This window comes from Paraburkholderia sp. CNPSo 3076 (assembly GCF_026343935.1).
GTDB lineage: Bacteria > Pseudomonadota > Gammaproteobacteria > Burkholderiales > Burkholderiaceae > Paraburkholderia > Paraburkholderia nodosa.
The window spans coordinates 115,343-162,343 of sequence record NZ_JAPMAL010000020.1 but is presented as its reverse complement, the minus strand read 5'-3'; the positions used below and the strand labels follow the sequence as shown (position 1 = coordinate 162,343).

The 47,001-nt window shown below is 65.3% G+C and carries 44 protein-coding genes (1 of these 44 running past the window's edge); 20 read left to right on the top strand and 24 right to left on the bottom strand.

What is annotated here, in order from left to right:
- Nucleotides 1-712: LysR family transcriptional regulator (locus tag M3A49_RS24055; RefSeq protein ID WP_266231323.1), on the bottom strand; the 712-nt coding region annotated here is incomplete at its 3' end.
- 82 nt (nucleotides 713-794) lie between these two features.
- On the opposite strand from M3A49_RS24055, the gene M3A49_RS24050 reads away from it, so the two are divergent.
- Nucleotides 795-1,721 carry a carbon-nitrogen hydrolase family protein gene (locus M3A49_RS24050; RefSeq protein WP_266231322.1) on the top strand — a complete coding sequence of 309 codons (927 nt, stop codon included), beginning with the start codon at nucleotides 795-797 and terminating at the stop codon, nucleotides 1,719-1,721.
- Nucleotides 1,722-1,733: 12 nt separating this feature from the next.
- Here the strand turns inward: M3A49_RS24050 and M3A49_RS24045 are convergent, their stop codons facing one another.
- On the bottom strand, nucleotides 1,734-3,182 hold the full coding sequence (locus M3A49_RS24045; RefSeq protein WP_266231321.1) for a PLP-dependent aminotransferase family protein: 1,449 nt from the start codon (nucleotides 3,180-3,182) through the stop codon (nucleotides 1,734-1,736).
- A 251-nt stretch (nucleotides 3,183-3,433) separates the two neighbouring features.
- On the opposite strand from M3A49_RS24045, the gene M3A49_RS24040 reads away from it, so the two are divergent.
- From M3A49_RS24040 to M3A49_RS24025, 4 genes are all read left to right on the top strand, one after another.
- A complete protein-coding gene (locus M3A49_RS24040; protein WP_266231320.1) occupies nucleotides 3,434-4,564 on the top strand; it encodes a mandelate racemase/muconate lactonizing enzyme family protein in 1,131 nt (376 codons plus the stop codon).
- Nucleotides 4,565-4,646: 82 nt separating this feature from the next.
- Nucleotides 4,647-5,687 (top strand): ABC transporter substrate-binding protein, encoded by a 1,041-nt coding sequence (locus M3A49_RS24035; protein ID WP_266231319.1) that lies wholly within the window; start codon nucleotides 4,647-4,649, stop codon nucleotides 5,685-5,687.
- An 81-nt stretch (nucleotides 5,688-5,768) separates the two neighbouring features.
- Nucleotides 5,769-6,905, top strand: coding sequence for a porin (locus M3A49_RS24030; RefSeq protein ID WP_266231318.1), 1,137 nt, complete (start codon nucleotides 5,769-5,771; stop codon nucleotides 6,903-6,905).
- Between the two features lie 82 nt (nucleotides 6,906-6,987).
- Complete coding sequence (locus M3A49_RS24025; protein WP_266231317.1) at nucleotides 6,988-7,908, top strand: LysR substrate-binding domain-containing protein; 921 nt, start codon at nucleotides 6,988-6,990, stop codon at nucleotides 7,906-7,908.
- Between the two features lie 50 nt (nucleotides 7,909-7,958).
- On the opposite strand, the gene M3A49_RS24020 is transcribed toward M3A49_RS24025, so the two are convergent.
- The 3 genes from M3A49_RS24020 to M3A49_RS24010 form a co-directional block, all read right to left on the bottom strand.
- Complete coding sequence (locus M3A49_RS24020) at nucleotides 7,959-9,116, bottom strand: hypothetical protein (protein WP_266231316.1); 1,158 nt, start codon at nucleotides 9,114-9,116, stop codon at nucleotides 7,959-7,961.
- Nucleotides 9,117-9,672: 556 nt separating this feature from the next.
- Nucleotides 9,673-11,142, bottom strand: a complete 1,470-nt coding sequence (locus M3A49_RS24015) for a metal-dependent hydrolase family protein (RefSeq protein ID WP_266231315.1) — start codon at nucleotides 11,140-11,142, stop codon at nucleotides 9,673-9,675.
- 27 nt (nucleotides 11,143-11,169) lie between these two features.
- Nucleotides 11,170-12,219, bottom strand: coding sequence for an AI-2E family transporter (locus M3A49_RS24010; protein ID WP_266231314.1), 1,050 nt, complete (start codon nucleotides 12,217-12,219; stop codon nucleotides 11,170-11,172).
- 310 nt (nucleotides 12,220-12,529) lie between these two features.
- Here M3A49_RS24010 and M3A49_RS24005 point away from each other — a divergent pair, with 310 nt between their 5' ends.
- The gene (locus M3A49_RS24005; protein ID WP_416339000.1) at nucleotides 12,530-13,615 is read left to right on the top strand and encodes a S1C family serine protease; all 1,086 of its coding nucleotides are present in this window, start codon (nucleotides 12,530-12,532) and stop codon (nucleotides 13,613-13,615) included.
- A gap of 41 nt (nucleotides 13,616-13,656) precedes the next feature.
- On the opposite strand, the gene M3A49_RS24000 is transcribed toward M3A49_RS24005, so the two are convergent.
- The 4 genes from M3A49_RS24000 to M3A49_RS23985 all read right to left on the bottom strand — a co-directional run bounded on the left by M3A49_RS24000 (nucleotide 13,657) and on the right by M3A49_RS23985 (nucleotide 18,732).
- Nucleotides 13,657-15,069 carry an alpha/beta hydrolase gene (locus M3A49_RS24000; RefSeq protein ID WP_266231313.1) on the bottom strand — a complete coding sequence of 471 codons (1,413 nt, stop codon included), beginning with the start codon at nucleotides 15,067-15,069 and terminating at the stop codon, nucleotides 13,657-13,659.
- Between the two features lie 104 nt (nucleotides 15,070-15,173).
- A complete protein-coding gene (locus tag M3A49_RS23995) occupies nucleotides 15,174-17,006 on the bottom strand; it encodes an SLC13 family permease (protein WP_266231312.1) in 1,833 nt (610 codons plus the stop codon).
- Nucleotides 17,007-17,164: 158 nt separating this feature from the next.
- Entirely contained in the window at nucleotides 17,165-18,274 is a 1,110-nt protein-coding gene (locus tag M3A49_RS23990; protein ID WP_266231311.1) for a GGDEF domain-containing protein, read from the bottom strand.
- A gap of 167 nt (nucleotides 18,275-18,441) precedes the next feature.
- The gene (locus M3A49_RS23985) at nucleotides 18,442-18,732 is read right to left on the bottom strand and encodes a hypothetical protein (RefSeq protein ID WP_254353002.1); all 291 of its coding nucleotides are present in this window, start codon (nucleotides 18,730-18,732) and stop codon (nucleotides 18,442-18,444) included.
- 236 nt (nucleotides 18,733-18,968) lie between these two features.
- Here M3A49_RS23985 and M3A49_RS23980 point away from each other — a divergent pair, with 236 nt between their 5' ends.
- The 5 genes from M3A49_RS23980 to M3A49_RS23960 all read left to right on the top strand — a co-directional run bounded on the left by M3A49_RS23980 (nucleotide 18,969) and on the right by M3A49_RS23960 (nucleotide 21,365).
- Nucleotides 18,969-19,217 carry a hypothetical protein gene (locus M3A49_RS23980; RefSeq protein ID WP_266231310.1) on the top strand — a complete coding sequence of 83 codons (249 nt, stop codon included), beginning with the start codon at nucleotides 18,969-18,971 and terminating at the stop codon, nucleotides 19,215-19,217.
- A 97-nt stretch (nucleotides 19,218-19,314) separates the two neighbouring features.
- Nucleotides 19,315-19,650: an ArsR/SmtB family transcription factor gene (locus M3A49_RS23975; RefSeq protein ID WP_266231309.1), complete on the top strand. Its 336-nt coding sequence runs from the start codon at nucleotides 19,315-19,317 to the stop codon at nucleotides 19,648-19,650.
- Nucleotides 19,647-20,129: an ArsI/CadI family heavy metal resistance metalloenzyme gene (locus tag M3A49_RS23970; RefSeq protein WP_028204454.1), complete on the top strand. Its 483-nt coding sequence runs from the start codon at nucleotides 19,647-19,649 to the stop codon at nucleotides 20,127-20,129. Before M3A49_RS23975 ends, M3A49_RS23970 begins: the two co-directional genes overlap by 4 nt.
- A 28-nt stretch (nucleotides 20,130-20,157) precedes the next feature.
- Nucleotides 20,158-20,652, top strand: coding sequence for an arsenate reductase ArsC (locus M3A49_RS23965; RefSeq protein WP_266231308.1), 495 nt, complete (start codon nucleotides 20,158-20,160; stop codon nucleotides 20,650-20,652).
- Nucleotides 20,649-21,365 carry an aquaporin gene (locus M3A49_RS23960; RefSeq protein ID WP_266231307.1) on the top strand — a complete coding sequence of 239 codons (717 nt, stop codon included), beginning with the start codon at nucleotides 20,649-20,651 and terminating at the stop codon, nucleotides 21,363-21,365. Before M3A49_RS23965 ends, M3A49_RS23960 begins: the two co-directional genes overlap by 4 nt.
- Nucleotides 21,366-21,485: 120 nt before the next feature.
- Here the strand turns inward: M3A49_RS23960 and M3A49_RS23955 are convergent, their stop codons facing one another.
- Nucleotides 21,486-21,860 carry a BON domain-containing protein gene (locus M3A49_RS23955; RefSeq protein ID WP_266231306.1) on the bottom strand — a complete coding sequence of 125 codons (375 nt, stop codon included), beginning with the start codon at nucleotides 21,858-21,860 and terminating at the stop codon, nucleotides 21,486-21,488.
- A 469-nt stretch (nucleotides 21,861-22,329) separates the two neighbouring features.
- Complete coding sequence (gcvA, locus tag M3A49_RS23950; protein ID WP_266231305.1) at nucleotides 22,330-23,220, bottom strand: transcriptional regulator GcvA; 891 nt, start codon at nucleotides 23,218-23,220, stop codon at nucleotides 22,330-22,332.
- A gap of 108 nt (nucleotides 23,221-23,328) precedes the next feature.
- Between gcvA and M3A49_RS23945 the strand changes: the two genes are divergently transcribed.
- The 3 genes from M3A49_RS23945 (at nucleotide 23,329) to M3A49_RS23935 (ending at nucleotide 25,634) form a co-directional block, all read left to right on the top strand.
- Nucleotides 23,329-24,174 (top strand): EamA family transporter, encoded by an 846-nt coding sequence (locus M3A49_RS23945; protein WP_266231304.1) that lies wholly within the window; start codon nucleotides 23,329-23,331, stop codon nucleotides 24,172-24,174.
- 90 nt (nucleotides 24,175-24,264) lie between these two features.
- Nucleotides 24,265-25,158, top strand: a complete 894-nt coding sequence (locus tag M3A49_RS23940; RefSeq protein ID WP_266231303.1) for an alpha/beta fold hydrolase — start codon at nucleotides 24,265-24,267, stop codon at nucleotides 25,156-25,158.
- 50 nt (nucleotides 25,159-25,208) lie between these two features.
- The gene (locus M3A49_RS23935) at nucleotides 25,209-25,634 is read left to right on the top strand and encodes a GFA family protein (RefSeq protein ID WP_266231302.1); all 426 of its coding nucleotides are present in this window, start codon (nucleotides 25,209-25,211) and stop codon (nucleotides 25,632-25,634) included.
- 105 nt (nucleotides 25,635-25,739) lie between these two features.
- On the opposite strand, the gene M3A49_RS23930 is transcribed toward M3A49_RS23935, so the two are convergent.
- Genes M3A49_RS23930 through fae form a run of 3 tightly spaced genes read right to left on the bottom strand, consistent with a single transcriptional unit; the run spans nucleotide 25,740 to nucleotide 28,772 of the window.
- Nucleotides 25,740-27,206, bottom strand: a complete 1,467-nt coding sequence (locus M3A49_RS23930; protein WP_266231301.1) for an NAD-dependent succinate-semialdehyde dehydrogenase — start codon at nucleotides 27,204-27,206, stop codon at nucleotides 25,740-25,742.
- Nucleotides 27,203-28,222: an aldo/keto reductase gene (locus M3A49_RS23925; RefSeq protein ID WP_266231300.1), complete on the bottom strand. Its 1,020-nt coding sequence runs from the start codon at nucleotides 28,220-28,222 to the stop codon at nucleotides 27,203-27,205. The genes M3A49_RS23930 and M3A49_RS23925 overlap by 4 nt, the downstream gene beginning before the upstream one ends.
- 28 nt (nucleotides 28,223-28,250) lie before the next feature.
- The gene (gene fae, locus M3A49_RS23920; RefSeq protein ID WP_266231299.1) at nucleotides 28,251-28,772 is read right to left on the bottom strand and encodes a formaldehyde-activating enzyme; all 522 of its coding nucleotides are present in this window, start codon (nucleotides 28,770-28,772) and stop codon (nucleotides 28,251-28,253) included.
- Nucleotides 28,773-29,164: 392 nt separating this feature from the next.
- Between fae and M3A49_RS23915 the strand changes: the two genes are divergently transcribed.
- From M3A49_RS23915 to M3A49_RS23895, 5 genes are all read left to right on the top strand, one after another.
- On the top strand, nucleotides 29,165-30,094 hold the full coding sequence (locus M3A49_RS23915; RefSeq protein ID WP_266231298.1) for an ABC transporter substrate-binding protein: 930 nt from the start codon (nucleotides 29,165-29,167) through the stop codon (nucleotides 30,092-30,094).
- Between the two features lie 60 nt (nucleotides 30,095-30,154).
- Nucleotides 30,155-31,120, top strand: coding sequence for an ABC transporter permease (locus tag M3A49_RS23910; protein WP_266231297.1), 966 nt, complete (start codon nucleotides 30,155-30,157; stop codon nucleotides 31,118-31,120).
- Between the two features lie 89 nt (nucleotides 31,121-31,209).
- Nucleotides 31,210-32,034: a quaternary amine ABC transporter ATP-binding protein gene (locus M3A49_RS23905; RefSeq protein ID WP_254353015.1), complete on the top strand. Its 825-nt coding sequence runs from the start codon at nucleotides 31,210-31,212 to the stop codon at nucleotides 32,032-32,034.
- Nucleotides 32,035-32,044: 10 nt separating this feature from the next.
- The gene (locus tag M3A49_RS23900; RefSeq protein ID WP_266231296.1) at nucleotides 32,045-33,220 is read left to right on the top strand and encodes an MFS transporter; all 1,176 of its coding nucleotides are present in this window, start codon (nucleotides 32,045-32,047) and stop codon (nucleotides 33,218-33,220) included.
- Between the two features lie 89 nt (nucleotides 33,221-33,309).
- Nucleotides 33,310-34,188 carry a LysR substrate-binding domain-containing protein gene (locus M3A49_RS23895; protein ID WP_266231330.1) on the top strand — a complete coding sequence of 293 codons (879 nt, stop codon included), beginning with the start codon at nucleotides 33,310-33,312 and terminating at the stop codon, nucleotides 34,186-34,188.
- Here the strand turns inward: M3A49_RS23895 and M3A49_RS23890 are convergent.
- The 4 genes from M3A49_RS23890 to aldA form a co-directional block, all read right to left on the bottom strand.
- A complete protein-coding gene (locus M3A49_RS23890; protein WP_266231295.1) occupies nucleotides 34,161-35,837 on the bottom strand; it encodes a GMC family oxidoreductase in 1,677 nt (558 codons plus the stop codon). The genes M3A49_RS23895 and M3A49_RS23890 overlap by 28 nt on opposite strands.
- Before the next feature lie 17 nt (nucleotides 35,838-35,854).
- Nucleotides 35,855-37,072 (bottom strand): mandelate racemase/muconate lactonizing enzyme family protein, encoded by a 1,218-nt coding sequence (locus tag M3A49_RS23885; RefSeq protein ID WP_266231294.1) that lies wholly within the window; start codon nucleotides 37,070-37,072, stop codon nucleotides 35,855-35,857.
- A gap of 13 nt (nucleotides 37,073-37,085) precedes the next feature.
- Nucleotides 37,086-38,369 (bottom strand): MFS transporter, encoded by a 1,284-nt coding sequence (locus tag M3A49_RS23880; protein WP_266231329.1) that lies wholly within the window; start codon nucleotides 38,367-38,369, stop codon nucleotides 37,086-37,088.
- A gap of 247 nt (nucleotides 38,370-38,616) precedes the next feature.
- Nucleotides 38,617-40,038 (bottom strand): aldehyde dehydrogenase, encoded by a 1,422-nt coding sequence (aldA, locus tag M3A49_RS23875; RefSeq protein ID WP_266231293.1) that lies wholly within the window; start codon nucleotides 40,036-40,038, stop codon nucleotides 38,617-38,619.
- A gap of 251 nt (nucleotides 40,039-40,289) precedes the next feature.
- Here aldA and M3A49_RS23870 point away from each other — a divergent pair, with 251 nt between their 5' ends.
- Nucleotides 40,290-41,018 carry a DeoR/GlpR family DNA-binding transcription regulator gene (locus tag M3A49_RS23870; protein WP_266231292.1) on the top strand — a complete coding sequence of 243 codons (729 nt, stop codon included), beginning with the start codon at nucleotides 40,290-40,292 and terminating at the stop codon, nucleotides 41,016-41,018.
- A gap of 46 nt (nucleotides 41,019-41,064) precedes the next feature.
- On the opposite strand, the gene M3A49_RS23865 is transcribed toward M3A49_RS23870, so the two are convergent.
- The 6 genes from M3A49_RS23865 to M3A49_RS23840 all read right to left on the bottom strand — a co-directional run.
- Entirely contained in the window at nucleotides 41,065-42,108 is a 1,044-nt protein-coding gene (locus tag M3A49_RS23865; RefSeq protein ID WP_266231291.1) for an ABC transporter permease, read from the bottom strand.
- A 29-nt stretch (nucleotides 42,109-42,137) separates the two neighbouring features.
- Nucleotides 42,138-43,658 (bottom strand): sugar ABC transporter ATP-binding protein, encoded by a 1,521-nt coding sequence (locus tag M3A49_RS23860; RefSeq protein WP_266231290.1) that lies wholly within the window; start codon nucleotides 43,656-43,658, stop codon nucleotides 42,138-42,140.
- 73 nt (nucleotides 43,659-43,731) lie between these two features.
- Nucleotides 43,732-44,736 (bottom strand): autoinducer 2 ABC transporter substrate-binding protein, encoded by a 1,005-nt coding sequence (locus M3A49_RS23855; RefSeq protein WP_266231289.1) that lies wholly within the window; start codon nucleotides 44,734-44,736, stop codon nucleotides 43,732-43,734.
- A gap of 102 nt (nucleotides 44,737-44,838) precedes the next feature.
- The gene (locus tag M3A49_RS23850) at nucleotides 44,839-45,876 is read right to left on the bottom strand and encodes an ABC transporter permease (protein WP_266231288.1); all 1,038 of its coding nucleotides are present in this window, start codon (nucleotides 45,874-45,876) and stop codon (nucleotides 44,839-44,841) included.
- Nucleotides 45,877-45,915: 39 nt separating this feature from the next.
- Nucleotides 45,916-46,857 (bottom strand): ribokinase, encoded by a 942-nt coding sequence (gene rbsK / locus M3A49_RS23845; protein ID WP_266231287.1) that lies wholly within the window; start codon nucleotides 46,855-46,857, stop codon nucleotides 45,916-45,918.
- Nucleotides 46,854-47,001: the final stretch of an RbsD/FucU family protein gene (locus tag M3A49_RS23840; protein ID WP_266231286.1), read on the bottom strand. 332 nt of this gene lie beyond the right edge of the window; only the last 148 of its 480 coding nucleotides appear in the window; its start codon lies beyond the right edge, outside the window; its stop codon occupies nucleotides 46,854-46,856. The genes rbsK and M3A49_RS23840 overlap by 4 nt, the downstream gene beginning before the upstream one ends.

Sequence of the window (47,001 nt, the reverse complement as noted above, 5' to 3'; positions counted from 1 at the left end):
AGCTGTTGCGCCACCCGAGTTCCACGGGATAGCGCGGCAGATCGATCGGACACGCGAGCAGTTTCAGGCCCGCCACGCGCGCGATCGCCTCGGCCGCGTGGCGCGGAATCGTGGCGACGCTGCGCGTGCCCTTGAGCAGAAAGGGCAACGCGGCGAAATGCGTCGTAGACGCCACCACATTGCGCTTCAGGCCCCGCGCGGCGAGCCCTTCGTCGACGATGCCGACCACGCCGCCCGACGCGCCCGCCGCGACGGCAAGGTCCATGTCCTGATTCGCGAGCACATCGGCGACGATCTGGCTGTGCGTCTGGCGAAAGATGATGCGCAGGCCCGGGGCGCTGGTTTCCAGCGTTTCGATGATGCGCCGGCCAATGGCCACCTCGAAGTCGTCGGAAAGCCCGATCGACACCGCGCGCCCATGAAACGTGGTGGCATCGGGCGAGGCGATCGCGAGGCTATGGCGGCAGCGGTCGAGCGCTTCGCTGATCACGGGCTTGAGTTCCTGCGCGCGCGAGGTCGGCGCGAGCCCGCGTCCGGTGCGCACGAACAGCGTGTCGGCATAGAGCGCGCGCAGACGCCTGAGCGCCGCGCTCACGGCCGACTGAGTCATGTCGAGGCGAATCGCGGCGCGGCTCGCCCCGCCCTCTTCGAAAAGCGCCTCGAATATTTTCAGCAGATTCAGGTCCACGCGGGCGATATCAAACTGGTTCATATCACATAGTATCGATATACGTTCTCGCGATTTTATCGCCGTGAAAAGATGTGAGCTGTCCAACCTTTGAGAGCACGCCATCATGGCCAAGTCGAAAGTCGCCGCGCTGCAGATCGGTTCGTCCGCCGCCGGCAAAGCGCAAACGCTGGAACAGATTCTCTCGTTCGAAGCGCAGATCCGCGCCTCGGGCGCGCAGCTCGTCGTCATGCCCGAGGCGTTGCTCGGCGGTTACCCGAAGGGAGAAATATTCGGCACGCGCCTCGGCTACCGCCTGCCCGAAGGCCGCGAGGCGTTCGCGCGCTACTACGAGAACGCGGTCGACGTACCCGGCGCGGAAACCGAAGCGCTCGCGGAGCTTGCGACGCGTTGCGGCGCGTCGCTCGTGATCGGCGTGATCGAGCGCGACGGCAGCACGCTCTTTTGCACCGCGCTGTTCTTCAATCCGGGCGAGGGGCTCGTGGCGAAGCATCGCAAGCTCATGCCAACCGGTACGGAACGGCTCATCTGGGGGCAGGGCGACGGCTCGACGCTGCCCACCGTGCGCACGGAATCCGGCGTCGCGGGCGCAGCAATCTGCTGGGAAAACCACATGCCGCTGTTGCGCACGGCGATGTATGCGAAGGGCGTGCAGATCTGGTGCGCGCCCACCGTGGACGAGCGCGACATCTGGCAGTGCTCCATGCGCCACATCGCGCACGAAGGACGCTGCTTCGTGATCAGCGCGTGCCAGGTGCAGCCTTCGCCCGCGGCGCTCGGCGTCGAGGTGCCGGGTTGGGACGAGAACCGGCCGCTCATCAATGGCGGCAGTCTGATCGTCGGACCGCTCGGCGACGTGCTGGCCGGTCCGCTGCGCGGTGAAGCCGGACTCATCGTGGCGGAGATCGACACCGGCGAACTCACGCGCGCCCGCTACGATTTCGACGTGGTGGGCCACTACGCGCGGCCCGATGTGTTCGCGCTCTCGGTCGATGAACGGCGCAAGCGCACGGTCTCGTTCATCGCGGAGTAGCGCCGGCCGCCGTCATGCCGAATAGAGCCCTTCCGGCCCGTTGCGCAGCGTGCGCGCCAGCAGCTCGAGCCCTTCTCGCAGCGCCTCGTGGCTGCGCGCGCCGCCGAGGCTCAAGCGCACCGCGTGCGGCGCCGACCCGCGGCCGATCACGAAGCTGTCCGCCGTTTTCGCGAGCACGCCGGCCTGACGCAGCGCCGCGGAAAATTCGGCGGCGCGCCAGGGTTCGGCGAGCGGCAGCCAGAGATGCGGGCTTGCCGGATCCGTACGATACGTCCAGTCCGCGAGCACCTCGGCGGCGATCGCATGGCGCGCGTCCACCTGCGCACGCTGCTGCGCGACGAGCCGATCGACCTCGCCATCGACGATCCAGCGCGCCGCGATCTCCGCGGCGAGCGGCGACGTCATCCAGCAGTCGCTGCGTATCACTGCGAGGATCTTGCCGACCCAGTCCTGCGGCGCCTGCACATAGCCCACGCGCAGGCCAGGCGCGACCGCCTTCGAAAGGCTGCTGATGACGATGCCGTGCTCGGGCAGCCGCGCGGCGAGCGGCGTGGGCGGCGCATCGAGCAACGCGGCGGGCACGAGGTCCTCGATCACGACGAGGTGATGGCGCACGGCGATCTCGGCGATCTTCGCGCGGCGCGCGTCGGAGAGCGTCGCCGTGGTCGGGTTGTGCAGCGTCGGCACGCAAAAGAGCGCGCGCGGCGCGAGGAGCCCGCACGCGCGCTCGAGCGCGGCGGGCACGATGCCTTCCTCGTCGATCTCGATGCCGACGAGATTCAGCCGCAACTGCCGCGCGAGCGCGACGATGCCTGGATAGCTCAACGCCTCGGCGAAGATCGTGTCGCCTGGCCGCAGCACCGCGCGCAACACACAGGCAAGCCCGTGCTGTGCCCCCTGGGTCACCAGCACACGCTCGGCGGCCACCGTGCAGCCCATGCGCGCGAGCCAGCGCGCCCCCGCTTCGCGGTGCGAGCGGCGCCCGCCTTCGGGCTGATAAAGCAGCAGTTCGCCCGCGAGGCGCTCGTCGGCGGCGAGTTCGCGCAAGGTCTGGGTCAACAGGAAGGCTTCGTCGGTCGGCATCGGCACGTTCTGGCCGAGATCGATCAGGCGTCCCGGCGCATGGACGCCCGGCGCCCCCGGCGTGATCGTCGCAGCCCGCTCGCTAGACTCGGGCGCGGGGCGCGTACGGTCCTGGATGCGCGCCCCGTCGGCGTCGGGCTCGGCAACATAGGTGCCGTCGCCCACGCGCGCCACCACGAGGCCGCCGCGCTCCAGCTCCGCATAGGCGCGGCTCACCGTGCCGGTCGTGACGTTGAGCTTCTTCGCCAGCAGCCGGTGCGCGGGCAGCTTTTCTCCGGGCAGCATCTGCCCGCCGTGAATGGCCTGCGAATAGGCCTGGGCGATCGCCCGGTACTTGGGTTCGCTGCTGCGCGAGAGCGTGGGCATCCAGCCATTCATGGTTTTCCCGAAGGAGACAAGCACGCCGCGGCACGGCGCGACGGCTGCGTCATTATCGCGCCCAATTCGCGGAAATGAAGGCTGTCATTTACTTCAATTGACTTCATTGAGTGCACGAAATTGACCCTCTAGGATGCCGTAACGCCTGACAAGGCCAAGGAGACAATCGCCCGCCCCACGGCGCGCGGCATGCGTATCTTCAGACGTAAGTCACGCAATGCTGCGCGCCCCAAGGCGGCGCCCCACGCGCCATGACGAACCGCATCGCACGCATCACCATGAGCCGGCACCAGCTGCCGCTCGACCCACCGTTCCCCGCCTCGTGGGATAGTCGTCCGCGGCGCGCCTTCCCGGCAACGATCGTGCGCGTGGAAGACGACGAAGGCCGCGTGGGCTTCGGCTCCGGCGACGCGATGTACGGCTTCGACGACTACCGCGACCTCTTTATCGGCGCCGACCCGCTCGACCTCGCGCGGCACTCGGCGGTGCTCGAAAACCTCAGCTTCCACGCGGGCCGGCTCTGGCCGCTCGACGTCGCGCTCTGGGACCTCGCCGGGAAAATTCGCGGCGAGCCGTGCTGGCAAATGGCCGGCGGCCGTGCGAAGCGCGTACGGGCGTACGCGTCCTCGGGCGTGCATCGCACGCTCGAAGGCATGGCGCAGTGGGCCGAGCATGCCGTCGCGCGCGGCTTCCCGGCGCTCAAGGTGCGCTTCGGCCGCCCGACCCTCGCCGACGATCTCGCCGCGCTCGCCGCGGTACGCGAAGCCGCGGGCGAGAACATCGAACTGATGGTCGATTGCAACCAGGGCTGGCGCATGCCGTGGGACACCCAGGCGCCGTGGCGCGCCGACGAAGCGCTCGCCGTGATTCGCCAGATCGAAAAGCATCGCGTGTACTGGGTCGAGGAGCCGCTGCATCGCGGCGACTACGCGGGCCACGCGCAGTTGCGCAAGCAAACGCAAGTGCGGATCGCAGGCGGAGAGATGACGCGCGACGCGCACGAATTCGCGGCGCTCCTCGCGCATGACTGCCTCGACGTCTACCAACCCGACGTCGTCTGCACGCTCGGCATGGAGGGCGCGCGGCGTCTCGCGGCGCAAATCGAGGCGCACGGCAAGGTCTTCACGCCGCATACGTGGGGCAACGGCATTGGCCTCGCGGCGAACCTGCATGTCGTAGCCGGCGCTGCGCACGCGCCGTTCGTCGAGTTTCCGTACGACCCGCCCGAATGGACGCCGGCGCGGCGCGACTTCCCGATCAAGCACGTGATCGACATCGACGCGAACGGCTGGATCGAGCTAAGCGATGCGCCCGGCCTTGGCATCGAACTCGATGAAGCCATGCTCGCTGCGACACGCGCACACGACAGCCGTTACGACTAAAGCCTCATTGGGCCGCAGCACGCACGAGATGCCAGCCCCATCTGAAGCATTCCGAAACATTTCAATAAAACGGAGACACACTATGAACCGCCTGACCACCCTCCTGCGCGCAGCCTGCCTGGCAGCGCCGCTCGCCCTCGCCGCGTTGCCGGCGCACGCCGCCAGCACCTGGTGCAGCGCAGGCAAGCCCGTGCGCTTCGCGGGCGTCACATGGGAAAGTGGCAACTTCACGAGCGAAGTGCTGCGCTACATCCTCAAGAACGGCTATAGCTGCCAGACCGACACCGTACCCGGCAGCACGGCGGCCACCGAAACGGCGCTCTCGCGCAACGACCTGCAGGTCTGGTCCGAGCAATGGACGGGCCGCTCGGAGATCATCGCAGGCGCGGTCAAGGCGGGTTCAGTCAAGCTCGTGGGCGACACGCTGCCGGGCGGCACGAAGGAAGGCTGGTACGTGCCCGACTACGTGGTGCACGGCGACGCGAAGCGCGGCATCAAGGCCAGCGCGCCCGACCTGCAGTCCGTGAGCGATCTGCCGAAATACAAGGGGCTGTTCGTGGACGACGAGGAACCGGATCGCGGCCGCTTCCTCAATTGCCCCTCGGGCTGGGACTGCGAACGCGTGAATACGCGCTTGCTCAAGCTGCTCAAGCTCGACGACACCTACACGAACTTCCGCCCCGGCACGGGTGCGGCGCTCGACGCGGCCATCTCCTCGGCCTACGCGCGCGGCAAGCCGATTCTCACCTACTACTGGGAGCCGGCCGCGCTGATGGCGAAGTACAAGTTCGTTCAGCTCAAGATGCCGCCGTTCAACGAAGCGTGCTGGAAGACGCTGCGCGATGCCAGCAGCGCACAGCCATGCGCCTCGTCGTATCTGGTCTCGCAGCTGAAGATCGGCGTTTCGACACCGTTCTATCAGGCCGAGCCCGACGTGATGGCCTTCTTCTCGAAGGTGAGCTTCCCCATCGAGTTCCTGAACACGACGATTCTCGACATGACCGAGCATAAGGTCGACGCCCAGGACGAAGCGCTCAAGTTCCTCAAGCAGCACCCCGAAATGTGGAAGACCTGGGTGCCCGCAGATGTCGCGCAGAAGGTGCAGAAGTCGCTCGGCGCGTAAGTGCGATGCGCCGCGTGAGATAAACGATTCCAACGAGAAAAACCGGGCCGCGCAACGCGGCTCCATGATAAGGAGACTTAAATGAAGAAGAAGATTCTTGCGGCGCTGCCACTGGCGCTCGCCGCAGCGGGCGCGCACGCGCAAAGCAGCGTGACGCTGTATGGCCTTATCGACCTCGGCGTGGACTACGCCAGCAACGTGGCGAACGGCGCGAACGGCCAGCTCGTGCCGGGCACCGGCAGCAAGCTCGTGCAGATGCAAAGCGGCGTGCCCGCCGGCAGCCGCTGGGGCCTGCGCGGCACCGAAGACCTGGGCGGCGGCTACGCCGCGATCTTCCGGCTCGAAAGCGGCTTCAACGCGGCGACGGGCGGTTTGGGCGGCGGTCTCGCGTTTTCGCGCAACGCCTATGTCGGCTTCAAGTCGGATCAGTACGGCCAGATCACCTTCGGCAAACAATGGGACGCCACCGTCGATCTGATCGAGCCGTATTCGCTGAACGGCAACTACGGCGGCTGGTATTTCGCACACCCGAACGACATGGACAACCTCGACAACGGGTTCCCGGTCAACAACGCCGTGAAATACGTGAGCCCGGTGCTCGCCGGCTTCCAGTTCGAAGGCCACTATTCGTTCGGAGGCCAGGCGGGCCAGTTCTCGAACAACGCCTCGTATAGCGCGGCGGCGGCCTACACGCTCGGCTCGTTCAGCGCGGGCGTGGGCTACTTGCGCGTGAACGATCCAATCACCGCGGTGGCCGGTTATGGCAGCGGCGGCAGCTTCGTGAACGCTATCTTCGGCGACGCGCTCGCCAACGCGCGCTACCAGGGCATCCTCTCCGCTGGCGCGTCGTATGTGATCGGCAGCCTCAAGCTGATGACGAACTACTCGAACGTGGACTTCGCCTCGGCCACCGGCAGCGGCGACCTGCACTTCCAGAACTTCGAAGTGGCCGGCACCTATGCCGTGACGCCCGCCTTCACCTTGGGCGCGGGCTACACCTACACGGTGGGGCAGGATCACGCCACCGACAGCTCGCCGAAGTACCACCAGGTCAACCTGATCGGCCAGTACGCGCTGTCCAGGCGCACGTCGCTCTATGCAATGGGCGTGTACCAGCACGCGGCGGGCTCGGCGGAAAACGCGCAGATCACGGGCTTCAACCCCTCGGGCACCGACAACCAGGCCGTCGCCCGCGTGGGGATCACGCACGCGTTCTGACGTTTTTTCACGCAGTCCTTATTACTGAAAACGCGCCGGCGCGAATGAAAATGCGCCGGCGCTCCTGCATCGCGAGGCTTGCATGCGCCGCCTACCCTCTTTATCGGCACTGCGTTCATTCGAGGAGGCGAGCCGCACGCTCAGCTTCACCAGGGCAGCGCAGAACCTGCACGTCACCCAGGGGGCGATCAGCCGCCAGATTCGCCTGCTCGAAGACTATCTCGGCACGCCGCTCTTCATGCGGCATCATCACCGGCTCGAAATCACGGCCGCGGGCAAGCGTCTGCTGCCAACGCTGCAGGCCGCGTTCGACAGCATCGCCCATACGCTCGACACGATCCGCGCCGATCCGTCGAACAGCCTGCTCAGCCTGAACGCCGCGCCCACGCTCGCCACGCGCTGGCTCACGCCGCGCCTGCGCGATTTCCAGGTGCGCCACCCCGACTTGCGCATCTCCATCACCAACGAATACGGGCCGCTGCACGGCACGGAGCGCAACGAAGATTGCCAGATCCGCTTCGGCATGGAACCGCTGCCGGGCGGCCAGAGCACGCTGCTCATGCGCGAGCGCCACGTGCTGGTCGGCTCGGCGCGCGAGTTCAGCCAACCGGCCGCCGATCAAGACGCGCTGCGCGAGATCCTCGCGCAGCACCCGTGGCTCTATATCCTCGATATCGACCGGCGCCTGCTGGTCTGGGAAGCGTGGCTCGAAGCCGCGGCGCTCGACGTGCAGATGGCGCCGCGCGGAGAGCTGGAGTTCAGCACGCTCGATCAGGTGATCCACGCGGCAGTGGCCGGTCTGGGCATTGCCGTTGCCGACCGGCACATGATCGCGCCCGAACTCGAGAACGGCACACTCGTGCAGCTGAGCGAGGTGGAAGTGGTGGGACCTTCGGGATACTGGCTCGACGTGCGGCCCGAAGTGCAAGAGACACTACGCGTGCGCAACTTCAGCAACTGGCTGGTCGGGCACCACAGTGAACAGGGCAGCCAGCAACGCTAGCGCGGGTGCATGACTGGCGTCACGCACCCGCGTCTGCGCTCTGGACATCGTCAGTTGGGATCGATCGGCGGGCCCGGCGGACCGGAATCCACCTGCCTCATCGTGGCCGCGGGGGGACCTGCGCCCTGTGCCACGTTGCGCGCGCCCTGAGCCGCGATGGAGCGCGAGAGGATCTCCCGTGCTTCGCCGCTCGACGAATCGACGGTCAGTGCATGCCCCGCGTTATGCCAGGCGCACACCCACCGCCCATCGCGTGCGCAAAGCCGCGCATAGCCGAGCAACGAATCGCGCTGATCTTCGCGCGACGTCAATTCGGCCTGCATTTGCAGCGCGGAGCCATTGCCAGGCTGTTCCGCGAGCGCGGAATTGATGGCGCTGCGCGCGGGCCCAAGGCTGTTCTTGTCGAGACTCGCGCGCGCGCTCGCCAGTTTTCTCGAGACGTCGGCGCGCGAATCGGCGGCGGCCTTCGCTGCCGCTACCTTCTCTGCGTTGGCCTTGGCGGCGGCGACCTTGTCCGCGTTGGCCTTCTCCGCCTTGACCTTCGCTGCCGCTAGCGCGCGCTCTTCGGCTGCGCTCTTTCGCGCGGCAACGCTCGGCGGCACGGTCTCCGCGCGAGCCGTCGCGGTACGCGGCGGCTGCGCTTGAGCGGGCGTCGGCTGGGGCGGTGCGACATGGGCCACCACGGGCGGCGGCGCTGTATTAACAGGAGACGGCTTCACGCTGGCGACCGGAGGCGGCGGCGCACTGGCAACGGGAGCAGATGGCGCGTTGGCAACCGGAGGCGGCAACTGCGCGACGGCTACGGGCGGCGCGCTGCGCACCGTGTTCGGCTTCGTGTCGTGCGCGGTCGATGAGGCCTTGGGTCCGAGGATCGCACCCTCCACGATCTGCGCGCCCAGGGTCGGCTCCCGCTCGGTCCGGTGCGAAATCATGTACGCGGTCAGCAGGAACGCGATCGACACCACGCTGCCAATCGCATAGAAAGGCAACCACGAGCGTTGCGCCGCAGGCGCTTCATCGCGCAGTTCGTAATCGCTGTCGCGCGGTGCGCCACCACTGAAACTGAATGCAGAAGGTGCAGAAGGGTTCCACTCCCTGCGTGCATGGCGCGCGAAGCCATCGTGCCATTCGGGCGCGGCGGACTCGCTTGCCGGCGACATGCGCGGGCCAGAGGAAGGCTGCTTCGCGCCGCACTGAGGGCAGATCATCAGTGGCGCATTAAAACCGGTCCCGCAGTATGGACATCCCCACGGACCAGACTTTGCTCGGCCAGGTTCGTTGAACATTGCAGGCATGGAAGCTTTGACAGGATGGTTTCGGGTTTGCTACCGGCGGCTGGTGCGCGTCGCAGCGGTGGCAACCAGGTGGCTCGGATTCGAAGTATTCGCTGTAATCCCTACTGTATTTCGCGGATCGTTGGACGGTTGTAACAAATAGTCGTTTTGAATATGGGCTACTTCGCCGCGAAGTTCAACCGGCATAATCGGCCAGATGGCGGATAGGGACAGGCGGGATTTCGACCCCCGCTGGGGGTTCTCCGGGCGTGCCATGATGGCTGCGCCGCGCAGGCAAATGGGCCCGGTTGATGCGTCCCCGCGCCGTGACATCTTGATACAGAAATCGTGTGGCTGACTGTGGCTGATACGCCATGAGCGCAGCGTTCGGAACGCCTGCGCGGGCTATTTGGCCCTCGATTTGCGTGCCAAATCGCGACCGCGACGCCTTTATTTTTTAAGGGCTTTGGTGACACCGCGCCCCGCAGCGTCACGCCTTCAACGCGTCCTTGTAAACACGGCCATCCTTCATGATCAGGCTCAGGTTCTGATCCGGGTTGGCCAGCAGCGTCATGTCCTGGAGCGGGTCGCCCGCCACAATGAGCAGGTCCGCGTACGCGCCCTCTTCCAGCACGCCAAGCTTGTGCGGATACGGATTGCGCTCGCCCGCCAGCGCGAGCAACTGCCCGTTCATGGCAGTGGCCATGCGCAACGCCTCGGCATTCGAGTACCAGCGCGTCATGTGCCCGAGCATCGTGCCTTGGCGCGTGGCCAGCACCTGCGAAAAGATCAGGTCCGTGCCGAACGCCACCTTGAGCCCATGCTTGCGCGCGAGCTTGTACATGTTGTCGGTCCCGGCTGTCACCTCGAGAAACTTCTCGCGGCTCGACGGCGCCAACGGCGCAACATCCTCTTCACTGGTAAACGGTTGCGTGCTCAACCATGTTCCGTTCTTCGCGAGAGCTTCGGCAGTCCGGTCGTCGATGAGGTGCCCGTGCTCGACGCATTGCGCGCCGGCAGCAACCGAGCGCTTCACCGATTCCGGCGTGTAGGCGTGCACGGCCACATAAGTGCCCCAGTCGGACGCCGTTTCCACCGCGGCTTTTATTTGCGGCTCGGTGAACGTGAGCATGTCGATCGGACTGCGCGGCGTGGAGACGCCGCCGCAACCCACGATCTTGATCTGCGTGGCGCCGAGCATGAACTGCTCGCGCACACGCAGGCGCACTTCGTCGGCCGAGTCGGCAATGGCGGCGGCGCCGGTTCGTTCGATCTCGCTAATCTGGCTGCTCGTGCGCGGCACGTCGGTCAGCAGACGAAAGTCCCCGTGGCCGCCCGTCGTGGTGATCATCGCGCCGCAGGGGTAAATGCGCGGGCCGCTCAGCATGCCGGCGTCGATGGCCTGCTTCAGGGCGAAAGCGGGACCGCCCACGTCGCGAATGGTCGTGAATCCGCGCAAGAGCGTGCGCTGGGCCTCCGCGCCCGCGGCCAGGTAGACGAAACTCAGGTCGGACTGGAGGATGGTCGCGATCGGGACCGCAGCGAGAAGCGAATGCCAGTGCATGTCGATGAGGCCAGGCATCATCACCTTGCCGCCGCAGTCGATCACGCGCCCGCCCGACGCGTTCTGCGCGTCAGGCGAGCCCCGACGCAGCTGCGAGATGCGGCTACCGTCGACGACGAGGTACATGCCGTCCTGCAGCGCCGCGGACTTGCCGTCGAACAGGCGGAAGTTCGTGAACGTCGTGGGCTGGGCGGGAGCGGCCGCGCCGGGCTGCTGCGCACTGCTGAACTCGGGCAGCACCGCGCTCAACAGGGATGCGCCCATGCCGATCATGAAGCCGCGCCGGGCTAGATCGGCGCTGATGCGGCGACTGGCGAACTCCGCAAGCGCCTTGTCGCCCAGGCACGCGGAGACTGGGCCGATTGCGTTGCCGCGGCGGTTGATTCTGGAAACCATAGATCACCTGTGAAAGTAAGTCGCGCTTTATTCCGCATGCCTAACTACATCGTCCTTCGTCAACAGCAGCGCCAGCGGCCGTGTGGAACTGAACGCAGAGAAGATGATCGTGAGCGCCACGGTTCCCGGCACGGCGAGAAAAGCGCCGGGTATGCCCCAGATCGCTGTCCATGTGGCGAGGCTCATGAGGATGACCGCGGGGCTCAGGTTCAGCGACCCCGCCATCAGCCATGGGTCGAGTACGTTGCCCATCACGAAGTTGATCGCCGAAAGCGCAATGAGCAACGTGATCGGCTCGTTCCACTGGCCGAATTGCAGCGCGGCGAGCAAGGCGGGAAGCGCCACGGAAATGAGCGACCCCGCATACGGCACGAAGTTGAGCAGCACGATGAGCACGGCGAGGAGCGGCGCGAACTCCAGCCCGACCAGATGCATGCAGATCCAGCTGAGAATGCCGAGCACCACGCCGAGCAGCGCTTTCAACGCCAGATACGTGCCGATCTTCGCATTGATGGCGTCGATCACGGGTTCCATGTCGGCCTTGCCGCGCATGACCGCAGAGAGCTTGCGGCGAAACCGCCCCATCTCGACCATGAAGAACGCTGTGTACAGCAGCACGACGAGCGTCGTAGCCATGAGCGAAGAGAGCGAGCCGAGGAGCGAGGTGAGCAGCGACTGGACGTTGACGGTCCCGAGCAGTTCGCGGCGGAAGGCCGTCCACGAAGCCTCGGTTTCCAGATGAAACAGCGCGGTGATTTTCGTGAGCAACGCGAGCAGCGTGGCCTCGTACTTCGGCGCCACGGCGAGCATGCGGTCAGTGTCGGATAGCAGCAGTTCGGTCGCGAGCCACGCGGCCACGAGTATCAGGACGGCGGCGCTCCAGTAGCGCACGCCCGCGCGAATGCGCGTGCCCACGTGGGGCACGCGGCGCAGGATTTCGGCGAGCCCGTAGATCACATACGACGTAATGATCGCGAATGCGATCGGCACCAGCACCGGGCGCCCGATATACAGCACCCACCCCGTGATGACGGCGATGACGACCACGCAGGTGAACGTGACGAGATCCTGTTTCATGGAGATGCTTTGGATGACGAACCACGTTGCGGTGGTGAGACGTTTGCAAGCCATTAACGTCCCGCCGCGTTTATCCGGCCCTCAATAGAACGTCTTCGGGGCGCGATCGGTGCCACTTCGCAAGACTAGCCGCTTTGACGAAGACGTGCGCGCTGGCTGGCGAGGAATCCGAACAACCGCGCCCCAGATTTTCGTTGTGCGCACATCGACTCTTCGAGCGGTCAAAAGATCTCGCCTGCGTTTAAGTCACGTTTAAGCAGCAAAAAGTACCTTACGCGCACCTTCACCAACCTCTTCGAAGACCATAGCAATGAGTACCATCAAATATCGGCGCCGGGGCCTGATCGCCGGTGTAGCGGTGGCGCTTGCCGGCGCCTGGGTCGTCAGCCACGAGCACGCCAGCGCGGACGAAAGCGGCATCACGAAAACGACGTTGTCGGCACCCGTGCCGAAGACAGACGACGTCAAGGGCACGGCGCCGAACTTCTCGGCGATCGTCGCGCAGTACGGCCCGGCTGTGGTCCATGTCGAGGTCGTCAAGGAAAACCCGGACTCCGAAGATGGCCACTCGGGCGCCCTGGGATCGGGCTTCATCGTGAGCCAGGATGGCTACATCCTCACGAACAATCACGTCGTCGAAGGCGCGGACGACGTGACGGTCAAGCTCACCGACGGCCGCAAGTTGCCCGCGCGCGTGATCGGCACCGACAAGGCGGGCGACGTGGCCGTGCTGAAAATCGCCGGCACAGGCTTCCCCACGGTGAAGATCGGCAATCCGGCGAACAGCAAGGTGGGCGACTGGGTCGTCGCGATCGGCTCGCCCTATGGTCTCGACAACACCGTGACCTCGGGCATCATCAGCGCGAAGTCGCGCCAGCTCTCGGAAGATAGCCCGACGCACCTCATCCAGACCGACGTGCCCGTCAATCCGGGCAATTCGGGCGGGCCGCTCTTTAACCTGAACGGCGAAGTCATCGGCATCAATTCGATGATCTATTCGCGCACGGGCGGCTTCCAGGGCCTCTCGTTCGCGATTCCGATCGACGAAGCCATGCACATGAAGGATCAGATCGTGCAGGGCGGCGGCCACGGCAATGGCACCACGCTGGCCCGCAATGCGCACCCGCGTCTCGGCGTGGCCGTGCGCGCGCTCTCCGGCGATGAAGCGCAGCAAATCGGCGTGGACGGCGGCGTGCTCGTCGTGAAAGCGGGCGGTCCGGCAAAGGCGGCTGGCATCAGCGCGGGCGACGTGATCATCGCGGTCAACGGCATCGAGGTGGACAACGTCGAGCAGCTGCAAAGCATGATCGCGCGGGCACGCAGCAACGTGTCGATCGTCGTGGCCCGCGACGGCGAGCAAATGACCGCGCAGGTCGAGCTCGCGCCGCGCGCATAACTCCTGGCCGGGTCAGGGCCCGGCGCGCGCTCGTCGCGCGATCACGGCCCGTGGCTCGCCAGGTAGTCGATACGCTCGACGATGTAGTCGTAGAACGGGTTCCACGAAAGCCGCGTGAGGAGCCCCGCCCCCACGATCAGCGCCCCGGTTTCGCCGCGTACGGACTGGGCGCCCAGATGGATGCCCAGGTCGTCGTTGGGATCGGGGTTGCGGCCGTACAGCGAATCGGTCACCGGAAACGGCAACGCCACGTGTGAAAGCGAATAGACATCGAGCGGATAGTCGAGCCCTGTGGGTTCGACTTTGGCCGTTGTCTCGTTCGGCGCCGTACTCTCTTCGACCACGTGCGGCGAGGTGGCGGAGGCGTTGGTGAGCACCGTCAGGCGGTAACGCAGCGGCGGCACGGGCGAGAGACGGCGCAGCGCGTCACGCATCGAAGCGCGCAGCAGCGGGCTCCATTGCGCCGTGCGGTTGATGTCGAACAGCACGAGCTCGCTGCCGTTGGCAGGCAGTTGCGCATACAGCGAACTGACGATCGCGCTCGTGCTCACCGTGAAGTCGAGCACGGACTGGAACGTGAGCGTGGGCGGCAGCGCCGCCAGTTTGCCATTGCGCGCCGCGTCCGCCACTTCCTGCTGGATCTTGCGCGTGACCCGCCACGACTGGCGTGCGCCGTTCACCGGAAACGAGTTGTACTTGAACGGATTGAATTCCGGCACGATGTCGAGCCAAGCGGCTTTCGCAAACGCCGGCAGGATCGCAGGCAGCGCCGCGAGCCCCGCAAAGCGCGCGAAGCGCGTAATGCCGATCATCGGCGAAAGCAGGATCAGGCGGTCCGCTTTCGGCAGGCTCGGGTCGTCCAGCGCCTCGAGCGAATATTGAAGTGCGAGCGCGCCGCCGTTCGAAAAACCCACGATATGCAGCGGCGCAGGCGCCGGTACGAGGCGCCGCGCTTCGCGCACGGCGAGGCGCGTGGCCGCCTCCCAGTCTTCCGCCGTCACTTCGGTCAGCCCCGAGGGCACGGTGCCGTGCCCCGGCAAGCGCACCGCCACCACGGCGAAGCCATCCTGCTGATAGCGCTGCGCGATGTGCCTCAGGCTATAGGGAGAATCGGTCAACCCATGCAGCATCACAGCCACGCCGCGCGGCGCGCCCTCGGGCACGAGCGTGTACGAGCGGTTCCAGTCGGTCCGAAAGTGTCCGGGATAAATCGGGCTGCCCGAGAAATAACGATTGGCGGGAATGCGTTCGTCTGCCGGCAGCTTGTCGGTCACGTTTTTCTTCACTGAGTCGAACAGGCGGTTCTCATTCGCGACGTATTCCTCCCACGTCGCCTGATCGATTTCGTGCGCGTGCATGTCTTCCGGCACATAGGTGTGCCACAGGCTCAACGGCGCCTTGCGCTGCGCGTCGTAGAACCGCACGCCGGCAATGCACACGAATGCGATTAGCACGAAAAGGGAAATCCGCTTGATCCAGCGAAGGACCCACGCTCTCGTCAAGAAATTCGCCATGTCCGGTCAATACCTCGCGAACGGGTGGCCGGTCTTTCCTCGCGCTAACGGGGGAAAACCGGCCAGATGAGCGGTACCAGCATTACGGTGATCACGAGCGCCCCAAGGGCAGCCGGCGAGCCCACCATGAAAAATTCCCGGAACCGATAGCCGCCGGCCGTGCTGACGAGCGCATTCACGGGCGTCGAGATCGGCGACATATAGGCCGCCGACGCGGCAACCGCGGTCGTCATCGCGAATGGATACGGCGACGCATGCAGGTGCGCCGCCATCGCGAGTACCACGGGCGCCATCAGCACCGCCGTCGCCGTGCCGGAAATCACGGTGCCGATCACGAGCGTCAGCAGGAAAACGGCGCCCAGCAAACCATGCGCACCCCAGTTGCCGGCCACTTGCAGCACGGCGTCGGCGGCAATGTCGATGCCGCCCGTGCGCTGCAGCGCGATGGAAAACGGCAGCATGCCCACGATCAGCACGAGGCTGCGCCAGTGAATCGCGCGATAAGCGCTGTCGAGGCTCACGCAACCGAACGCGCCCATGAGCAGACACCCGATCAGGCCCGCGAGCACGTTCGGCACGCGCGGCGTGAGCATCATTGCGATGACGAGCGCCATGATGGCGAGGGCGTGCGGCGCCTTGTGCGGCACTGGCACGTAGGCGTCGCTTTCGACCGGCATGGCGAGACACACGATGTCGCGCTCCACCGACTGCATCGAGAAGATGTCGATCCACGGCCCCACCACCAGCAGCGTGTCGCCCACTTTGAGTTGCGTGGCCTGCAGATCCTGCTCGAGCGCGGCGTCGGCGCGGCGCAGGCCCACGACCGTCACGCCGTGCCGGCGCAGCGCCGCGGAACTGCGCGCGACGTTGCCCACGAGCGACGAGTCCGGCGGCACGATGACTTCGGCCATGCCCACGTCGTGGGTCTGGTCGGTGAAGTATGCGCCCGACATGCGGCGCACCGCGAGCGCATGGCGCGCGCAAAACGCCTGCACGTCGAAACTCGCGGACTCCACGTCGAGCAGCAGCACGTCGCCGGGCGCGATGCTGCTGTCCGCGGTCGCGGGCAGCACCGTCGCGCCCATGCGCGCGCGCCGCTCGATCGCGACAACGTGCGCCACGGGGTCGTCGTCGAGCCCGGTGTGCCCGAGCGTCTGCCCCACGAGCGGCGAATCCGCGCCGACCTCCAGGCGAAAGGCGCGCCCCTCGAGCGAATAGCGCGCGACCCAGTCGTTCAGCGACGGACGCGTGGTCGCCTCCGCGCCACCCGTGCCGTTCAGAAAGCGCCTGGCGAACAGCATCCAGCCGATGCTCGCGGCGAGAATCGGCACGCCCAGCGGTGTGATGGCGAAGAAACTGAAGGGCCGGTAGCCGCGATAGACGAGCGCGCTGTTGATGACGAGATTCGGCGTCGTGGCGACGAGCGTGAGCATGCCGCTCGTGAGCGCGGCCATGCTGACCGGCATGAGCATGCGCGCGCGCGACACAGCCGACTGGCGTGCGATGCGAATGACGATGGGAATGAAGATCGCGACGACGGCCGTCGAGCTCATGACCGAGCCCATGACGCCGACGATGGCCATGATCAGCACGACGAGGCGGCGCTCGTTGGAGCCGCCGCGCTCGATCAGGTAATCGCCCACGCGCTGGGCGATGCCCGTGCGCGCGAGTCCGTCGCCGAGCACGAACAGGGCCGCGATGAGAACGATGTTCGGGTCCGAGAAGCCGGCCAGCGCCTCGTTGACCGTGACGATGCCCGAGAGCGACAGCGCGACGATCATGATGAGCGCCACCGCGTCCGAGCGGGGCCGGCCGATCAGGAACATCGCGATCGCGCAGGCCAGACAGGCAACGGTCATCAAGAGGTCGGTAGACACGATTTCGCTTTGCCTGCTCAACGGGCCTGGGAAACCACTGCTACCGCAAATAGTGCCGGATTTTGCAAACTTACGTTTCAGCGCGGCCTTGGGTCAAACTCACGCGTCATGCCCGCGGCGCCGCCGTTTGACTGCAACGTTTGTGAACGTCGATGCCCTCACGCCTCCAGCAGTGAAACGCGGTTGCGCCCCTGGTGCTTGGCCCGGTACATGGCCTGATCGGCCTGGTCGAGCAGCGAACGCGCCAGCGCTTCGGGACTCGCGGCGCCGGTGTTCGTCTCGCTGTTCAGCCGATACGCCGCCACGCCGATCGACACGCTGAGGGCAATGCGCTTGCCTTCGTCGTCGAGCACTTCGAGCGCCTCGACCGCAATCCGGATGCGCTCCGCAACGGCCAGCGCGTCGGGCAGCTCGCACATCAGCAGCGCGACGAACTCTTCGCCGCCGTAGCGCGAAACCGTGTCCCCCACGCGCACCTGCTGTTTCAGGCAGGTGCCGATGGCGCCCAGCGCGAGGTCGCCGGTTGCGTGGCCGTGTGTGTCGTTGATCTGCTTGAAATGATCGATGTCGATGAAGAGGCACGACATGGGCGCCGCGTGCGAACTCGCGCGCCGGATCTCGTGATGCAGGCGCTCGTCGAAATAGCGGCGGTTCGACAGGCCCGTGAGCGGGTCGGTCACGCCGGTCTTGCGCAGATGCTCGCGGTGAGCGACGTTATCGAGACTCGCCGCCGCAACGCGGCTGAAGCGCGCGAGCAGATCGGTGCCCATGCTGGCGTCGAAACGCGTGGCGTCATCGCTCGTGAGCCACAGATAGCCGAGCAGCTGGGTGCGGTTCAGGAGCGGCAACACGATCGCGCTGCCGATAGCGGTCCGTGCGTCGAAGAAGGTCTCGCTCACCGCGGGCTCGAGATCGCTCAGTTCGCTCACACGGCCAAGCCACGGCTGGTTTCCCCCGCACAGGCGCGCCAGCGCGAGGCCGCCCTGGAGCCCGGATCGCAGGTTCGCTTCGAGGTCGGCGCGCCCGCAGTCGGATTCGAGCAGGTCGCGCAGCAGCGGCGTGCGCACGTCGAGCCAGAGGCCGGCGGAAGCCAGCCGGAACACCTCGGGCAGATAGACGAATATCCCTTCGAGAAAGGCGCACCAGTCGTGCGCGCCGATCAGGCGCAGTTCCACGTCCTGGAACGACTTCGATGCGCGCTCGTTCCGCTGGACGGTTTCGATTAGCGCAGCAAGATCCAGTGAAGGCTGAGTCCCGGGATGTGTCACGATGCATCGAGAATATTCCGAAGCCTGCTATTACGGCAGCTTGGGGACAGACTTGAGCGTCGGACGGCGACACCCGCGCACCGGCGGCCTGTTCGAGCGGGGTCAGGGCAAAAGAAAAGACCGCGGTCCGTGAGGGCAGCGGTCTTGCTTACGGAAACAGCCTGCTGTTATTTGGCCGGAGACGCCGTACTCGGGGTCGCCAGCGTGTTGTTGCCACCATACGCGGGGGTGACCGACGTTGCGCTATTGTTCGCGCTCGAGTTCGGCGACGCGGCGCTCATGCCGCTGTCCGAGCTGGTGGCGGCTGGCGTGCCGTAGCCGCTCGTTGCATTGTTATTGGCAGCGGCGGGCGACGCAACGCCCGGGGTTGCCAGCGTATTGTTGCTCTGTGCATACGCACCGCCAGACAGCATGAGTGCGGCGACGGCCGCGATCAATGTGCTGATTGACTTGTTCATGATTCGCTCCTCCTTTGATTGGACTGGAATTCCGGCATAAACCACCCGCGATATTTCTCATTGGGTGGTCGTTATGCGCGGCTCGCGGCGATCAAAATCGCGTAACTGTTCGCAGTGGTGCAAATAAAGCAAACCCCTGCCAGTTGATAACAAGTTTAGGAAAGTGATCGCGAATAATTAAGCGCATTGTGCGCAACGATTTATTTCGTTTTTTGGCAATTACCCGTAATGGCGTAATGGATTTCTCGGCCTCGAATCCGGGCGCTGCGCGGTTCGATACGCGGTTCGGCGATTTGACCTGGCATTTGCGAAAAGCTTATTTTGGCGCCCTGATTGAAATCCAGCTCAACGATTTACACCGCATTTCGCGAGACTACGTTTCGCGTCCCTATTTCGGAAAATCGATCGCCTTCATCGCGGCATACATAATCGCCATGCGCTATTTTCGTTGCATGCGCATCGAGGTGGGTTCACCTCCGCGTTGACCCGGCAAGGGGCTTGGCGCGGCGCGGCTGCCGAAATTTTCACGTCCAGCACGCGATCCCCTTGCCTATCCTTCCATGTTTCGACTATTATCGAAACATGGAAACGAACCAGACCATCGCCGCCCTGGCGGCACTCGCGCACGAGTCCAGGCTCGCGATCTTTCGCGCCCTCGTTCAGGCAGGCCCCGAAGGCATACCCGCTGGCCAGATTGCCACTCTGCTCGACGTGCCCCCGTCGTCGCTCTCCTTCCATCTGAAGGAGCTGTCTCACGCGCAACTCGTCACGAGCCGCCAGGAAGGCCGGTTCGTTTTCTACTGCGCGAACTTCGCGACGATGAGCGGCCTGCTGGCCTACCTCACCGAGAACTGTTGTGGCGGCAATCCCTGTTCGCCGGTATCAGTGTGTTCACCCTCCACGGAGAAGCAGTCATGAAGCGCTTTCACATTCACGTCGCCGTTGCGGATCTCGCATCGAGCATCCGTTTCTACTCGGCGTTGTTTGCCGCTGAACCGACCGTCGTGAAAAGCGACTACGCGAAGTGGATGCTCGAGGACCCGCGCGTCAATTTCGCGATCTCGCACCGCGGCGCCGCACCCGGCCTGGATCACCTGGGCGTGCAGGTCGAGAACGAAGCGGAGCTGGCCGAAATGCATGCGCGGCTGGAAAGCGCAGCATTGCCAGTGGACACGCAGATGGATACCGCATGCTGCTACGCGAAGTCGAACAAATACTGGAGCGTCGATCCGCAGGGCATCGCATGGGAGTCGTATCACACGCTCAATGAAATTCCGGTGTTCGGCGAGTCGCGCAATACGCCGACGAGCGCACCGGCCCCCGACGTTTCCGCGTGCTGCGCGCCGTCGTCGGGCAAGCCGGTTGGCGTTCCGGTCAAGTCTTCGGCGTGCTGCTGAGCGCCGCGCACGATCCGGCGGAAAAGCCATGACGACCAATGTATTGATCCTGTGCACGCACAACTCCGCTCGCAGCGTGCTGGGCGAAGCCATGTTGAATCACCTCGCCTCGAAGGCCGGCAAGGACGTGCGGGCGTTCAGCGCGGGCAGCGCGCCGGGCGGACGCCTGAACCCCTTCGCCGTCGAGTCGCTCACGCGCGCGGGTATCGACGTGAGCGGCTACCGCAGCAAAAGCTGGGACGAGTTTGCCGCCAGCCATGCGCCTGTCATGCGCATTGTCATCACCGTCTGCGACAGCGCCGCCGCCGAGGCGTGTCCGTATTGGCCGGGCAGTCCTGTCAAGGTCCACTGGGGCTACCCGGATCCTTCTGTTGCGCCCGGTGGGGATGAAGGCAAGCGCGTGGCGTTCGAACTCACCCGTCAGGCGATCGGTTATCGCATGCTGCAACTCCTTGCACTGCCGCTCGACTCGATGAGCAACGAGGAGCTTCAGCAGGCACTCACCGCGATCTCCGAATCATGACCGCAGTCACGGGTCTTGGGCGCAAGGTCCTGGCCGAGTTGATCGGCACGGCCTTGCTGCTCGCAGTCGTCATTGGCTCCGGCATCATGGCGCAGCGGCTTGCCGGCGGCAATGTGGCGATCGCGCTGCTCGCCAACACGCTGGCAACCGTGGGCGGACTGTATGTGCTGATCGAGGTGTTTGGGCCCTTGAGCGGTGCGCATTTCAATCCCGCCGTCAGCGCCGTCATGGTGCTGCGCGGCGAACTGCATGCTCAGGCATTGCTGCCGTACATCGCCGCACAACTCGTCGGTGCGCTGCTGGGTGCATGGCTCGCGCACGCCATGTTCGATCTGCCCATCGTCGAGCTTTCGGGCAAGGTGCGCACAGGCACCGGACAATGGATTGCCGAGGCCGTGGCGACTGCCGGTTTGCTCCTCGTGATCCTGCGCGCGCCGGGCGAACGCGCCTCGATCATGGTGGCGGCGTACATTGGCGCCGCATACTGGTTCACGTCATCGACATCGTTTGCGAACCCGGCCGCAGCGTTCGGACGCATGTTCAGCGACACTTTTGCGGGCATTGCGCCATCCAGCGTACCTGCCTTCGTCATTGCCCAACTGATAGGCGCAGCGACAGGCCTCGCCCTCCATATGGCCTTCGAACCGCGCAAGCAACGTGTCGGCCACCCGAACCTGGTTGAGTCGTCTGGCGAACACGGCGACGTTCGCTAGTGCGCGCATGATGCTCAGCCGGCGCTTCGCGAGACGACGCATTCAAGATGATCCCGGAGACCTGTCTCCGGGCTTTGGCGCATGCGCCCGGCTGGGCGCAAGGCCATAGTGGGAGGATGATCAGGACTCGTTCGGACGCAGCGTCAGCGCATTCTTGACCGACGTTACGCCTTGCACGCCCGTGGAGACTTCGGTGGCGTGCTCGATCTGCGACTGCTCCGGCACCGAGCCCTGCAGGACGATGGCGCCGTCACGCGCGCGCACGGTGATCCTGGCAACATCGATCTTCTTGTCCTTGGCGAGAGCGGTGCGGACCTTACGGCTGAGCGCGCGATTAGCGGCCTTGGCCTGCTTCGATTGCGCCTTCGACGGGGCTGCCTGTTGCTCGGCTGCGGCAGTCGCACCGCTAGCCGCATCGCCCTGCGCATAGGCGTGCAAAGACGCGGCCACGAGAGCCGTCGCCGCGGCCAGCTTGAATACCTGAATAGCCTTCATGGAATTTCTCCTGTTGTCACAGTCTTGTTGTGGGCCCACGAACGGGCCAGTGCACTACACCATTCACGACTAAGCATTCGCGCGCCAGAAACGGCGCTCGACGCGATGCCGCATTTCGGCGACATCGCATCCATTCGCGCGAGCGCGCGGCAAATTATAAGAATGAAAGGAACGGCACAGGTCGGAGAAAATGCGGCCGAATCATTAGCTTGATATCGATCCCATCCTGAAGTAGGAGGACCGTTCGTGACCATGGACTCATGGTCACATCGCCCGCGCCGCCAACTGGGTCCGTCAACGATCGAGCGGCTTCGACGCGCTTTTTCGCGGCTGGGTGAGAAATGGAGCGCAAATCCAGTCGCGCATACGCGGAAATAATCTGCCAGGCGTCGCATTATTGCGACGCCGATTCTGCCGCGTGATCAGCGCGACAACCGGCTTCGTCTTGCAGCGCGCGGCGCAGCTGCGTTCATGAACCCTCGCCCTCGCGCTCGAGCCATGAACGCAACAACGCGACCCATTCATCGCCGGACTTCTCATCCGCCACGTAAGTGCAATAGCTGCGCGACGGCAGACGTGGACCGGCGAACGGTGCAACGAGCCGGCCAGCGGCGAGATCGTCGGCGACCAGCGCGGTGGGTCCCATCGCGATGCCGATTCCGTCGATGGCAGCCTGCAAGGTCAGAAAGAAGTGGTCGAAGGTCAAAGCGGCTGCCGGCCTCAGGTCGGGAATCTGCGCGCTCGCCAGCCAGTCGGGCCAGAGCCGCGGAAGACTCGAGGTGTGCAGCAACGTGTGTTCTCGCAAGTCGGCTGGCGAGCGAAGCGGCATGCGCTGTAAAAGCGTAGGACTACAGACCGGAAGCCGCTCCTCGGACAAGAACGGCCGCATCGAATAGCCGTAAAAGGTGTCCGGGCCACCCCGGATGACGAGGTCATAGTCGTCCTTCAGACTCTCCAGCGGCTCGTTCGACGTCTCCACCTTGACGCCGATGTCGGGATGCCCGGTGCGGAACGTCGCCAGCCTCGGCACCAGCCAGCGCAGCGTGAATGTCGCGGGCGCATTCACGGAGAGGGTTCGGGAGACCGTTTGCGGCACGCCGTATCTCGCGGTTGCCTGCGAGAGCAGTTCGAACAACGGGCCGATTTCCGCCAGATAGCTTTTCGCCGCCGGCGTCAGCTCCACGCGGCGGTTGTGCCGCTCGAAGAGCGCTGCGCCAAGCCACTCCTCCAGCAAGCGCACGTGCTGGCTCACCGCACCGGGCGTCACGTGCAGCTCCGCGGCGGCGTCCTTGAAGCTGCCGAGCCGGCCCGCAGCCTCGAAGGCTCGCAGGGCATTGAGTGGGGGCAATACCGTTTTCATTCGAGAGAGCTTAACTAACGCGAACGTCCAATTTATCTGGTTTGCTGCCCCGTCACAAGATAGATATCCTTCTTGTTAGACCATTCCTGCAACCCTGCCCGTACCCTCATGCTCAGTTATACCGGCGGTATCGTGCTGTTCGCCGCGCTGCTCCACGCGAGCTGGAACGCGATGCTCCACGGCAACCGCGACCGGTTTTTCTCCATGGCGTGGATGAGCATCGCCATCGGCGTAGTCGCCACGCTGGTCGTCCTGTCCGTGCCCTGGCCGGCCCGCGCTTCGTGGCCCTACATCGTCGCGTCGGGGCTCGTGCATGTCTTCTACAACGTGAGTCTCGTGCGGTCGTACCGCCGCAACGACCTTGCGCTGGCGTACCCGATCGCACGAGGCTCGTCGCCGCTGCTCGTCACGCTCGGCGCGGCGCTGTTCGCGCATGAAGCGATCGGTCCGTTGCACGGTCTCGGGATCGTGATGATTTCGGGCGGCATCATCGCGATCGCGCTGCAGGGGCGTCACGTGTCGCGCGCAGGTGCGCTGGCCGCGCTGACGACCGGTGCAACGATCGCGCTCTACACCGTGATCGACGGCATCGGCGTGCGCTTGTCCGACGGCCAGCCGCTCAGCTACACCGCATCGATGTTCCTGTCCTATTGGGCGATGCCCGTGCTGTTCGTCGCGAGGCGCGGGCGGCCCGCGGCGCTATGGACGCCAGTGCGCGCCGAGCCGCTGTCGATCGCCTCGTCGCTGGCCGGCGGCCTCGTGTCGATCGGGGCGTATGGCATCGTGATCTGGGCGCTGCAGTCGGGCGCGATGGGCGCAATATCGGCGTTGCGCGAGACCAGCGTGGTGTTCGCGGTGCTGATCGGGCGGACGTTTTTGCGGGAAGCGGTGAGTGGAACGCGCTGGCTCGCCTGCGTGGTCGTCGCGGCCGGTGCGGTTTGTCTCGGGCTCTGAGATGATTTCACTCACGTCGTTTGCTACCCGTGCGTCATAACGCAACCGAGCACGCAACCGAGCACGCAACTGAACGCGAAGGAGCGCCCCATGCTTGACCATATCGAAACCGAACTGCTCGACATCGCCTTTGACGAACAGGGCGATGCGAACGGATGGCCGGTCGTCCTGCTCCATGGCTTTCCCTATGACATCCGCGCATACGACGAGGTGACGCCGCGCCTGGTATCCCAGGGCGCCCGCGTCATCGTCCCCTACCTGCGGGGATACGACCCAACGCGCTTTCTTTCGCCCGCGACACTCCGCTCGGGCCAGCAGGCGGCGCTTGGCGCGGACCTGCTCGCGCTGCTCGATGCCCTGCGGATCGACCGCGCCATCCTCGGCGGATACGACTGGGGTGGCCGGGCGGCATGCATCGTGGCGGCGCTCTACCCGTCGAGAGCGCGGGGGCTGGTTTCCGTCAACGGCTACAACATCCAGGATATCGCCGCTGCCGCACAGCCAGCCGACCCCGAAAAGGAACATCGCATGTGGTACCAGTACTACCTGCATGGCGAGCGCGGCCGGGCCGGATTGACCGAAAAACGGCGCGCGTTCTGCCGTCTCCTGTGGTCGCTCTGGTCGCCGACCTGGCGCTTCGACGACGACATCTACGCGTGCTCGGCAGCGTCGTTCGACAATCCCGATTTCGTCGACGTGGTGGTCCATTCTTACCGTCACCGTTTCGGACTGGTCGAAGGCGACCCCCGCTTCGACGACATCGAGCGACGCCTCGCCGCCACGCCGCCGATCACCGTGCCCACGATCACGCTCGATGGAGACGCCGACGGCGTCCAGCCGGCCGGGGCAAGAGAGACCAGTTCGAAGCGCTTCAGCGGACGCCATGAGAACCGCATCGTGCCGAATGCAGGCCATAACCTTCCACAGGAGGCGCCAGAAGTGTTCGCCAAAGCGGTACTCGACATCAACACGTGGGCCGGTTGACGCCGCATGATTGCGCAACACGCTTTAGCCGCAGAGGAGAAACCAACGACATGGTGGGCGATACGAACCAACGGGCAGGCCAGTGCCATTGCGGCGCGGTGCGTTTCGTGGCGACGCTGAGCGACGGCCTCAACTCGATCCGCCGCTGCAACTGTTCTTACTGCCGCATGCGAGGCGCGGTCATTGCCGCGGCCGAAATGGGCGGGATCGAGTTCCTGCAGGGCGAGGAGGTGCTAACGAGCTATCGCTTCAACACTGGAGCGGCGCAGCACTTCTTCTGTTCTCGCTGCGGAATCGCCACCCATCTTCAACGGCGTTCCAACCCGAACCTGTATGGCGTCAACGTGGCTTGCCTCGACGGCGTCAGCCCATTCGATTTCGCCGAGGTCCCTGTCATGGATGGAGTCAATCATCCGAACGATACCGGCGGCCCAGCGCGCCTGGCGGGCACCCTGCGCTTCATGGCGGCTGACTAAGGCCTGAGGCCACTCGCTCGTTCAAGTGAAGGCTCAAAAAAACCGCCGCGCTCTCGCGCGGCGGCCTTCGCCAAAACCTGGCAAGCGTGGTAACGGCGCGGAAAATCAGCCGAGCCCGCCCATCATCAGGTACTTCGTTTCGAGGTACTCGTCGAGCCCATACTTCGACCCTTCGCGCCCGAGCCCCGACTCCTTCACGCCGCCGAAAGGCGCGACTTCCGTCGAGATAATGCCCTCGTTGATGCCGACCATGCCGCTTTCCAGCGCGCCCGCCACGCGCCATACGCGGCCAATGTCGCGCGCGTAGAAATAGGCGGACAGGCCGAAGTCGGTATCGTTCGCCGCCTGGATCGCTTCTTCCTCGGTCTCGAAGCGGAACACCGCGGCAACGGGGCCGAACGTCTCCTCGTGCGCGAGCATCATGCCGCCGTGCGCGCCCGTGATGACCGTGGGCTCATAAAACGTGCCGCCCAGCGCATGCGCGTGGCCGCCGCACACAATGGCGCCGCCCTTCTCGAGCGCATCGCTCACGTGCGCCTCGACCTTGCGCAACGCCGCGCCGTTGATGAGCGGCCCTTGCGTGGCGCCCGGCTCCATGCCGCCCGCCACGCGCAATGCGCTCACCGCCTTCACGAGTTTCTCGACGAAGGCGTCGTGCACGCCGGCCTGTACGTAGAAGCGGTTCACGCACACGCAGGTCTGCCCCGTGTTGCGGAATTTCGAGGCCATCGCGCCGTCCACCGCGGCATCGAGATCGGCGTCGTCGAATACGATGAAGGGCGCGTTGCCGCCCAGTTCGAGCGACACCTTTTTCACCGTATCGGCGGCAGCGCGCATAAGCAGCTTGCCCACGCGCGTCGATCCCGTGAACGAGACCTTGCGCACGGCCTTCGAGGCCATGAGCGTGTCGCCGATCGCCGGGGCATCGCCCGAAACGACATTGAACACGCCGCGCGGAATACCCGCCTCGAGCGCCAGTTCGGCGAGCGCGAACGCCGAAAGCGGTGTCTCTTCCGAAGGCTTGAGCACCATCGTGCAACCCGCCGCGAGCGCCGGGCCGGCCTTGCGCGTGACCATGGCGAGCGGGAAATTCCACGGCGTGATCGCGCCGACCACGCCCACGGGCTCCTTCGTCACGACAATGCGCGCGCCCTTCTTCGGCGCGGGAATCACGTCGCCATAGGCGCGTCGCGCTTCCTCGGCGAACCAGGTGAGAAAGCTCGCCGCGTACGCCACTTCGCCCAGCGATTCCGCATACGGCTTGCCCTGCTCGGCCGTCATGATGCGCGCGAGGTCCTCGCGATGCGCGTGCATCAGCTCGCCCCAGCGGCGCATCTTCGCGCTGCGCTCCGCCGCCGTGGCGTCGCGCCACGCAGGGAACGCGTGCGAGGCCGCCGCCACGGCCTGCAGCGCTTCGCGCGCACCGGCGCGGGCCACTTGCGCGAGCGGCGCGCCGGTGGCCGGGTCGATAATCGGGTAGGTCGCTTCGCTCGCCACCCATTCGCCGTCGATAAAGCTCGCCGTGCGCCACAGGCGCGCTTCCTTGAGTCCGTCAATGGTCAGGCTCGTCATGCTGCGATCTCCATGCGTCGCGCCGCGCGCGGCACGCGCGGAATGCGCGCGCTCACGTAATCGTTGATCACGTCGCACGGCGTGTAGTTGCGCTCGAGTTCGTAAAGCTCGTCGGCGCCGAGTTGCGTGTCGAGCGCCTCGAGCGCGCTTTCGAACTGCGCGACGGTGTCCGCGCCCACGAGCATCGACGAGATGCCCGCACGCCCCAGCACCCAGGCCTGCGCGATCTGCGCGCACGACACGCCGCGCGCCGCCGCGACTTCGGCCACCGAACGCGCGATATCGCGCGAGGCTTCATCGTCGTACATCTGCACGGTGAAGAAGTCGGTCTGGTTGCGCACTGACTTCGCGTCGCCGGAAAGGAGGCCGCGTGCGAGCGGGCTGAACACCGACACGCCCACGCCCTGATCCTGGCAGAACGGAATCATCTCGCGCTCTTCCTCGCGATACGCGAGGTTCAGCTGCAGCTGCATATTGATCGGTCGTGCGAAGTTATAGCGCTCGCAGGCCTGCAGAATCTTGGCGAACTGCCACGTGAACATCGTCGACACGCCGATATAGCGCGCCTTGCCCGCGCGCACGACGTCGTTGAGCGCGTCCATGGTTTCTTCGACCGGCGTATTCACGTCGAAGTAGTGCAGCATGTAGACATCGACGTAGTCGGTTTGCAGCCGGCGCAGCGAGCCGTCGATGCCTTCCATGATGTGCTTGCGCGAGTGGCCCTGGTTGTTCGCGCCATTGCCGATCGGATAGCCGACCTTGGTCGTGAGCACGAGTTCGTCGCGCTTCGCGAGCCGCCGCACGATGCGCCCCACCACCTCCTCGCCCACGCCGGTCGAGTAGAAGTCCGCGAGGTCGATGAAGTTCACGCCCGCTTCGAGCGCACGGCGCACGATCGGCTCGCTCTGCTCTTCGTTGTAGATCCAGGGCTTCCATTCGGGCGTGCCCATGTTCATCGTGCCGAGGCACAGGCGCGACACCTTCAGGCCGGAGCGGCCAAGTTGCACGTATTGCATCGTAGTCACCTGTAACGATTGGTGCGGCTCAAGCCGCCCTGGCCTTCGGCGTGTAGAACGGATTGCTGATCTGATCCTTGATCTTCGCAAGGTCGTCGAGCCCGGGCAGGCCGTTCATCGCGGCGCGGATGGCCGTCTTGCAGGCCGCGTAATTGTTCTCGTACACGGCGTCGAGGTCGTCGCACGACCAGTTCACCCAGTTCGCCGTGACGATGCACCATTCGTTCTCGGCCTGCGGCGGCAGCGTGCCGTCGAGCATCGCTTCCGTCACCGCCTTCGCGATGGCCGCCTGCGACGCGCCCCACGTGGCGTTGCCGTGCAGGTCGCCGCGAATGTCGGCCTTGTTCACGTAGAGCGTGGCGGGCTTGACCGGCACGTTGGGCTGGGCCACCACCATGAACGGTACGTGGCCTTGCGAAGGCGACGACAAGCTGTTCGTAAATGCCTGCCCCACGGGGCCATTGCGCGGGCCGATCATGATGTTGATGTGGGCAGCGTTTACGCCTGGTCCAGCGAAACCTTCGCCGATATAGACTTGCAGGTCTTTCATGTTTGACTCCGTCTCCTGTGTCATGGGTTCGAATTTGGCCAGACGCATTCCAGCACACGCCGCGGGCACCCAAAAGCTATGAAATCTCATGGGGGCATGACGCGCAGTCATCGCTCTCGCCTGCATGATTCGCGTGAGGAAAGTGGCATGAGATCAGGTAATGCATCGATGACTATTCGTTGCTTCGCAACCCGAAATGCCACGGCTAGACTCTGGTCGGATTGATTCGAAAAGCGCGGCCCCACGCTGGCCCGCGCATACAATTCCAATCACTGGAGACGACATGAGACGTATCACGCTGGCAGGCGTGCGTATTGCCGCCTGCCCTCGCGCTGACCTGCGCTGCCACGAGCAGCTTTGCAGCCCCCGGCTGGTGCCAGGCGGGCAAAACCGTGAAGCTCGCACAAATCACCTGGGAAAGCGGCGCGCTGATGACCGAAATGGTGCGCACCGTGCTGGAGAAGGGTTACGGCTGCAAGACCGAAGTCGTGCCAGGGGCCACGGCCGCCACCGAAACGGCGCTCACGAAAAACGACCTGCAGGTGTGGGCCGAGCACTGGACGGGCCGCAGCCCCATCGTCGCGCGCGGTTTGAAGGACGGCAGCGTGAAGCTCGTGGGCGAACTGATTCCCGGCGGCGACAAGGAAGGCTGGTACGTCCCCGACTATGTGATCAACGGCGACGCAAAGCGCGGCATCAAGCCCATGGCGCCGCAACTGCGCTCCGTCGCACAACTGCCGCAGTACAAATCCCTCTTCACGGACGACGAAGAACCCGGCAAGGGCCGCTTCTACAACTGCCCCGCAGGCTGGGACTGCGAACGCTTCAACAACCGCCTGCTCACGGCCTACAAGCTCGGCGACGACTACACGAACTTCCGCCCCGGCACCGGCGGCGCGCTCGACGCGGCGATCGCCTCGGCCTACGAGCGCGGCAAGCCCATTCTCTTCTACTACTGGCAACCCGCCGGCCTGATGGCGAAGTACCACTTCGTGCAACTGGAGGGCGCGCCGTATTCCGACGCCTGCTGGGACACCATCGCCGATCCGAAGGGCTCGCCGTGCGCGTCTGCCTTCAAGGTGTCGCATCTGAAGGTTGCGGTCTCCACGCCGTTCTACGACGCCGAGCCGGACGCCGTCGCGTTCTTCGGCAAGGTGAGCTTGCCGCTCACGCTCGACGAACAACTGGTCCAGCAGATGCACGACAAGAAGCTCGACGCCTCCACGGTCGCGCGCACGTTCTTCGAGCAGCATCCGGAAATCTGGAAGCAATGGGTCACGCCGGAAGTCGCGGCGCGCGTGCAGGCCGGCCTGCGCACGTAAGCCACGACACTGCCCGCACGACGGTACGCATCACATGACACACGCAGAATGAGGCTCACCATGGGATCCCCCTTTCTTCACCTCTCGATCGCCGACTGGGTCAACGACCAGGTCGCCGCGTTTGTGCAGCGCTACGGCGACGCGTTCCACAACTTCAGCGTGCTCATGCTGCGCGACCTGCTCGTGCCGCTCGAAGGCCTGCTGCGCGCCACGCCGCCCATCGTCGTGCTCGCCGCCGTGGGCCTGCTCGGCTGGCATGCCTCGCGGCGCATCGGCGTGGCGCTGCTGTTCGTCGTGCTGCTCTGGCTGATCGGCTGCTTCGGGCTGTGGGACAAGCTCATGCAGACCTTCGCGCTGATGGTCGTCGCCACGCTCATCTCGGTCGTGCTCGGCGTGCCGCTCGGCATCCTCGCCGCCTCGAGCAGCGGGCTGCGCCGCGTGCTGCTGCCGGTGCTCGACGTGATGCAGACGCTGCCCAGCTTCGTGTACCTGATTCCGGTGCTCATGCTGTTCGGCCTCGGCAAGGTGCCCGCCATTCTCGCCACGGTCGTCTACGCGCTGCCGCCGCTCATTCGTCTGACCGATCTCGGCATCCGCCACGTGGATGCGGAAATCGTCGAAGCCGCGCGCGCGTTCGGCACCACGCGCATGCAATTGCTGTTTGGCGTGCAGTTGCCGCTCGCACGGCCGAGCATCATGGCCGGTATCAACCAGACCACGATGATGGCGCTTTCCATGGTCGTGATCGCCTCGATGATCGGCTCACGCGGTCTTGGCGAAGACGTGCTCGCGGGCATTCAGACGCTCGACGTGGGCAAGGGCACGCAAGCGGGCGTCGCCATCGTGATTCTCGCGATCGTGATCGACCGCATCAGCCAGGGTTACGGGCAGGGCCGGCGCACACGCGGCCTCGCACGCAAATCGAAGCAGCCCTCGCGCATTCCGTTTCGCCGCGTTCGCGAACAGGAAAGCAAAAGTGCCGACTCGGCCAGCAGCAGCGACCTGACGAGCCAACCGGCCAAGTAACGAACGCGAAGGCAAAAGCGCCGGCACAATGGCGGAAACCCGGCCGGCGCATCCAGCATACGCAACGAGCATGGAATGAGGTAACGATCATGAGCGGCATCGAAGTCAAGAACGTCTACAAGATCTTCGGCACGCGCGAAAGCAGTCAGCGCGCGCTCGACCTGCTGCGCGGCGGCGCGGGCAAGGCCGAGGTCCTCGAGAAGACGCGCTGCAACGTAGGGCTCAACGACGTGAGCCTGTCGATCGGCTCGGGCCAGATCTTCGTGATCATGGGCCTTTCGGGCTCGGGCAAGTCCACGCTGGTGCGCCATTTCAACCGGCTCATCGAGCCGACCGTGGGCGAGATCCTCATCGACGGCAAGGACGTGCTCAAGCTCTCCGGCAGCGGCCTGCGCGATTTGCGGCGCTACGGCGTGAGCATGGTGTTCCAGAGCTTCGGACTCCTGCCTCACCAGACGGTGCTCACCAATGCCGCGTATGCCCTCGCCACGCGCGGCGAAAAGAAAGCCGCGGCGCAGGCGAGCGCGCGCGAATGGCTCGGCAAGGTGGGCCTCGCGGGCTATGCGGACCACTATCCCGACGAGCTTTCGGGCGGCATGCGCCAGCGCGTGGGCCTCGCCCGCGCGCTCGCCGCGAACACCGACGTGCTGCTGATGGACGAAGCCTTCTCCGCGCTCGATCCGCTCATCCGCACCGAAATGCAGGACCAGCTGCTCGAACTCCAGGCCACGCTTAAAAAGACCATCGTGTTCATCACGCACGACCTCGACGAGGCGCTGCGCATCGGCAACCAGATCGCGATTCTGCGCGACGGCCGCCTCATCCAGTGCGGGACGCCCGACGACATCCTGCACCGCCCCGCCGACGACTACGTGCGGCGCTTCGTCGAGCGCCGCGCCGGAACGACTCACTAAGCCGCCGTACATGCGGGCGCTCATCGGCCTGCTGGGCGGCTATACGATCCTCGTTTGCGGGAACAGCCTCCTTACGACGCTGATCTCGCTGCGCATGCTGCACGGCGAGCGCACCGCGCTCGACGTCGGCCTCGTGCAATCGTGCTATTACGTTGGCTTCATCGTGGGCGCGCTGGGGCTCGGCCCGCTCGTCGGGCGCATCGGGCCGCAGCGCGCCTTCATCGGCTTTGGCGCGCTCGCCGCACTCGCGGCGCTCGGCTATCTCTCCTTCGATTCCCCTGACATTTGGGCCGTGCTGCGGCTCATCACCGGCTTCAGTATGGTCGGCGTGTTCACCTCGATCGAAAGCGGCGTGAACGGCGCCGTGCCCAACGAGCGGCGCGGGCGCGCGTTCGCGTTCTATCTCGTGCTCACCTATCTCGGCGTGAGCGCCGGGCAATTCCTGCTGGGCGTGGGCGCACCCGGCGGCATTTTCGAGCATGCGCTCGTGAACGGGTTGTTCGTGACTGCGCTCATACCCGTGGCGCTGATTGGTGACTGGCAATCCGCCGATGCCACCCTCGCCGCGGCCGCCGCCGCCAAGGCCGCACCCTCCGCGCTCGCCACGCCGAAGCGCCCCACGCTGCTGCTCGACGGCCTGCGCGAACTGCACCGCGTCGCGCCGCGCAGCGTGCCGGCCTGCATCGGCGCGGGTCTGCTCTCCAGCGCGTTCTATGCGCTCACGCCGGTGTATCTCGCGCGCATCGGTTATCCGGCAAGCAGTATTTCGCGCGCCATGGGTGTCGTGCTGATCGGCGCACTGCTTTCGCAATGGCCCGTGGGGCGGCTCTCCGACCGCCTCGGGCGGCGCGCCACGCTCGGCGTGATCTCGCTCGTCTCCGCGTGTGCGGCCGCGGCGCTCGCCATCCTGCGCGCACCGGCTCTCGTCGATACGCTCCTCTTTCTCTACGTCGCGCTCACGTTCACGCTCTACGGCGTGATCGTCTCCGACGTGAACGACCGTGTCGATCAGGCGCGGCGCGTGCAGACGAGCGCAACGCTGCTGCTCGTCTTTTCGCTTGGCGGCGCGGCCGGTCCCACCGTCGCTTCGCTGTTCATGCGTCTGTTGGGGGCGGGCGGGCTCTACGTGTTCGCGCTCGTCGTCACGCTCGCGCTCACCGCGCTGTCGCGCGCGCGGGGCGTCTGAATGGCGGCGCGGGCCGGTATACTGCGTCGTTTGCAGGAGGCGTCGTTTCGGGCGGCGCCTGGAGCGAGGAGACGACCTTGAAGCGAAAGATGCCGGCGCTGAACGCCCTGAAGGCGTTCGAGGCGGCAGGCACGAGCGGCAGCTTCACCCGCGCCGCCGAGCAGCTGAACGTGACGCAGAGCGCGGTGAGCCGCCAGGTGCGCCAGCTCGAAGAACAGCTTGGCGAGGCGCTGCTCGAGCGCCATCACCATCGGCTCGAACTGACCGAAGCCGGGCGCGCGCTGCTGCGCACGCTCCAGCAGTCGTTCGACCGCATCGAAGTGACGGTGCGCACGATCCAGCAGAAGAGCGACCTCAACCGCCTGCGCGTAAACGCCCCGCCCACCTTCGCGAGCCGCTGGCTCGTGCCGCGCCTCACGCGTCTGCAGGCGCGCCATCCCGAGCTAGAACTGAGCCTCACCACGCATCTGCAGGACAGTCTCGCCGATTCGACGGCGCTGGACTGCGCGATCCGCTTTGGCGACGGTGAATGGGAAGGCCTCGACAGCTCGCTGCTGATGCATGAATCGCATATCGCGGTGTGCGCGCCCGCGCTGCTCGCGCAAGGGCCCATCGACCTCGCGCAGCACACCTTGCTGCACGTGCTCGCGGGCGACAACCAGCGCTATCTCACCTGGCGGCACTGGCTCGACGCGGCGCGCATCGAGGACGTGGACACGTCGGGCGGCTACGAATTCGACCTGCTCGATCATGCGATCCGCGCGGCCATCGAAGGGCTCGGCGTCACGATGGCCGACCGCCACATGATCGAACACGAGCTGGCCCAGGGCCTGCTCGCGCCCGTGCGTGACATCCACGTGGACGGCCGCCAGTCATACTGGTTCGTGGTGCGGCCCGAACAGAAGGCTTCGAAGCCGCTCCAGCTTTTCCGGCAATGGCTTCAGGACGAAATTGCGGCCATGCGCTGACGGCCCTGCGCAATGGCTTGCGCGGCGATGGCTTGATCGGCGTCTTCCAGAATCAGGTCCGCGCCCTTTTCCGCGACCATCATCGTCGGCGCGTTGGTGTTGCCCGATGTGATGTTGGGAAAGATTGACGCATCCACCACGCGCAAGCCTTCGATGCCATGCACGCGCAGGCGCGCGTCCACCACCGCCGAGCGCGGGTCCGGGCCCATCGCGCAGGTGCCGCACAGGTGATAGATCGAACCGCTTTGCTCGCGAAAGAACTTGAGCATGCTCGCGTCGTCGGTCACTTCGCCTGCGGGCGTCACCTCGGCTTCGGTGATGCCCTGCAATGCGCGCGCCGTCATCAACTTGCGCACGAGGCGGCTGCCCGCAATCGCCTCGTCGCGGTCCTTCTGCGTCGAAAGGTAGTTGCCACGAATTTTCGGCGCGTCTTCCACGTTCGACGAAGCGATCTCCACCGAACCGCGGCTCGTGGGCCGGCAAGGATTGAAGCAGACGAGAAAGCCCGAGTACGGCTCCGGCGTGAGCTGCGCCCGATTCGACTTCGGAATCCGATACGAAAGCGGATTGAAGTACACCTGCATGTTCGGGTGTGCCTCGTCCTGGCTCGTGCGGAAGAAGCCGCCCGACTGGTTCACGCTCATCGAGAACGGACCCTTGCGCTGAAACACGTATTGCAGCCCGAACTTCAGCTTGCCAGTCCAACTGCTGAATGAATCGTTGAGCGTTTTCACGCGCGAACGATAGTAGAAGCTCACGCACAGATGGTCCTGCAGATTCTGCCCGACAGCAGGCAGTTCGTGCACCACGTCGATGCCGTGCTTCGCGAGCAGCGCGCGCGGGCCCACGCCCGATAGCTGCAATAGCTTGGGCGAATCGACCGCGCCAGCCGCGACGATGACCTCGCGGCTCGCCTGGAACGTGCGCTTCACGCCCTGCTGCACGATCTCCACGCCCACGGCGCGTTGCTTCGCCTCGTCGAACAGCACACGCGTGGCGCGCGCATGATGCTCGATCTTCAGGTTCGAGCGCTGCCCCGCACGATGCAGGTAGGCCACGCTGCTCGAATCGCGCTTGCCGTCGCGCGTATTCACATCGTAGATGCCCACGCCTTCGAGCCGCGCGCCGTTGAAGTCCTCGTTGCGCTCGTAGCCGAGCTGCGTGCAGCCTTCCACAAAGGTGCGGCAAACCGGATGCGCGCCATCCTTCATCGGCGTGATGCGAACCGGGCCGTTCGCTCCGTGCCAGGGCGTGTCGCCGAGCGGATGCGATTCGAGCTTGCGGAAGTACGGCAGCACTTCCTGGTACGACCAGCCCGCATTGCCCGCCGCGGCCCAGTCGTCGTAGTCGCGCGCCGCGCCGCGCACGTAAATCATCGCGTTGATCGCGCCCGAGCCGCCCTGCACCTTGCCGCGCGGCGCGAAGATCTGCCGGCCGGCAAGTTCCGGCTCCGGCTCGCTGTAATACATCCAGTTGTACTGCTCGTTGTAATACAGCTTGGCGAACCCGATAGGGATCTTGAACCAGAACGAGTCGTCGGGTCCGCCCGCTTCGAGCAGCAGCACCGAATGACGCCCGGAGGCGGAGAGCCGTTCCGCGAGAATGCAGCCCGCCGAACCGGCGCCAACGATGATGTAGTCGTAGTTCATCTAGGTGCTCCGGTAGATCAGCCGCGTGCGGGCGAGGTATCGCGCACGTCGGCGGGCTGGCTCGCCATCTGCAAATGCAGACGCTTGCCCGTATAAGGCGAGTGCGCGCGCACGACGTCCATGTTGAGTTCGACGCCCAAGCCCGGCGCCTTCGAGGGAATGATGTAACCGTCTTCCCACTGAATTGGCTGCTTGAGCACTTGTGCGTGGAAACCATCCCACGTGCCGATGCTTTCCTGAATCAGGAAGTTCGGCGTGCAGGCCGCGAGCTGAATGCTAGCCGCCGCGCCAATGGGCCCGTTGTAGAGATGCGGCGCGATCTGCGCGTAGTGCACTTCGGCGAGCGTCGCGATCTTCTTCGCTTCGAGCAGGCCGCCCACGCGCGCCACGTTCAGTTGCAGGATCGACGCCCCGCCCGCCTGCAGCAGCTTGTGGAATTCGTATTTGGTGGTGAGGCGCTCGCCCGTGGCGATCGGAATCGACGTGTGCTTCGCGACATTGGCGATGGCCTCTTCCTGGCCCGGCGGCACCGGCTCCTCGAACCACAGCGGGTCGTATTTCTCGAGCCGCTTCGCAAGCCGGATGGCCGAAGAAGGCACCATCTGGCCATGCGTGCCGAACAGCAGATCGGCCTGGCTTCCCACCGCTTCGCGTACCTTGCGGCAGAACGTTTCGCAACGGTCGAGCACTTCGAGCGAGAGCTGATGCCCCGACCAGGCCGTGTACGGACCCGCCGGGTCGAACTTGACCGCGGTGAAACCGCGCTTCACGTTCTCGGCCGCGCATTCGGCGGCAAGATCGGGGTCGTCGTAATCGTATTCGCCCTGTGCGTTCTTCGGGTACAGGTAGGTATACGAACGAAGCCGCTCGTTCACCATGCCGCCGAGCAGCGCGTACACGGGCTTGTCCGCCGCCTTGCCGATGATGTCCCAGCATGCCATTTCGAGGCCGCTCACGATGCCCATCATCGTGAGGTCCGGGCGCTGTGTGAACCCGCTCGAATAAGCCTCGCGGAACAGGCGCTCGACGCGATGCGGGTCGTGGTCCAGCAGATAGCGCGTGAAGACGTCTTCGATCGCGCTCACCATCACGTCGGGATGGAACGTCGCGGCGTAGATTTCGCCCACGCCTTCGATGCCGCAATCCGTTTTCAGCGTAACGAAGATCCAGTACATGCCGCCGAGGTGCGGAGGAGGCACCGCAACGACGTTCGTTTCAATTGCAACGACTTTCATGGTTCAGGCTGTATCAGGCAGGTTTGGAGTGGGTCATGCGCTTGAGCACGAGCGCGGCGATGGCGCCGAGCGTGCCAATGGCGGCGACATAGGCGAAATAGATCTGGTAGCCGAACATGCCCGCGTAGTGCTCGGTGATATAGCCGTTCACGAGCGGCAGGAAGATGTCCGACGAATAGCCGATCAACGAAACGAGACCGATGGCGAGGCCCGTGATGCGCATGGGGATCGCGCAGTAGTCGAGCAGCGTCCAGTAGAGGCCGCGAATCGCGTAGGTCATGAGGCCGATGAACAGCACCACCGCGCCGAGCAGCGCCATGTTGCGTAGCGCGGGCAGCAGGATCAGACCGATCAGGCCCGCGACGGCCAGGAACAGCGCCCAGATCAGCACGCGCAGGTTCGAAAGGCGGTCGCCGAGAAAGCCGCCGCCAATGCCGCCGATGGGACGCATCCAGAGCTTCGCGGTGGTGACCATGCCGGCCGCCACGACGCTCATATGCATCTCGCCCTGCTGGAGATACGCGGAGAAACTGTAAGTTGCCCAGAAGATCTGATAGCCGCAGAACACCACGCCCGCCATGAGCCAGAGCTGGGGAATCGCGGCGAGCGTCGAGAGATCGCGCCACAGCGAACCGTTTGCATTCGCCTCGACCGGCTTGCTTTCGGCCTGCGCGGGATCCTTGAAGAAGCTCATCAACGCGCCGAGTGCGATACACGTGAACGAATACATATAGATCACGTGACGCAGGCCCGTCGCTTCACCGCGTCCCGAGCCGGTCGCGGCGGCGAATAGCGCGAGCGCGGCGGTGGCGAGCAGCGCCTCGACGAGTCCGCGTCCGCCGTCGAGCAACCCGAAGAAACGGCCTTGTTCGTTCGCCGCCGCGATCATGCGCACGCGTTTGAGCACCGAGGCCCAGAACGTCAGGCCGGTCGTGACGCCCCAAAGGCAGAAGATCGCGAGCAGCGCATGGAACGAAGGCGCAGTGGAGTACCAGAGGCCCAGCGCCCCGGTGCCGATGAGCGAGAAGCAGATCAACAGGCGCGGCGCGACGCGGTCGGCGAGCCAGCCGCTCGGCAGATAGCACACGAAGAACACGATGCCGAGCACCGAATAGAGATAGCCGAGCTGGGCGTTGTCGATATGCAGCACATCGAGCATCGTGGTCTGGTAGACCTGACGCAGATACAGCAGCGGATAGATACCGCCCGCAGCGAGCACGAGCAGCAGCAACTGCACGTAGCGCTGCATGGAGCCTGACGCGGCGGGCGTGAGCGATGAGGTTTCGGCGCGCGGCATCGCCTGCGCACTGGGCTTTCGGATGGACTTCTGCAAGATTGTCTCCTGTCGACCAGAGTTAGCGCTTTAGCGCTTACTCTGGTCCCATGCAAAGCTGTCGACCAGAGTTAGTGCAAAGCACTAACTCTGGTCCCATGCAAGGCTGACGCCGGCGCGCGGGCGGTTGCCCGCGCGAGGCGTCTTTTCTTTATCTGTGGCGCCCGCTTCGAGGGGCGCCGTTGCTGCAATTAATCAGTATCTCGAACGATCAGAACGGCATCACAACAAGGCGTGTTTGCGTGAATTCGAGCATGCCGTGCTTGCCGTCGTCGCCGCCAAGGCCCGAGCGCTTCCAGCCGGCGTGATAGCCCTGATACGGGTCCGCAGGCGTGCGGTTCACATACAGTTCGCCGGCCTCGATCTCGTTCGCGACGCGCAGGGTCGTGCGGTAGCGCTCCGTAAAGAGCACCGACGAAAGGCCGAACTGGTGATCGTTGGCCATGCGCAGCGCGTCGTCGAGCGTCTCGTACGCAAGCACCGGCAGCACCGGGCCGAAGATCTCCTCCTGCACGATCTCCATGTCCTGGCGGCAATGCGTCAACAACGTAGGCGGATAGAAATGACCCTTGCCTTCGGGCACGTAACCGCCCGTTTCGAGCTTCGCGCCTGCGGCCACCGCGCGCTCGACCATCGCGTGGATCGCTGCGCGTGCGCTTGCGCTCACGAGCGGCCCCATGCGGGTGGCGTCTTCGGCGCGGTCGCCGATGCGCACCGCGCTCATCTTTTCGCGCAGCAGCGCGACGAAGCGGTCATGCACCGAAGCATGCACATACACACGTTCGATCGCCGTGCAAAGCTGGCCGCAATGCGTGGTTTTCGAGCGCACGATGGCCGTTGCGGCTGCTTCGAGATCGGCGTCGTCTTCGATGATCGCGGGCGTCTTGCCGCCCAGTTCCAGCGACGGCCTGGCGATATTTTCCTTACAGTAGTCGAGCACCCTGCGGCCTGCGCTCACGCTGCCCGTGAGGGTAATCATGCCGACGTCCGCGTGCGTGCAGAGCACGGCGGCGGTGTCGTGGTCCATGGCCAGCACGTTGAAAATGCCCGCCGGCAGTTCCGCTTCCTGCGCTGCGCGCGCCACTTCGAACGCCGAGCACGGCGTGTTGTTGCTTGGCCGCACGACCACCGCGTTACCCGTGATGAGCGCCGGCGCGACCTTGCGCAGCAACGTGTACACCGGGAAGTTGAAAGGAATCAGGCACGCGGCCACGCCGATCGGCTCGCGCATCAGAATGAGGTTTTCGTTCGCGCTATCGCTCGGAATCACCTCGCCTTCAATGCGGCGCGCCCACTGCGCGTGGTAGCGCAGGATTTCGGCGGCGTACTGCGCCTCGGCGGTCGCGTCCGCGACGCTCTTGCCCGACTCGGCGGCAAGCGCCGCGCCGATCTTCGGCGCGCGCGCCACGATCGCGTCCGCGAAACGGTTCAGGATTGCACCGCGTTCGGCGGCGGGCAACTTGCGCCAGGCGCGCTGCGCGGCCTTGGCGGCCACGACCGCGCGAACCGCGTCGGCGGCGCTCGCGGCGCTCACATGGCCGACCGCGTCGCCGGTTGCGGGGCTATGGACAGCAATCTGCGGCCCTTCGGCGCCGACGAACTGCCCATTGATGAAATTGAGGTCTGATCGCATGGATTGCTGCCGGTTTGGCGTTGCCGCCGCTTCATGAGAAAGGGCAGTATCCGTGCGGCATCGGGACGCCACAAACGATTAATTGTCGAGCGGAGCATGCGAAAAACGCATGCTCGTCGAGTGAAGCGCGGGAGCGGCAGCAGCTAAAGCGCGTGGTGATCGCGCGCCATGCTTGTTATAATTCGCTCACGCAGACGAAACAAATCTAACGTTCGCCGGAAGGCGGCTCACTCCGGCGCAGCACCCACTCCATGGCCAAAACCGACCGGCTGCGCGCCCTTGCCGACGCGCTCGCAAAACACAACGTCATGCATCTGCGCGATGCAGCCAGCGTGCTTGGTGTCTCCGAAATGACCGTGCGGCGCGATATCGCCGCGAATCCCGAGCGTTTCACGTATCTGGGCGGCTATATCGTGAGCGCGCAGGACGTGCCCAATACCGCCGGCTACTCGCTCGAGCACGAAAAGGACCACTTCGCGCAGGCCAAGGCGCAAGCGTCCGCGCACGCGGCGCGACTCATCGCGCAGAACGACACCGTGTTCATCGACTGCGGCACGACGCTCGCCGCACTCGCGCGCCTCATCCCTTCGCAGTTGCAGATCACGGCGGTGTGCTATTCGCTCAACGTGGCCGAGATTCTGCGGCGCATGCCCAATGTGCGCATGATCTTGCTGGGGGGCGTGTATGTGCCGTCGTCGGATTCGTTTGCCGGCGAAGAAAGCCTTGAAACGCTGCGCCGCATGGGCATCAACAAGGCGTTTATTTCAGCAGGCGGCGTGGACGCCGCGCGCGGCGTAACGTGCTGGAACTTCCACGAAGTGGCGCTCAAGCAGGCCGCCATGGCTAGCGCCGTGGAAAGTCATCTCGTTGTGGACGCCAGCAAGTACGGCATCGTGAAGGCGTGGCGCTTTTCGCAGGTGGACGACTTCAACTCCGTCATCACCGAAAAAGGCCAGACGCTGCGCGCGCGCAGCGCATAGGCGCTGACCGGCCGCGCAGCGCCGGTCGCTCCAATAGTCTGCCGACTCAGCCGCGCCGGCGCAGCGCGAACAGCGTACCGGCCACCAGGATGAACGCGCCGACAATCACCTTCTGCCACGTGCTTGGCACGCCCACGAGAATCAGCACGTTGTTGATGAGCGTGACGAGCGCCACGCCAAGCAGCGTACCCACGACCGTGCCGCTGCCGCCCGTAATGCGCGCGCCGCCGAGAATCACCGCCGCGATCACGTCGAGTTCCGAGCCCACCAGGTCGAACGGATTGGCAAGCCGGTTGTTCGCCACGTGCAAAATACCCGCCACGCCGGCGAGAAACCCCGTATAGCCGAACACGAACAAGCGGATCGCGCGCAGGTTGAAGCCAAGCCGCTCCGCAATTGCCGTGCTGCCGCCCATGGCGTAGACGCCGCGTCCCATCATCGTGCGATTGAGCAGCCACCACGTGAGAATCGCGCCTGCCACGAGGGCGATCGCGGAAACGGGCAGCACCGCGTTGAGTCCGTCGGCGGTCTTGTAGGCAATGAGCGGAATGCGGCCAAAGTGGTCCATGCTGTGCGGGATGTTCATGAAGAACGTCGTGCCCACGAAGGTGAGCAGCAGCCCGCGATAGAGGTACTGCGTGCCGATTGTCACGATCAGCGAGGGCGCCTGCAACCGGTGCACGAGCATGCCGTTGATCACGCCGAGCACGATGCCGCCCACGGCGCCCGTGAGCAGAATGAGCGCGAACGGCGCATCGGGCCACCACGCGAACACGGCTTTCGTGATCGAGTACATCGTGAGCGCCCCGATCGCCGTGAACGAGACGTCGATGCCGCCCGACGCCAGCACGACGAGCGTGCCGAGCGCGAACAGCGACGTGATCGTGGCCGAATGCAGCAGGTCGAACAGCGTGGCCCACTGGAAAAAGCGCGGGTTGATCGAAGCGACGATCACGCAGGTAATGACGATCAGCGTCGCCGTGAACCACTCGGGATTGCGGGCGAGCTTCGCGCGCCAGTTGAGCGGCACACTCTGGCGCGCGACTTCGACGGTGTTGGACGACGTGCTCATTGTCTGATTCGTGCTCATGCGGTGTCCGGCAAAACGTTACGCGGAATTCAGGCTGCCTCTGCAAGCAGCGCGCGGTACAGCTCGGCCTCGGTCAGGCCATCGGCGTGGTGCTCTTCGGCGAGGCGGCCTTTACGCATCATCAGTACGCGGTCGCAGTTCTGCAGCAGCTCGGGCAGGTCGTCGCTCACGAGCAGAATGCCGATGCCACGCTGCGAGAGCCGCTGCATGATGCGATAGATGATGTCCTTCGAACCGACGTCCACGCCCACGGTCGGCCCGTGCAGAATCAGCACGTGCGGGTCGATGGCGAGCCAGCGGCCAATCAACACGCGCTGCTGGTTGCCGCCCGACAGCGACTGCACGGCCTTCTCCACATCGGGCGTGGCGATCTGCAGTTCCTTCACGGTATTTTCGGCCAACGCGCGTGCGCGCGTGCGGTCGATCTGGCCGAAGCGGTCGCGCAGGCTCGCGATCATCGCCGTGATCACGTTGTCGCGAATCGGCTTGTCGAGGAAAAGGCCTTCATTCAGGCGGTCTTCCGGCACGTAGCCAATGCGCGCGCGTCTCGCGTCGCCGGGCGTCGAAAGCTTGATCGCGCGGCCTTCGAGCACGATCTCGCCCGCATCGGCGGGCGCGACGCCCGCAAGCGCACGCGCGAGTTCGTTGCGGCCCGAATCGAGCAGGCCCGTCACGCCGAGAATCTCGCCGCGATGCAGCGTGAACGACACGTCACTGAACAGGCCCGCGCGGCCCAGGCCGCGAACGTCGAGCAGCACGTCGGCTTCAGCCGCGACGGTGCGGTAGCGTTCGGTGGAAAGCTCGCGGCCCGTCATCAGTTCGCTCAACTGCGCCTTGGTGTAATTCGTGATCGGGCCTTGCGTCACTTTCTGGCCATCGCGCAGCACGATCACTTCGCCGCCGATCGCATAGCACTCGTCGAGCTTGTGGCTCACGAACAGCACGGTCACGTCCTGCGCGCGCAACTGGCCGAGCACGGCGATGAGGTTGGTCACTTCCTTTTGCGTGAGCGAGGTCGTGGGCTCGTCCATGATGACGAACTTCGCCTCGCTCGCAATGGCGCGAGCGATCGCCACGAGCTGGCGCGTAGCGAGCGGCAGTTGCTCGATGAGCGTCGCCTGAAAGTCGGCGTCGCCCGGCAGGCCCACGGCCTTCAAGGCGCGCTCGGCCGTGCGGGCGAGTTCGCGGCGGTCGAACGTGCGCGCGAGACGCCCCGCATGCTCCGCGAGTTCGGTCGTGAGCCCCACGTTTTCCGCCACGCTCATGTTGGGCAGCAGCGAAAGATCCTGGTAGACAGTCTCGATGCCCGCCGCGAGCGATTCGAGCGGCGTGAGCCGCGCGTGGCGCGCGCCGTCGACCACCAGTTCGCCTTCGTCGGGCGGCTGCGCCCCGGAGATGATCTTGATGAGCGTGCTCTTGCCGCACCCGTTCTCGCCGAGCAGGTGATAGATCTGCCCGCGCTCGAACGCGAGGGTCACGCCGCGCAAGGCATGCACGCCCGTGAAGCGCTTGTGCACGCCGAGCACCTGCAATAACGGTTCTGAAGCCATGTCGTCTCTTCGTGACGTTGCGACGAAGCGCGCGCCGAGTCACAGGACCGCTGCGCGCGCCACCTTCTCCCGATCAGAAGTTGTATTGCTTGTAGTTCGACTTGTCGACGCTCACCCAGCCCTGGCCGCGCACGATGATGCCCTTGCCCGGACCCTTCGACACCGTGACCTTCTCGTAGCCCGGCAGGCCGAGGTTCGCGCCGTTCTCCACGGTCTTGCCGTCGATCAGCATCATCGCGATCTTGTTCATCGCCATGCCCGCCAGCTTCGGATCCCAGAACGCAATGCCGTTGATCGCACCGCTTTCGAGGTACTTGCCGGCCTCGGTCGGCAGGCCGGTGCCGTACACGCAGATCTTGCCCTGCAGGCCCGCTTCCTCGACAGCGCGGCCGATGCCGATCACGTCGAGTGACGACGAGCCCTGGAAGCCCTTGATGTCCGGATGCTTGCGCAGCACTTCCTTGGCCACTTCATAGGCGTGCTCGCCGTCGTTGTTGGTTTCGAGGTTGGTCTCGACGAGTTGCATCTTCGGGAACTTCTTTTTCGCGTTGTCGATGCCGCCGTCGGCCCACTGCACCTGCGAGCGGCTGCCGAGCGAACCGACCATCGTCGCCCACTTGCCTTCGCTGTGCATGCATGAGGCCAGGCGGTCGTTGAGCGCGGCGCCGTAGGCGGAGTTGTCGAACGCCTCGACGTCGACCATCGTGTTCTTTTCGTTGTCGGCTTCGTGCGTGACGACCTTGATGCCGCGGTCCATCGCCTTCTTGAGCGCCGGTTCGAGCGTGGGCGGGTCATACGGCACGACGGCAATCGCGCTCACTTTCTTTGCGATCAGGTCGTCGATGATCTTCAGTTGCTGCGCGGCGTCCGCGCGGCCCGGCCCCGTCTGGTAGACCGAAACGTTCGGATTGTCCTTGCCGAATTCCTTGACGCCGTCGTCCATACGATTGAACCAGCTGATGCCGGTCACCTTCACCACCGTGACGATGGTCGGCTTTTCCGCCGCATACGCAACGGCCGCCATGCCAGCGGCAAGTGCACACGCCGTGATTGCCACACTGAGTCGCTTGATCTTCATGTTCGATGTCTCCGTTTTTTATTAGCCGATTAGCCTTCGCCCCGAAAGAGATGGCGGCGGACCTCCGAGGCTCGAGGCCCGCCTGCTACACCGTTCGGCCGGTCAGCCCGAGGTCCGCCCTTTGCCAGCAGACGCCCAGGCGCCGAGACCGAAAATCGCGCGCACCCGCTCGCCGCCCGCGAACGCGAGCGAGAGCAACAGCAGGAAGCCCCAGGCACAGTCGCCGAAAAACTGCGAAACGCCCATCAGATTGAAGAGGCTCGAAAGGAATTGCAGCACCGTCGCGGCAAAGAACACGCAGATGATGCGTCCATAGCCGCCCGCCGGATTCACCCCGCCCATCACCGCAATGAGAATGGCGATCAGCAGATAGGAATTGCCGTAGTCCCACTTCGCGCTGAGCGTGTGCGATACGCTCACGAGCCCCGCGAGCGAAGCGAGCACGCCGCACATCGCGTAGGTCATGATCAGCATGCGCGCGCGCGGGATGCCCGCATAGAACGCCGCGCGCTGGTTCGTGCCCATCAGGTACAGGCGCAGGCCAAACGGCGTGCGCCTGAGCAGCCAGCCCAGCAGCACGACCACGGCCACGAATAGCAGGAACGAGATCGGCACCTGGAAGAACGTGCCGTTGCTGATATCGGCGAGCGGCTCGACGTAATCCACGTGCACGGAGGCGCCGTTGCTCAGCGCCACCGCGAAGCCCGTGAAAAGCAGTTGCGTGCCGAGCGTGCAGAGAATGGGCGTGAGCCCGAGGCGCGCGATCACCACGCCGTTCAGCAGGCCGCCAAGGAGGCCCATGCACAAGACGATCACGCAGAAGAGCGCCGTATACAGCACGGGGGAGTCGTCGCCGCTCACGAGGCGCGGCACCACCAGCGCGGCGATCATGCCCGAAAGATTCGCGAGCCCCACGCCGGAAAGGTCGATGCCGCCGTTACCCGACAGCATGGAGAGCATGATGCCGAGCGCCAGCAGCGCGACTTCGGGCAGTTGCGCGCCCATCGACTGGAGGTTGTCGATGCCGACGAACTGCCCGCGCGACACCCAGACCGCGACCAGCACGACCAGCAGGTTCACGGCCAGCAGGAAGTTCAACTGGCGGTCGCCGAACCATTTGGCAAAGAGTGCAGACTTCATGGACCTCATCCTTTGCGGTGTGTTTTCACCTGGCAACGTTCAATGCGCACCGGCGTCCGCCGTGCGTGCGAGCATGGCGTCGACTTCTTCTCTGCGCGGCATGGAAGGCGCGGTGCCGGGACGCGTGACGGAGATGCCCGCCAGCGCGCAGCCAAAGCGCGTGGCCGCGAGCGCGTCGTCGCCGCGCGCGAGCGCCGCCGCGAAGCCGCCCGTGAAGCCGTCGCCTGCGCCCGCCGTTTCCACCACCGGGCCGCAGTTGAAGGCGGGAAGCAGGACCGAAGCATCGCGCGTATGGAGCAGCGCGCCGGCTTCGCCCAGCGTCACGATGACGGCGCCCGCGCCCTTGGCGAGCAGCACGTCGGCCGCGCGGCGCGCGTCGTCGGCGTTGCGAATCTCGATGCCCGTGAGCGCCTGCGCCTCGGTCTCATTAGGCGTGACGTAGTCGCAAAGCGGGAAGATGTCGTCGGGCAGCGCCATGGCGGGCGCCGGATTGAACACCGTCTTCACGCCATGCCGGCGCGCGAGTTCGAGGCCGCGCCGCGCTGCCGCGAGCGGCTGTTCCAGCTGCGTGACGAATACCTGGGAGGCCGCAATATCGGCTTCGATCGCTTCGGCGTCGCCGGGCTCCATCGTGCCCGCTGCACCCGCCGCGACGATGATCGCGTTCATGCCGGTCGTGTCGTCCACGAAGATGTGCGCCGCGCCCGTGGCGAGGCCATCCACCGCCTGGGTGCGCGCCGTGATGCCTTCGGCGGCCCACGTCGCACGCGCGATGTCGCCGAACGCGTCGTTGCCCACGCGCGTGCAGAACACGACTTGCGCGCCCGCGCGCGCGGCGGCCACGGCCTGATTCGAGCCCTTGCCGCCCGGCCCCATCGCGAATGCCGATCCGGCGAGCGTCTCGCCGATCATCGGCATGCGGCTCGCGCGGAACGCGAGATCGGTCACATAGATGCCGAGGATGACGACGCGTCCGCTCATTGGTCGTGCTCCTTGGCGCGCGGGGCGTCGGGGGCGAGCAGCACGCCTTTGGTGAACACGAAGCAGCCGTAGCCGCGCGTTTCGCCCGTGGCGATCACACAGTAGGCCTTGCGGGCGCGCGCATAGAACGCATGGCGCTCGATG

Excerpts from the sequence above, each read along its gene's own strand:
- M3A49_RS24050 (WP_266231322.1), top strand. The coding sequence starts at position 795 with ATGGCCAAGTCGAAAGTCGCCGCGCTGCAGATCGGTTCGTCCGCCGCC.
- M3A49_RS24045 (WP_266231321.1), bottom strand. The coding sequence starts at position 3,182 with ATGAATGGCTGGATGCCCACGCTCTCGCGCAGCAGCGAACCCAAGTAC.
- M3A49_RS24040 (WP_266231320.1), top strand. The coding sequence starts at position 3,434 with ATGACGAACCGCATCGCACGCATCACCATGAGCCGGCACCAGCTGCCG.
- M3A49_RS24035 (WP_266231319.1), top strand. The coding sequence starts at position 4,647 with ATGAACCGCCTGACCACCCTCCTGCGCGCAGCCTGCCTGGCAGCGCCG.
- M3A49_RS24030 (WP_266231318.1), top strand. The coding sequence starts at position 5,769 with ATGAAGAAGAAGATTCTTGCGGCGCTGCCACTGGCGCTCGCCGCAGCG.
- M3A49_RS24025 (WP_266231317.1), top strand. The coding sequence starts at position 6,988 with ATGCGCCGCCTACCCTCTTTATCGGCACTGCGTTCATTCGAGGAGGCG.
- M3A49_RS24020 (WP_266231316.1), bottom strand. The coding sequence starts at position 9,116 with ATGATCTGCCCTCAGTGCGGCGCGAAGCAGCCTTCCTCTGGCCCGCGC.
- M3A49_RS24015 (WP_266231315.1), bottom strand. The coding sequence starts at position 11,142 with ATGGTTTCCAGAATCAACCGCCGCGGCAACGCAATCGGCCCAGTCTCC.
- M3A49_RS24010 (WP_266231314.1), bottom strand. The coding sequence starts at position 12,219 with ATGAAACAGGATCTCGTCACGTTCACCTGCGTGGTCGTCATCGCCGTC.
- M3A49_RS24005 (WP_416339000.1), top strand. The coding sequence starts at position 12,530 with ATGAGTACCATCAAATATCGGCGCCGGGGCCTGATCGCCGGTGTAGCG.
- M3A49_RS23985 (WP_254353002.1), bottom strand. The coding sequence starts at position 18,732 with ATGAACAAGTCAATCAGCACATTGATCGCGGCCGTCGCCGCACTCATG.
- M3A49_RS23980 (WP_266231310.1), top strand. The coding sequence starts at position 18,969 with ATGGATTTCTCGGCCTCGAATCCGGGCGCTGCGCGGTTCGATACGCGG.
- M3A49_RS23975 (WP_266231309.1), top strand. The coding sequence starts at position 19,315 with ATGGAAACGAACCAGACCATCGCCGCCCTGGCGGCACTCGCGCACGAG.
- M3A49_RS23970 (WP_028204454.1), top strand. The coding sequence starts at position 19,647 with ATGAAGCGCTTTCACATTCACGTCGCCGTTGCGGATCTCGCATCGAGC.
- M3A49_RS23965 (WP_266231308.1), top strand. The coding sequence starts at position 20,158 with ATGACGACCAATGTATTGATCCTGTGCACGCACAACTCCGCTCGCAGC.
- M3A49_RS23960 (WP_266231307.1), top strand. The coding sequence starts at position 20,649 with ATGACCGCAGTCACGGGTCTTGGGCGCAAGGTCCTGGCCGAGTTGATC.
- M3A49_RS23955 (WP_266231306.1), bottom strand. The coding sequence starts at position 21,860 with ATGAAGGCTATTCAGGTATTCAAGCTGGCCGCGGCGACGGCTCTCGTG.
- gcvA (WP_266231305.1), bottom strand. The coding sequence starts at position 23,220 with ATGAAAACGGTATTGCCCCCACTCAATGCCCTGCGAGCCTTCGAGGCT.
- M3A49_RS23945 (WP_266231304.1), top strand. The coding sequence starts at position 23,329 with ATGCTCAGTTATACCGGCGGTATCGTGCTGTTCGCCGCGCTGCTCCAC.
- M3A49_RS23940 (WP_266231303.1), top strand. The coding sequence starts at position 24,265 with ATGCTTGACCATATCGAAACCGAACTGCTCGACATCGCCTTTGACGAA.
- M3A49_RS23935 (WP_266231302.1), top strand. The coding sequence starts at position 25,209 with ATGGTGGGCGATACGAACCAACGGGCAGGCCAGTGCCATTGCGGCGCG.
- M3A49_RS23930 (WP_266231301.1), bottom strand. The coding sequence starts at position 27,206 with ATGACGAGCCTGACCATTGACGGACTCAAGGAAGCGCGCCTGTGGCGC.
- M3A49_RS23925 (WP_266231300.1), bottom strand. The coding sequence starts at position 28,222 with ATGCAATACGTGCAACTTGGCCGCTCCGGCCTGAAGGTGTCGCGCCTG.
- fae (WP_266231299.1), bottom strand. The coding sequence starts at position 28,772 with ATGAAAGACCTGCAAGTCTATATCGGCGAAGGTTTCGCTGGACCAGGC.
- M3A49_RS23910 (WP_266231297.1), top strand. The coding sequence starts at position 30,155 with ATGGGATCCCCCTTTCTTCACCTCTCGATCGCCGACTGGGTCAACGAC.
- M3A49_RS23905 (WP_254353015.1), top strand. The coding sequence starts at position 31,210 with ATGAGCGGCATCGAAGTCAAGAACGTCTACAAGATCTTCGGCACGCGC.
- M3A49_RS23900 (WP_266231296.1), top strand. The coding sequence starts at position 32,045 with ATGCGGGCGCTCATCGGCCTGCTGGGCGGCTATACGATCCTCGTTTGC.
- M3A49_RS23895 (WP_266231330.1), top strand. The coding sequence starts at position 33,310 with ATGCCGGCGCTGAACGCCCTGAAGGCGTTCGAGGCGGCAGGCACGAGC.
- M3A49_RS23890 (WP_266231295.1), bottom strand. The coding sequence starts at position 35,837 with ATGAACTACGACTACATCATCGTTGGCGCCGGTTCGGCGGGCTGCATT.
- M3A49_RS23885 (WP_266231294.1), bottom strand. The coding sequence starts at position 37,072 with ATGAAAGTCGTTGCAATTGAAACGAACGTCGTTGCGGTGCCTCCTCCG.
- M3A49_RS23880 (WP_266231329.1), bottom strand. The coding sequence starts at position 38,369 with ATGCCGCGCGCCGAAACCTCATCGCTCACGCCCGCCGCGTCAGGCTCC.
- aldA (WP_266231293.1), bottom strand. The coding sequence starts at position 40,038 with ATGCGATCAGACCTCAATTTCATCAATGGGCAGTTCGTCGGCGCCGAA.
- M3A49_RS23870 (WP_266231292.1), top strand. The coding sequence starts at position 40,290 with ATGGCCAAAACCGACCGGCTGCGCGCCCTTGCCGACGCGCTCGCAAAA.
- M3A49_RS23865 (WP_266231291.1), bottom strand. The coding sequence starts at position 42,108 with ATGAGCACGAATCAGACAATGAGCACGTCGTCCAACACCGTCGAAGTC.
- M3A49_RS23860 (WP_266231290.1), bottom strand. The coding sequence starts at position 43,658 with ATGGCTTCAGAACCGTTATTGCAGGTGCTCGGCGTGCACAAGCGCTTC.
- M3A49_RS23855 (WP_266231289.1), bottom strand. The coding sequence starts at position 44,736 with ATGAAGATCAAGCGACTCAGTGTGGCAATCACGGCGTGTGCACTTGCC.
- M3A49_RS23850 (WP_266231288.1), bottom strand. The coding sequence starts at position 45,876 with ATGAAGTCTGCACTCTTTGCCAAATGGTTCGGCGACCGCCAGTTGAAC.
- rbsK (WP_266231287.1), bottom strand. The coding sequence starts at position 46,857 with ATGAGCGGACGCGTCGTCATCCTCGGCATCTATGTGACCGATCTCGCG.